25 protein-coding genes, 4 tRNA genes and 9 pseudogenes (1 of these 38 cut by a window edge) are annotated in these 56,901 nt (G+C 72.9%); 15 read left to right on the forward strand and 23 right to left on the reverse strand.

Features of this window, described 5'->3' with window-relative positions; translation table 11 throughout:
* The 3 genes and pseudogenes from ACIQBJ_RS33340 to ACIQBJ_RS33350 all read right to left on the reverse strand — a co-directional run.
* Positions 1-1,268, reverse strand: a pseudogene (locus ACIQBJ_RS33340) (type I polyketide synthase) (its annotated part extends 7,162 nt beyond the left edge of the window); the annotation flags it as partial.
* A 94-nt stretch (positions 1,269-1,362) separates the two neighbouring features.
* Positions 1,363-6,465, reverse strand: a complete 5,103-nt coding sequence (locus ACIQBJ_RS33345) for a type I polyketide synthase (RefSeq protein WP_400718284.1) — start codon at positions 6,463-6,465, stop codon at positions 1,363-1,365.
* 4 nt (positions 6,466-6,469) lie between these two features.
* Positions 6,470-15,178: a type I polyketide synthase gene (locus ACIQBJ_RS33350; RefSeq protein ID WP_400718286.1), complete on the reverse strand. Its 8,709-nt coding sequence runs from the start codon at positions 15,176-15,178 to the stop codon at positions 6,470-6,472.
* Positions 15,179-15,559: 381 nt separating this feature from the next.
* On the opposite strand from ACIQBJ_RS33350, the gene ccrA reads away from it, so the two are divergent.
* The 4 genes from ccrA to ACIQBJ_RS33370 all read left to right on the forward strand — a co-directional run bounded on the left by ccrA (position 15,560) and on the right by ACIQBJ_RS33370 (position 21,445).
* The gene (gene ccrA, locus ACIQBJ_RS33355) at positions 15,560-16,909 is read left to right on the forward strand and encodes a crotonyl-CoA carboxylase/reductase (protein ID WP_400718289.1); all 1,350 of its coding nucleotides are present in this window, start codon (positions 15,560-15,562) and stop codon (positions 16,907-16,909) included.
* A gap of 216 nt (positions 16,910-17,125) precedes the next feature.
* Complete coding sequence (locus ACIQBJ_RS33360; RefSeq protein WP_400718291.1) at positions 17,126-18,364, forward strand: cytochrome P450; 1,239 nt, start codon at positions 17,126-17,128, stop codon at positions 18,362-18,364.
* A gap of 49 nt (positions 18,365-18,413) precedes the next feature.
* A complete protein-coding gene (locus ACIQBJ_RS33365; RefSeq protein ID WP_400718293.1) occupies positions 18,414-20,408 on the forward strand; it encodes a fatty acyl-AMP ligase in 1,995 nt (664 codons plus the stop codon).
* Between the two features lie 2 nt (positions 20,409-20,410).
* Positions 20,411-21,445 carry a beta-ketoacyl-ACP synthase III gene (locus ACIQBJ_RS33370; protein WP_400718338.1) on the forward strand — a complete coding sequence of 345 codons (1,035 nt, stop codon included), beginning with the start codon at positions 20,411-20,413 and terminating at the stop codon, positions 21,443-21,445.
* Between the two features lie 169 nt (positions 21,446-21,614).
* Here the strand turns inward: ACIQBJ_RS33370 and ACIQBJ_RS33375 are convergent, their stop codons facing one another.
* Positions 21,615-23,042 (reverse strand): hypothetical protein, encoded by a 1,428-nt coding sequence (locus tag ACIQBJ_RS33375; RefSeq protein ID WP_400718296.1) that lies wholly within the window; start codon positions 23,040-23,042, stop codon positions 21,615-21,617.
* 113 nt (positions 23,043-23,155) lie between these two features.
* Complete coding sequence (locus ACIQBJ_RS33380) at positions 23,156-23,686, reverse strand: hypothetical protein (protein ID WP_400718298.1); 531 nt, start codon at positions 23,684-23,686, stop codon at positions 23,156-23,158.
* Between the two features lie 196 nt (positions 23,687-23,882).
* On the opposite strand from ACIQBJ_RS33380, the gene ACIQBJ_RS33385 reads away from it, so the two are divergent.
* Positions 23,883-24,026 (forward strand): hypothetical protein, encoded by a 144-nt coding sequence (locus tag ACIQBJ_RS33385; RefSeq protein WP_400718301.1) that lies wholly within the window; start codon positions 23,883-23,885, stop codon positions 24,024-24,026.
* Positions 24,027-24,068: 42 nt separating this feature from the next.
* Here the strand turns inward: ACIQBJ_RS33385 and ACIQBJ_RS33390 are convergent, their stop codons facing one another.
* Together ACIQBJ_RS33390 and ACIQBJ_RS33395 are read right to left on the reverse strand one after the other, a co-directional pair.
* A complete protein-coding gene (locus ACIQBJ_RS33390; RefSeq protein WP_400718303.1) occupies positions 24,069-24,350 on the reverse strand; it encodes a hypothetical protein in 282 nt (93 codons plus the stop codon).
* 471 nt (positions 24,351-24,821) lie between these two features.
* Positions 24,822-25,418 (reverse strand): TetR/AcrR family transcriptional regulator, encoded by a 597-nt coding sequence (locus ACIQBJ_RS33395; RefSeq protein WP_400718306.1) that lies wholly within the window; start codon positions 25,416-25,418, stop codon positions 24,822-24,824.
* A gap of 188 nt (positions 25,419-25,606) precedes the next feature.
* Between ACIQBJ_RS33395 and ACIQBJ_RS33400 the strand changes: the two genes are divergently transcribed.
* Together ACIQBJ_RS33400 and ACIQBJ_RS33405 are read left to right on the forward strand one after the other, a co-directional pair.
* Entirely contained in the window at positions 25,607-26,749 is a 1,143-nt protein-coding gene (locus ACIQBJ_RS33400; protein ID WP_400718308.1) for an acyl-CoA dehydrogenase family protein, read from the forward strand.
* A gap of 68 nt (positions 26,750-26,817) precedes the next feature.
* A complete protein-coding gene (locus ACIQBJ_RS33405) occupies positions 26,818-27,579 on the forward strand; it encodes an SDR family NAD(P)-dependent oxidoreductase (RefSeq protein ID WP_400718310.1) in 762 nt (253 codons plus the stop codon).
* Positions 27,580-27,628: 49 nt separating this feature from the next.
* Here ACIQBJ_RS33405 and ACIQBJ_RS33410 read toward each other — a convergent pair whose 3' ends face one another.
* The 8 genes from ACIQBJ_RS33410 to ACIQBJ_RS33445 form a co-directional block, all read right to left on the reverse strand.
* Positions 27,629-28,837, reverse strand: a complete 1,209-nt coding sequence (locus tag ACIQBJ_RS33410; RefSeq protein ID WP_400718312.1) for a ribonuclease inhibitor — start codon at positions 28,835-28,837, stop codon at positions 27,629-27,631.
* A 52-nt stretch (positions 28,838-28,889) separates the two neighbouring features.
* Positions 28,890-28,962, reverse strand: a tRNA-Cys gene (locus tag ACIQBJ_RS33415).
* Between the two features lie 47 nt (positions 28,963-29,009).
* Positions 29,010-29,082: transfer RNA gene (locus ACIQBJ_RS33420), tRNA-Trp, on the reverse strand.
* Positions 29,083-29,108: 26 nt separating this feature from the next.
* Positions 29,109-30,569 (reverse strand): SDR family NAD(P)-dependent oxidoreductase, encoded by a 1,461-nt coding sequence (locus tag ACIQBJ_RS33425; protein WP_400718315.1) that lies wholly within the window; start codon positions 30,567-30,569, stop codon positions 29,109-29,111.
* A 58-nt stretch (positions 30,570-30,627) separates the two neighbouring features.
* Positions 30,628-30,701 (reverse strand) — tRNA-Ser (locus ACIQBJ_RS33430).
* An 11-nt stretch (positions 30,702-30,712) separates the two neighbouring features.
* Positions 30,713-30,786, reverse strand: a tRNA-Ala gene (locus ACIQBJ_RS33435).
* A 67-nt stretch (positions 30,787-30,853) separates the two neighbouring features.
* Positions 30,854-31,606, reverse strand: a complete 753-nt coding sequence (locus ACIQBJ_RS33440; RefSeq protein ID WP_400718341.1) for an alpha-ketoglutarate-dependent dioxygenase AlkB — start codon at positions 31,604-31,606, stop codon at positions 30,854-30,856.
* Positions 31,607-31,667: 61 nt separating this feature from the next.
* Positions 31,668-32,906, reverse strand: a complete 1,239-nt coding sequence (locus tag ACIQBJ_RS33445; protein WP_400718317.1) for a hypothetical protein — start codon at positions 32,904-32,906, stop codon at positions 31,668-31,670.
* A 354-nt stretch (positions 32,907-33,260) separates the two neighbouring features.
* Here ACIQBJ_RS33445 and ACIQBJ_RS33450 point away from each other — a divergent pair, with 354 nt between their 5' ends.
* Positions 33,261-40,586: a LamG-like jellyroll fold domain-containing protein gene (locus ACIQBJ_RS33450; protein WP_400718319.1), complete on the forward strand. Its 7,326-nt coding sequence runs from the start codon at positions 33,261-33,263 to the stop codon at positions 40,584-40,586.
* Between the two features lie 112 nt (positions 40,587-40,698).
* Positions 40,699-41,706 (forward strand): annotated as a pseudogene (locus ACIQBJ_RS33455) (AMP-binding protein); the annotation flags it as partial.
* Between the two features lie 214 nt (positions 41,707-41,920).
* On the opposite strand, the pseudogene ACIQBJ_RS33460 reads toward ACIQBJ_RS33455, so the two are convergent.
* From ACIQBJ_RS33460 to ACIQBJ_RS33480, 5 genes and pseudogenes are all read right to left on the reverse strand, one after another.
* Positions 41,921-42,055, reverse strand: a pseudogene (locus ACIQBJ_RS33460) (hypothetical protein); the annotation flags it as partial.
* Positions 42,052-42,225, reverse strand: a pseudogene (locus ACIQBJ_RS33465) (DUF6879 family protein); the annotation flags it as partial. The pseudogenes ACIQBJ_RS33465 and ACIQBJ_RS33460, both read right to left, overlap by 4 nt.
* The gene (locus ACIQBJ_RS33470) at positions 42,179-42,460 is read right to left on the reverse strand and encodes a hypothetical protein (RefSeq protein WP_400718322.1); all 282 of its coding nucleotides are present in this window, start codon (positions 42,458-42,460) and stop codon (positions 42,179-42,181) included. The gene ACIQBJ_RS33470 and the pseudogene ACIQBJ_RS33465, both read right to left, overlap by 47 nt.
* Positions 42,461-42,588: 128 nt before the next feature.
* Positions 42,589-42,957: a hypothetical protein gene (locus tag ACIQBJ_RS33475; protein ID WP_400718343.1), complete on the reverse strand. Its 369-nt coding sequence runs from the start codon at positions 42,955-42,957 to the stop codon at positions 42,589-42,591.
* A 5-nt stretch (positions 42,958-42,962) separates the two neighbouring features.
* Complete coding sequence (locus ACIQBJ_RS33480) at positions 42,963-43,226, reverse strand: hypothetical protein (protein WP_400718325.1); 264 nt, start codon at positions 43,224-43,226, stop codon at positions 42,963-42,965.
* Between the two features lie 214 nt (positions 43,227-43,440).
* Between ACIQBJ_RS33480 and ACIQBJ_RS33485 the strand changes: the two are divergent.
* Both ACIQBJ_RS33485 and ACIQBJ_RS33490 read left to right on the forward strand, forming a co-directional pair.
* Positions 43,441-43,515 (forward strand): annotated as a pseudogene (locus ACIQBJ_RS33485) (zeta toxin family protein); the annotation flags it as partial.
* Positions 43,516-43,541: 26 nt separating this feature from the next.
* Positions 43,542-44,093, forward strand: a pseudogene (locus tag ACIQBJ_RS33490) (zeta toxin family protein); the annotation flags it as partial.
* Here ACIQBJ_RS33490 and ACIQBJ_RS33495 read toward each other — a convergent pair.
* A complete protein-coding gene (locus ACIQBJ_RS33495; RefSeq protein ID WP_400718328.1) occupies positions 44,056-44,880 on the reverse strand; it encodes a SitI3 family protein in 825 nt (274 codons plus the stop codon). The pseudogene ACIQBJ_RS33490 and the gene ACIQBJ_RS33495 sit on opposite strands and share 38 nt — an antisense overlap.
* Positions 44,881-45,041: 161 nt before the next feature.
* Between ACIQBJ_RS33495 and ACIQBJ_RS33500 the strand changes: the two are divergent.
* The 4 genes and pseudogenes from ACIQBJ_RS33500 to ACIQBJ_RS33515 form a co-directional block, all read left to right on the forward strand.
* Positions 45,042-45,770 (forward strand): annotated as a pseudogene (locus ACIQBJ_RS33500) (IS5 family transposase); the annotation flags it as partial.
* A 146-nt stretch (positions 45,771-45,916) separates the two neighbouring features.
* Positions 45,917-46,414 carry a hypothetical protein gene (locus tag ACIQBJ_RS33505; RefSeq protein WP_400718330.1) on the forward strand — a complete coding sequence of 166 codons (498 nt, stop codon included), beginning with the start codon at positions 45,917-45,919 and terminating at the stop codon, positions 46,412-46,414.
* A gap of 239 nt (positions 46,415-46,653) precedes the next feature.
* Positions 46,654-46,812 (forward strand): annotated as a pseudogene (locus ACIQBJ_RS33510) (IS5/IS1182 family transposase); the annotation flags it as partial.
* A gap of 55 nt (positions 46,813-46,867) precedes the next feature.
* Positions 46,868-47,820, forward strand: a pseudogene (locus tag ACIQBJ_RS33515) (transposase family protein).
* A 355-nt stretch (positions 47,821-48,175) separates the two neighbouring features.
* On the opposite strand, the gene ACIQBJ_RS33520 reads toward ACIQBJ_RS33515, so the two are convergent.
* Complete coding sequence (locus tag ACIQBJ_RS33520) at positions 48,176-48,622, reverse strand: hypothetical protein (protein ID WP_400718332.1); 447 nt, start codon at positions 48,620-48,622, stop codon at positions 48,176-48,178.
* A 6-nt stretch (positions 48,623-48,628) separates the two neighbouring features.
* On the reverse strand, positions 48,629-56,185 hold the full coding sequence (locus tag ACIQBJ_RS33525; RefSeq protein ID WP_400718334.1) for an RHS repeat-associated core domain-containing protein: 7,557 nt from the start codon (positions 56,183-56,185) through the stop codon (positions 48,629-48,631).
* Between the last annotated feature and the right edge of the window lie 716 nt (positions 56,186-56,901).

The raw sequence follows: 56,901 nt of genomic DNA on the forward strand, positions 1-56,901 counted from the left end.
CGGACGGCCCCGCTCCCCCAGTCGACGTGCGGGGTGGGCGCGTCCACGTGCAGGGTGCGCGGCAGCACGCCGTGGCGCAGCGCCTGGACGGTCTTGATGATGCCGGCGGCCCCGGCGGCGGCCTGGGTGTGGCCGAGGTTGGACTTGACCGAGCCGAGCCAGAGCGGCCGGTCGGCGGGCCGGTCCGCCCCGTAGGAGGCGAGCAGCGCCTGGGCCTCGATCGGGTCGCCGAGCCGGGTGCCGGTGCCGTGTGCCTCGACGGCGTCGACGTCCTGCGGGTCGAGTCCGGCGTCGGCGAGGGCCTGCCGGACGACGCGCTGCTGGGCGGGGCCGGACGGAGCGGTGAGGCCGTTGGAGGCGCCGTCCTGGTTGACGGCGCTGCCGCGGACCACGGCGAGCACCCGGTGGCCGTGGCGGCGGGCGTCGGAGAGCCGTTCGACGACCAGCAGGGCGGCGCCCTCGGACCAGCCGGTGCCGTCGGCGGCGGCGGCGAACGCCTTGCACCGGCCGTCCGGGGAGAGGCCGTGCTGGCGGGAGAACTCGACGAACAGCTGAGGGGTCGTCATGACGGTGACGCCGCCGGCGAGCGCGAGGTCGGCCTCGCCGGAGCGCAGTGCCCGGACGGCCAGGTGCAGGGCGACGGAGGACGCCGAGCAGGCGGTGTCGACGGTGACGGCGGGGCCCTCCAGGCCGAGGGTGTAGGAGATCCGGCCGGAGGCGACGGAGGCGGCGTTGCCGACGGCGAGGTAGCCCTCCAGTTCCTCGGGGGCGGTCCCGGCCGGGGGCACGTAGTCGTTGCCGTTGGTGCCGATGTACACGCCGGTGCGGCTGCCGTGCAGGTCGCCGGGACGGATGCCGGCCCGTTCCAGCGCCTCCCAGGCGGTCTCCAGCAGCAGGCGGTGCTGCGGGTCGGAGGCCAGCGCCTCGCGCGGGGAGATGCCGAAGAAGTCGGCGTCGAAGCCGCCCGGGTCGGCGAGGAAGGCGCCGCGCCGGGTGGACGAGGTGCGCGGCCGGTCCGGGTCGGTGTCGAACAGGGCGCCCAGGTCCCAGCCCCGGTCGGTGGGGAACTCCCCGACCGCGTCCCGGCCTTCGGCGACCAGCTGCCACAGGTCCTCGGGCGAGTCGACGCCGCCGGGGAAGTGGCAGGCCATGCCGACGATCGCCACCGGTTCGGCGGCCCGCGCCCTGGTGTCGGTCAACTCCCGGCGGGTCTGCTGCAGTTCGGCGGTGACCCGTTCCAGCAGGTACCGCATCCGGCCGTCGTTCAAGGTTCCGCCCTTCGTGCGGGGAGTGCTCAGCTTTCGGAGGGGGTGCGGCGAGGTGCCGCAGGGGCGCCGTGGGGCACCGTGGGGCGCTGCGGGGTCAGGAGATGCCCAACTCCCGGTCGATGAAGGCGATCAGCTCGTCGTCGGCGGCGTCGGACAGCCCCGGCCCCGGGCCGTCGCCGACCGGGGCCGGTGCGCCGGCGAGGGCGGCCAGGCGGGCCAACAGCCTCGGTCGGGACGGGTCGTGGGGCGGGAGTGCGGCGAACTGCCGCTCCCAGTCGTCGAATCGGGACAGCAGTTCGGTGCCGTCCGGGGCGCCGGAGCCTTCCGTCCCGGGGGCGGGGAGGACGGGGAGGTCGAGCAGGTCAAACAGGTGCCCGGTCAGGGCCTGCGCGGTCGGGTGGTCGAACACCAGCGTGGTGGGCAGCCGCAGGCCGGTGAGCCGACCGAGGCGGTTGCGCAGTTCGACGGTGGCGATCGAGTCGAACCCCTGGTCACGCAGCCCGCGCTGCGGGTCGACGGCGTCGCCGCCGGGTCGTCCGAGCACGGCGGCGGCCTCCGCCCGGACGGTGCGCAGCAGGGTGCGGTGCCGCTCCGCCGGTTCCTGTCCGGCCAGTTCGGCCCGCAGCCCGCCGGCCCGTTCGGGCTGTTCGGGCCCGGTCGGCCCGGCCGGGCCCTGCGGCAGCAGTTCGGCCAGCAGGGGGTGCGGGCGGACGGCGGCGAGGGCCGGCCAGTCCGCGTCGGCGACCAGCAGGTGGCCGGTGCCCTCGGCGAGCGCGTCGTCCAGGGCGGCCAGCGCGGTGCCGGGTTCGACCGGCCGGTGCCCGTGCCGGGCGGCCAGTCCGGCCGCCGCCGGGTCGGCGATGCCGTCGCCCGCCCACAGGCCCCAGGAGATCGCGACGGCGGGGTGTCCGGCGGCGCGGCGGCGCTGGGCCAGCGCGTCCAGGACGGCGTTGCCGGGCGCGTAGTTGGCCTGCCCGGGCAGGGCGGCCACCGAGGCGGCGGACGAGTACAGCACGAACGCGTCCAGCGGCAGGTCCCGGGTCAGCTCGTCCAGGTGGGCGGCGGCCAGCGCCTTGGCGCCGAGCGCCCGCTCCAGTTGGTCGTCCGTCAGGCCGGTCAGTGTCGCGTCGTCCAGCACGGCGGCGGTGTGCACCACGGCGCGCAGCGGCAGCTCGGCGGGCAGGCCGCCGATCAGCCGCGCGACGGCGTCCCGGTCGGTCACGTCCACGGCCGCGAAGTCCACCTGCCGGGCTCCCAGCTCGCCGAGTTCGGCGGCGAGTTCGGCCGCGCCGGGCGCGTCCGCCCCCCGCCGGCTGACCAGCAGCAGGCGCTCGGCGCCCCGGCGGGCGAACGTCCGCGCGGTGTGCCCGGCCAGTGCCCCGCTGCCCCCGGTGATCAGCACCGTTCCGCGCGTCCCGGGCAGCGCCGGGCCGCCCGGCGTCCCCTCCCCCGCTCCGGCCGCGCCCTCCTCCGTGGCAGGGGCACTCTCCTCGGGAGCGGGGGCGGCGATCAGGCGGCGGGCGTACACCCCTTCGCGGCGGACGGCGAGTTCGGCTTCGGGGCCGTCGGCGAGCAGGGCGGCGACGGCGAGGGCGGCGGGGCGGCCGCCGGGGTCGGCGGGGAGGTCGAGGATGCCGCCCCAGCCGGGGCTCTCGGTGGCGGCGGCCGCGGCGAGGCCCCAGACGGCGGCGGCCTGCGGGGCGGTGGGCGGGTCGGCGGGGCCGGTGCCGACGGCGCCGCTGGTGGCGGCCCAGACGGGGGCGGTCAGGCCGAGCGTCTCGGCGGCCTGGAGCAGGTGCAGGGTGTCGGCGAGCGCGGCCGGGACGGCGGGGCGGCCGGGGACGGGGCCGTCGGCCAGTGACAGCAGCGACAGCACGCCCGCCGGGGCGGGCCGCCCGGCGCGGACGGCGGCGACGCCGTTCAGCACCGCGTGGGTGCCGAGCACGGCCGCGTTCGAGGTCTCCACGTCGGGGTCGTCGGGGTTGTCGGGGCCGTCGAGGGCCGTCCGCAGCAGGGCGGTCAGGCCGTCCCGGTCGGTGCCGGCCGGGACGTCCAGCCGGTGCGCGGTGCGTCCGGCCTGCCGCAGGGCGCGGTCGAGCACGTCGTGCCAGAGGCCGATCCGGGCCGCGGCCTCGTCCGGCGTCCCGTCGACGGCGGGTGTCAGCAGCAGCCAGTGGCCGTCCCCGGCGGGGGGCGCGGTCTCGGGCAGCGGCCGCCAGGCCACCCGGTGGCGGAGCGCGTCGACGGCCCGGCGGCGTTCGCGTCCGGCCCGCCAGGTGGCGAGCGCGGGCAGCAGCCCGTCGAGCGCGGTGCGGGCGGCGGTGTCGGGCAGTTGGAGCAGTTCGGCGAGCCGGGCCGGGTCCTGCTGCTCGACGGCGGTCCAGAAGCCGTGTTCGCCGGCGCGGGCGGGGCCGTCGTCCTCGGACGGGACCTCGGACCAGTGGCGGGCGTGCTGGAAGGCGTAGGTGGGGAGGCGGTCGGCGCGGCCGGGGCGGCCGCCGAGCACGGCGGTCCAGTCGACGGCGGTGCCCCGGGTGTGGACGGTGGCGAGCGCGGCCAGCAGGGTCGGCGCCTCGGGGCGGTCGCGGCGCAGGGCGGCGGCGAGCGCGGGCCCGGGGTTGTCAGCCTCGGGGTCGTCCGTCGCGGGGTCGTCGTCCAGGGCGGCCCGGGTGAGGGCGGTGAGCACGGCGTCGGGGCCGAGTTCCAGGTACGCGGTGGTGCCGTCGGCGGCCAGGCCGCGCACGGCGTCCAGGTAGCGGACCTCGCGCCGGACGTGGCCGACCCAGTGGTCGGGTGTCAGCGGGTGGACGGCGTCGTGGAGTCGGCCGTCGACGGCGGAGCGGATCGGGATCTTCGGCGGGTGGTGCGGCAGGCTCGCGGCGATCCGGCCGAACTCGGCGGTGATCGGGTCCATCAGCGGGGAGTGGAAGGCGTGGCTGGTCCGCAGCCGGGCGACCCGGTGGCCGAGGGCCCGGAACCGGTCCTCGACGGCGGCGACGGCGGCACTCTCGCCGGCGACCACGGTGGCGGTCGGCCCGTTGACTGCGGCGACCGCCACCGTCCCTTCCACCGTAGGGAGTTCGGCCCGCACCAGGGCTTCGGCGGCTTCGACGGCGAGCATCGCGCCGCCTTCGGGCAGGGCGTCCATCAGGCGGCCGCGGGCGGCGACCAGGGTGGCGGCGTCGGGGAGGGTGAGCACGCCCGCGAGGTGGGCGGCGGTGATCTCGCCGACCGAGTGCCCGGCCAGCCGGTGCGGGGTGACGCCCCAGGAGGTGACCAGGCGGTGCAGTGCGACGCCGAGCGCGAACAGGGCGGGCTGGGTGTAGCGGGTGCGGTCGAGCAGCGCGGCCCCGGCGCTGCCCTCGGCGGCGAACAGCACGTCCAGCAGCGGCTGTTCGAGGAGTCCGTCGAAGGCGGCGGCGGTCTCGTCGAGGGCGGCCGCGAACACCGGGAAGGTGTCGTACAACTCCCGCCCGGCGCCCGGGCGCTGGCTGCCCTGGCCGGTGAACAGGAAGGCGGTGCGGTCGGTTTCGGCGGCCGCGCCGACCACGGCGTTCGCCGCCGGGCCGCCCGCCGCGACGGCGGCCAGGCCGGCCCGCAGCTCGGCGCCGTCGGCGCCGAGCACCACGGCGCGGTGCTCGAACGCCGTCCGGGTCGACGCCAAGCCCCTTGCCGCTTCGGCGAGTTCCTTCTCCGGCACGGTGGCGAGCAGTTTCCCGGCCTGGGCCCGCAGGGCCTGCGCGGTGCGGCCGGAGACCACCAGCGGCAGCACCGGCAGCACCGACGGCTCGTCCTCGGACGTCTCCTCCTCGGGGGCCTGCTCCAGGATCAGGTGCGCGTTGGTGCCGCTGATCCCGAACGAGGACACCCCCGCCCGGCGCGGCCGCCCGGTCTCCGGCCAGGGCCGCCCCTCCGTCAGCAGCGAGACACCCGCCTCCCAGTCCACCAGCGGCGACGGCTCGTCCGCGTGCAGCGACCGCGGCAGCACACCCGCCCGCAACGCCGCCACCGTCTTGATCACCGCACCCACACCCGCCGCCGCCTGCATGTGCCCGACGTTCGACTTCAACGAGCCGAGCCAGAGCGGTTCGTCGTCCGCCCCGCGCCCCTTGCCGTACACGTCGACCAGCGCCCCGGCCTCGATCGGGTCGCCGAGCACCGTGCCGGTGCCGTGCGCCTCCACCGCGTCCACGTCGCGGGCCGTCAGCCCGGAGCGGCGCAACGCCTCGGTCAGTACCCGGCGTTGGGCCTGGCCGTTGGGGGCGGTGAGCTGGCTGCTGCGGCCGTCCTGGTTGACGGCGCTGCCGCGGATGACGGCCAGCACGGGGTGACCGTTGCGGCGGGCGTCGGAGAGGCGCTCCAGCACCAGGACGCCCACGCCCTCCGCCCAGCCGGTGCCGTCCGCCCCGGCCGCGAAGGAACGGCAGCGCCCGTCGGGCGAGTTGGCGCCCTGGCGGCTGAAGTCGACGAAGGTCGCGGGGGTGGACATCACGGTGACGCCGCCCGCCAGCGCGAGGGTCGCCTCGCCACTGCGCAGCGCCTGCGCGGCCAAGTGGATCGCCACCAGCGAGGACGAGCACGCCGTGTCCACCGTCACCGCCGGGCCCTCCAGGCCCAGCGTGTACGCGATCCGGCCGGAGACCACGCTGCCGGCGCTGCCGACGACCAGGTAGCCCTCCAACTCCTCGGGTGCGCGCCGGAACCGGCTGCCGTAGTCGTGGTACATGACGCCGGCCCAGACCCCGGTGCGGGTGCCGCGCAGTTCGGCGGGCCTGATGCCGGCCCGCTCCAGCGACTCCCACGCCACCTCCAGCAGCAACCGCTGCTGCGGGTCCATCGCCGCCGCCTCCCGCGGCGAGACCCCGAAGAACTCCGCGTCGAACTCGGCCGCGTCGTAGAGGAACCCGCCACCGGAGGTGTAGGTCCGGCCGGGGCGGTCGCGGTCGGGGTGGTGCAGGTCGGCGGGCCAGCCCCGGTCGGCGGGGAACGGACCGATCGCGTCACCACCGTTCACCACCAGCTCCCACAGCGCCTCCGGCGTATCCACCCCGCCCGGGAACCGGCCCGCCGCCGCCACGATCGCCACCGGTTCGGTGTCCCGGGCCTCCAGTTCGGCGGTCCTGGCCCGGCTGTCCCGGAGCTCGGTGGTGACCCGCTTGAGGTAGCCGCGCAGCTTCTCCTCGTTGGTGCTGCTCATCGCGTCAGTTCTCCTCGTTGCCGGTGATGCCGAGTTCCAGGTCGATCAGGTCGAAGATCTCCTGGTCGGTGGCCGTCTCCAGGTCGGAGGACGGGCCGAATCCGGCCAGCAGGTCGCGCAGTTCGGCGAGCAGCGGCGCCCGTTCGGTGTCGTCGAGGACGGGCAGCGCGGCGGCCAGGGCGTCGATCCCGGCGCGCAGCCGTCCGGGGTCGGGGGCGGGCCGTTCGGGGGTGAACAGCCCGGCCAGGTGGGCGGTGAGCCGGCCGATCGTCGGGTGGTCGAGCAGCAGGGTGGCGGGCAGTCGCAGGCCGCTCTCGGCGGCCAGCCGGTTGCGCAGTTCGACGGCGGTGAGCGAGTCCACGCCGAGGTCCAGGAAGCCGCGGTGCTCGCCGAGTTCGCCGGGCGCGTGGCCCAGCACGGCGGCGACCATGCCGCGCAGGTGGTCGGCGATCAGCGCGGGCCGGGCCTCGGCGGGCTGCCCGGCGAGCCGGGCAGCGAGCGCGGGGGCGGCCGCCCCCGCCGGGCCTGCCACCTTCCGGCGCTCCGTCAGTTCGGCGAGCAGTGACGGGAGTTCACCACTGTCGGCGAGCCGGGCCAGGGCGGCGGCACTGGTGGGCGCGGGGACGAGGACGGGCTCGCCGCGCCCGGTCGCGGCGTCGTACAGCGCCAGGCCGTGGTCGGGGGTGATCGGGGCCAGGCCGAGCCGTTCGAACCGGGCCCGGCCGGTGCCGTCGAGGCGGTCGCCCATGCCGCCGGGGCCGCTCCACAGGCCCCAGGCGAGTGCGACGGCGGGCAGGCCGAGGGCGTCCCGGTGGCGGGCCAGGCCGTCCAGGAAACCGTTCGCCGCCGCGTAGTTGGCCTGCCCGGCGGTGCCGAGGACGCCCGCGACCGAGGAGAACAGCACGAACGCGGCGAGGTCGGCGTCCCGGGTCAGCTCGTGCAGGTGCCAGGCCGCGTCGGCCTTGGCGCGCAGGACGGCGGCCAGCCGTTCGGGGGTGAGGGTGGCGGCCAGGCCGTCGTCCAGCACCCCGGCGGCGTGCACGACGGCGGTCAGCGGCCGGTCGGCGGGCAGGTCGGCGAGCAGCCGGGCCAGCGCGTCCCGGTCGGCGACGTCGCAGCCGGCCACGGTCGCCTCCGCGCCCAACCCCGCGAGTTCCTCCAGCAGTTCGGGCGCGCCGGGGGCGTTGACGCCGCGTCGGCCGACCAGCAGCAGCCGTCGGGCCCGGCCGGTGCGCACCAGGTGCCGGGCCAGCAGGGCGCCCAGTGCGCCGGTGCCGCCGGTGATCAGCACCGTGCCGTCCGGGTCGGGGGCAGCCGCGCCGGGGCGGGCCGCCGCGGGGGCGGCCGTCCCCGCCCGGACCAGCCGGGGGGCGAGCAACCGTCCTTCGCGCAGGGCCAGTTCGGGTTCGGTGCCGGTCGCGCCCAGCGCGGCGGGCAGGGCCCGCAGCGAGGCCGGGCTGCCGTCCAGGTCCAGCTGGGCCAGCCGGTCGGGGTGTTCGGCCCGGGCGGAGCGGAGCAGGCCCCGGACGGCGGCCGCCGCGGGAGCGGTGGGGCCGGTGCCGTCGGGTCCGGGGGCGGTGGGTCCGGTGCCGTCGGCCGTGCCGTCGGTGAGCACCACGACCCGGGCCCCGGCCAGGGCGGGGTCGGCCACCGGCCCCTGCACCACCCGGAGGGCCGCCGCCGTCGCGGCGTGGGCCGCGTCCAGTGGCGTGCCGGTCACGGCGGGCAGCCGGATCAGCACCACGTCCGGTGCCGGTCCCCCGGCCGTGTGGCGCACGGTCGCGCCCGCGCCGCGCAGCGCCTCCGCCAGTTCCGCCGTCCGGGCGTCCCCGGGGTCGCCCGGCAGCAGCACCGAGCGCGGGGGCGTGCCGGTCGCGGTGGCGGGCCGCCACTCGGTCCGCAGCAGGTCGCGGGCGGCCGCGGCGTCCCGCGTCCCGAGCCGGGCCGCCTCGACCTCGCGGAGCGTCAGCTCCTCGACGGTGGCGACCCGGCGGCCGTCCTCGGCGAGCAGGTCGAGGCGCGCCCGGTCCGGGCCGGTCGGGGTGATCCGGACCCGGGCCGTCCCCGCGTCGGCGGCCGGGCCCGGGGTGACGCCGCTCCAGGCGAACGGGAGGGCGATCCGGCCGGTGCCGCGGTCGCCCCGGCCGTGCACCAGCGGGTGCAGCGCGGCGTCCAGCAGGGCGGGGTGCAGGACGAACCCGTCCCCGGCGGCGTCCGGCGGCAGCCGCAGGTCGGCGCTCCGTCGGACGCCGTCGGACGCGGTGCCGGTCACGGCGCGGAACGCGGGGCCGTACACGTAGCCCTCGTCGGCGAGTTCGGCGTAGAGCTGCCCGGCGTCCTCGGGCAGGGCGGGGCGTTCCCCGGTCTGCTCCCCGGCCTGTTCGTCGGCCTGCTCCCCGGCCTGTTCGTCGGCCTGCTCGCCGGTGGACGGGGTGAGGGTGCCGGCCGCGTGGCGGGTCCACGGGGTGTCGGGCCCGGACCCGGCGGGGCGGGAGTGGACGGCGACCGGGCGGGCGCCCCGTTCGTCGGCGGGGCCCGCCGTGGCCTGGAGTTCGACGGCCAGGTCGGGCGGCAGCAGCAGCGGGGCTTCGAGGGTCAGGTCGGCGAGGACGGGGGTGGCCACCGACCGCCCGGCGCGCAGGGCGAGTTCGACCAGGCCGGTGCCGGGCAGCAGGACCGTCCCGGCGACGGCGTGGTCGGCCAGCCACGGGTGGCTGCGGGTCGAGAGGCGGCCGGTGAGGACGGCGCCCGCGCCGTCCGCGAGGACCACCTCGGCGGACAGGAACGGGTGCCCGGTGCCGGCCGCTCCGGCGGGCGGGGCGTCCAGCCAGTGGCGGCGGCCCTGGAAGGCGTAGGTGGGCAGGTCGACCGGCCCGGCGGGGCGTCCGCCGAGCAGCCGCGCCCAGTCGACGTCCGCGCCGTCCACGTACAGGGCCGCCAACGCTCCGAGCAGGGTCGGCAGTTCGGGGCGGCCGCGCCGCAGGACGGCCACGGCGGTGCCGCTGCTCGGCACCCCGGGGCCGGTGGGGCCGGTGTCGGCGAGGGCGGTGGCGGCGAGGGCGGCGAGGACGGTGTCGGGGCCGAGTTCCAGGAAGCGCCGCACGCCCGCGGCCCGGAGCGTCTCCAGGCCCTGGTGGAAGCGGACCGCCTCACGGGCGTGCCGCACCCAGTACTCGGGGTCGGTGAGTTCGCCGGGCTCGGCGAGTCGTCCGGTGACGTTCGAGACCACGGGCAACGCCGGTTCGCGGTAGTCGAGTTGTTCGGCGACCTGGCGGAACTCGGCCAGCATCGGCGTCATCCGGGGCGAGTGGAAGGCGTGGCTCACCTTCAGCCGGGTGGTGCGGTGCCCGCGGGCCCGCCAGCGTTCCACGGCGGCGTCCACGGCCGCCCGGTCGCCCGAAACCACCGTCGCCCGGGGGCCGTTGACGGCCGCGACGGCGATCTGCCCGCCCAGGTTGGCGAGTTCGGCCTCGACCTCCGCGTGGGCCGCCTCGATCGAGGCCATCGCGCCGCCTTCGGGCAGGGCGTCCATCAGGCGGCCGCGGGCGGCGACCAGGGTGGCGGCGTCGGGGAGGGTGAGCACGCCCGCGAGGTGGGCGGCGGTGATCTCGCCGACCGAGTGCCCGGCCAGGAACTCCGGTGCGGGCAACACGGTTTCGACCAGCCGGTAGAGCGCGGTCTCCAGCGCGAACAGGGCCGGCTGGGCGTACCGGGTGCGCTGCAGCAGGTCGCCGTCCACGGTGCCGGGCGCGGCGAACAGCACCTTCAGCAGCGGCTGTTCGAGGAGTCCGTCGAAGGCGGCGGCGGTCTCGTCGAGGGCCGCCGCGAACACCGGGAAGGTGTCGTACAACTCCCGCCCGGCGCCCGGGCGCTGGCTGCCCTGGCCGGTGAACAGCACCGCCGTGCCGCCGTCGGCCCGCTCCCCCGTCAGCACGCCCTCGGCGGGCTGCCCGGCGGCGACGGCCGCCAGTCCGGCCCGCCACTGCGCCTCGTCCGCGCCGAGCACCACCGCGCGGTGCTCGAACACCGTCCGGGTCGCGGCCAGCGCCCGTGCGGCGGGGGCGAGTCCACGTCCGTCGAGCAGTTTCCCGGCCTGGGCGCGCAGGGCCTGCGCGGTGCGGCCGGAGACCACCAGCGGCAGCACCGGCAGCACCGACGGCTCGTCCTCGGACGTCTCCTCCTCGGGGGCCTGCTCCAGGATCAGGTGCGCGTTGGTACCGCTGATCCCGAACGAGGACACCCCGGCCCGGCGCGGACGCCCGGTCTCCGGCCACGCCCGCTGCTCCGTCAGCAGCGACACCCCCGCGTCCCAGTCGACCAGCGGCGACGGCTCGTCCGCGTGCAGCGACCTCGGCAGCACCCCCGCCCGCAACGCCGCCACCGTCTTGATCACCGCACCCACACCCGCCGCCGCCTGCATGTGCCCGACGTTCGACTTCAACGAGCCCACCCACAGCGGTTCGTCGCCCGCCGCCCGGGCCCGGCCGTAGACCTCGGCCAGCGCCCCGGCCTCGATCGGGTCGCCGAGCACCGTGCCGGTGCCGTGCGCCTCCACCGCGTCCACGTCGCGGGCCGTCAGCCCGGAGCGGCGCAGGGCGTCCGCGATGACGCGCTGCTGCGCCCCGCCGTTGGGCGCGGTGAGGCCGTTGGAGGCGCCGTCGTTGTTGATCGCGCTGCCGCGGATGACGGCCAGCACGGGGTGCCCGTTGCGGCGGGCGTCGGAGAGGCGCTCCAGCACCAGGACGCCCACGCCCTCCGCCCAGCCGGTGCCGTCCGCCCCGGCCGCGAAGGAGCGGCAGCGCCCGTCGGCGGCCAGGCCGCGCTGGCGGCCGAACTCGGTCAGCATGCCCGGGGTGGACATCACGGTGACGCCGCCCGCCAGCGCGAGGGTCGCCTCGCCACTGCGCAGCGCCTGCGCGGCCAGGTGGATCGCCACCAGCGAGGACGAGCACGCCGTGTCCACCGTCACCGCCGGGCCCTCCAGGCCCAGCGTGTACGCGATCCGGCCGGAGGCGATGCTGACGGTACTTCCGGTCAGCAGGTGGCCTTCGTGGCCGGCTGCGGGCTCGTGCAGGCGCGGGCCGTAGTCGAGTTGGGTGAGTCCGGCGTACACGCCGGTGCGGGTGCCGCGCAGTTCGGCGGGCCTGATACCGGCCCGCTCCAACGACTCCCACGCCACCTCCAGCAGCAACCGCTGCTGCGGGTCCATCGCCGCCGCCTCCCGCGGCGACACACCGAAGAACTCCGCGTCGAACTCGGCCGCGTCGTAGAGGAACCCACCACCGGTGGCGTAGGTGTGCCCGGGCCGTCCCGGCTCGGGGTGGTGCAGGTCGGTCGGCCAACCCCGGTCGACGGGGAACGGACCGATCGCGTCACCACCGTTCACCACCAGCTCCCACAGCGCCTCCGGCGAGTCCACCCCGCCCGGGAACCGGCCCGCCGCCGCCACGATCGCCACCGGCTCCTCGGACCGGTCCCCCGGCTCCTCCGGGGTCGGCTCCGACTCCCGTGCGCCGCCGAGGTGTTCGGCGACCGCGCGCGGCGAGGGGTGGTCGTAGGCGAGGGTGCCGGGGAGCGCCCGGCCGATCCGCTCGCCGAGCCGTTCGCCGAACTCGACCGCGCCGAGCGAGTCCAGGCCCAGTTCGCGGAACGAGCGGTCGGGGTCGACCCGCGCGCCGTCGCGGTGGCCGAGCACGGCCGCCAGCACCTCCAGCACCTCGGGCAGCCCGAACTCCGGTGCCGGGTGGGCGGGTTCGACTGCCAGGGGTGGCGGTGTCGACCGCTGCGGAGCGGCGGACCGCACGCTGCCGTCGGGAACGACGGAAGCGGCGGGGGCGTCGGGGGCGGCGAACCAGTGCCGCTCGCGCTGGAAGGCGTAGCCGGGCAGGTCGGTGTGCGCCGCCTTCGGCCGGGCCAGGTCGGCGCCGTGGACGTGGAGTTCGCCGATCGCCCGGCGGAAGCCGAGTACCTCGGACCCGCCACTACCACCGCCACCGCGCAGCAGCGGGACGGCGACGGAGCGCTCCCCGGCCCCGGCGGCCGGGTGGTTCTGCCGGGCGAGCGCGGCGAGGACCTGGCCGGGGCCGAGTTCGGCGTAGGCGGTGGCGCCGAGTTCGGCCAGGGTGCGCAGGGCCTGCCGGAACCGGACGGGGCGGCGCAGGTGCTGGGCCCAGTAGTCGGCGGAGCCGAGCTCTTCGGCGGTGGCGGGGGCGCCGGTGAGGTCGGAGACCACGGTGAGCCGGGGCGGGCCGAAGCGCAGGCCGGCGGCGATCCGCCGGTACTCGTCGAGGGCGCTGTCCATGTGCGCGGAGTGGAAGGCGTGGCTGACCCGCAACGTCCTGGTGCGGCGACCGAGTTCGGCGAACCGGGCGGCGAGTTCGGCGACCGGTCCGGCGTCGCCGGAGAGCACCACCGCGTCGGGACCGTTGTCGGCGGCGAGCGCGACCCGGTCGCCGTGGGCGGCGAGCAGCGGCAGCACCTCGGCGGCGGCGGCCTGGACGGCGATCATCGCGCCGTCGGCGCGGGCGGCCTGCATCAGGCGGGCCCGGGCGGTGACCAGGGTGGCGGCGTCGGTGAGCGGAAGGGCTCCGGCGGCGTGCACGGCGGCGATCGCGCCGACGGAGTGCCCGAGGACGAACTCGCCCGCCAGGCCGTGGTACTGGGCCAGCCGGTGCAGGGCGGTGGACCAGGCGAACAGGGCGGGCTGGGTGTACTCGGTGCGGTCGAGCAGCGCGGCGTCGGCGCTGTCGGGGTCGGCGAACAGCAGGTCGCGCAGCGGCCGGTCGAGGTGCGGGTCGAGCGCGGCCAGCGTCTCGTCCAGGGCGGCGGCGAACACGGGCTGTGCGGCGTACAGTTCGCGTCCGGCGCCGGCCTGCTGGCTGCCCTGGCCGGAGAACAGCAGGGCCGTGCGGGCCCGGCCGTCGGCCGGGGCGGTGCCGAGGACGGTCCCGGGCCCGGGGCGGCCGTCCGCCAACGCGCGCAGCTCGGTGCGGAGTTCGTCCCGTTCGCGGACCGACAGGGCGGCCCGGTGGCGGAACCGGGTGCGGTGCGCGGCGAGTGCCGGGGCGATCCGGTCGGGCGTCGACTCCGGGTGCCGGTCGAGGTGTTCGGCGAGCCGGGCGGCCTGGGCGCGGAGCGCCGCGGGGGTGCGGCCGGAGAGCAGCACCGGCAGGTCCGGGCCGGCGGCGGTCGCCTCGGCCCCTTCGGGTGCTTCGGCCCCTTCAGGTGCTTCAGGTGCTTCGGGTGCTTCGGCCAGCAGGACATGGGAGTTGGCGCCGCCCATGCCGAAGGAGCTGACGGCGGCCAGCAGCGGCCGCCGCGGATCGGGCCAGGGCCGCAGGGTGTCGGGGACGCGCAGGCCGAGGCGGTCGAGCGGGATCGCGGGGTTGGGGCGGGTGTGGTGCGGGGTCGCGGGGACCTGGCGGTGGGCGAGGGCGAGGACGGTCTTCAGGAAGCCGACGATCCCGGCGGCGCCCTCCAGGTGGCCGACGTTGGCCTTGGCCGAGCCGACCAGCAGCGGGGCGTCGGCGGGGCGTCCGGTGCCGTAGACGGCGCCGACGGCGGCGGCCTCGACCGGGTCGCCGACGGGCGTGCCGGTGCCGTGCAGTTCGACGTACTGGACGTCCGCGGCCCGGCGGCCCGAACTGTGCAGCACGCGTTCCAGCAGGGCGCGTTGGGCTTCGGCGTCGGGGACGGTGAGGCCGGTGGCGGCGCCGCCGTGGTTGGTGTCGCTGGCGAGGATCACGGCGAGCACCCGGTCGCCGTCGGCCCGGGCCCGGGACAGCGGCTTGAGCACCACCAGTCCGGCGCCCTCGCCGCGGGCGTAGCCGTTGGCGTCGGCGTCCAGCGGGCGGATCAGGCCGTCGGGCGAGAGGCCGCCGAACTGCCGGGCCTCCTCGGTGCTGCGGTCGGTGAGGATCAGGTTGACGCCGCCGGCCAGGGCGAGTTCGCAGTCGCCGTCGCGGACGGCGCGGTGGGCGAGGTGCAGGGCGGTGAGGGCCGAGGACTGGGCGGTGTCGAGGGTGAGGCTGGGGCCGTGCAGGCCGAGGGTGTAGGAGATCCGGTTGGCGAGCAGGCCGTGGTTGAGGCCGGTGAGGGTGTGCCGGCCGGGCGGCGGGGCGTCCTGGCCGTGCCTGAGCAGCCGGTAGTCGTGGGCCATCGCCCCGATGTACACGCCGGTGCGGGTGCCGTGCAGGTCGGCGGGGACGATCCCGGCGTGTTCCAGGGCCTCCCAGCCGAGTTCGAGCAGCAGTCGCTGCTGGGGGTCGGTCTCGGCGGCCTCGCGCGGGGACAGGCCGAAGAACTCGGCGTCGAAGCCGTCGACCCGGTCGAGCAGGGCGGCGGGCGGGAGCCCGGGGTCGAAGCCACGCTCCGGTTCGAGGCCGTGATCCGGGACGTGATCCGGGCCGTGGCCCGCGGCGGGACGGCCGACGGCGCTGCGGCCCGCAGCGGGACGGCCGACGGCGCTGCGGCCCGCAGCGGGACGGCCGACGGCGCTGCGGCCCTCGGCGAGCAGGGCCCAGAACGCCTCGGGGTCGGGGGCGCCGGGCAGCCGGCAGGCCAGTCCGACCACCGCGACCGCGTCGGCGGGCACCCCGGGGGCCGCCACGTCCGCGGGCGCTCCCGGTGCCGCGGGCGGCTGGGCCGGGCGGCGCGGGTCGGGCTCCGGGGCCCGGTCGGACGCGTCGGCGGCGGGCGGTCGCTGGCTGGTCATGGTGGCGTCGACACCCTTTCTGCGGCAGGCCCGCGGGCGGTGCGGGGCGATTTCCGTACGATCCCCGTCCGTTCGCCCGGATCGTTCACCCGGTGCGCGGGGCAATTCCCCCGGCGGTTCTTCCGGGGCGCTGCGTGTCCTGTGAAGTATCGGCAGTCCGGGCAATTCCGGTCCACCCCTATTTCGAACCCCCGACACCGCCCCGGGATGGGCCCCCGCCCTCGCTTCGAACCCCTGAACGAACACGCTGACCTGGCTGTATGTGGAACTTCCCGGAGTGCGGAGCGTTAGGGGTTCTCAGCCCCGAGGGGTCTCACGTAGCGTCGAAAACGGCCTTTCCGACCTGCCTGATTGCCGCCGAGCGCGGCGAGGGGAATGCAGATGGACGAGTTGACCGAAGCAGTGTTGCGCGACGCTCCGCCCGAGGAGTTGGCGCGCCTTCCATTGCCGAAGGATTACACCGCAGCACATTTGCTTCGGCAAGATGTCGAAATGTTTCGCGGCGTTGCGGACAAGGACGTCCGGCGCTCGCTGCACGTCGGCCGGGTGCCGCTGCCGGAGCTCGCGCCGGACGAGGTCCTGGTCGCGGTGATGGCCAGTTCGGTGAACTACAACACCGTCTGGTCGGCGACCTTCGAGCCGGTGTCGACCTTCGACGCGCTGCGCCGCTTCGCCCGCTCCGGCGGCTGGCAGGCCCGGCACGACCAGCCCCACCAGGTGATCGGCTCGGACGCGGCGGGCGTGATCGTGCGCACCGGCGCCGGCGTGCGGCGCTGGCAGGTCGGCGACCACGTCGCGGTGAGCACCGCCGTGGTCGACGACCAGGACGCGGTGACGCACACCGACGGCATGCTCGGCGCCGACCAGAAGGCGTGGGGGTATGAGACCAACTTCGGCGGCCTGGCCCACTACACGGTGGTGCGGGCCAGCCAACTCGTCGCCAAGCCGCCGCACTTGACCTGGGAGGAGACCGCGAGCATCCCGCTCTGCGGCGGCACCGCGTACCGGATGCTGGTGGGCGAGCACGGCGCCCGGATCAAGCAGGGCGACATCGTGCTGATCTGGGGCGCCGCCGGCGGGCTCGGCGCGTTCGCCGTGCAGCTGGTGAAGAACGGCGGCGGCATCCCGGTCGGGGTGGTCAACTCCGAGCGGAAGGCCGACCTGGTCCGCCGGCTGGGCTGCGACTTCGTGATCAACCGGGAGGAGATCGGCATCGGCAAGGCCCCCGAATCCGCCCAGGAGACCGTGGAGTTGGCCAAGCGGCTGGGCCGGGCGGTGCGGGCGCAGGTCGGCGAGGACCCGCACGTGGTGTTCGACCACGTCGGCAAGGCCACCTTCGGCATCTCGGTGATCGCGGCCCGCCGCGGCGGCGCCGTCGTCACCTGCGGCTCCAGCACCGGCTACCAGCACACCTTCGACAACCGCTACTTCTGGATGAACCTGAAGCGGATCATCGGCAGTCACGGCATGAACCTCGGCGAGGCCGCCGAGATGATGCGCCTGTACCGGCTGGGCCTGCTCGCCCCCGTGCTGTCCCGCAGCTACCCGCTGGCCGAGGTCGGCGAGGCCGCCCGGCTCGTCCAGACCAACAGCCACACCGGCAAGATCGGCGTGCTCTGCCTCGCCGACCGCCCCGGCCTCGGCGTCACCGACCCCGCCACCCGGGCCCGCCTGGGCGAGAAGTGGCTGCGCCCGCTCGCCGAGGACCGCGAACCCGCCCTCGCGGTCTGACCCGACCGAACCGACCACCCGACCGAACCGACCGGGCCGACCCACCCGGCCCGACTCCCTTGCCCGGAGGACGAGTTCACGGCACCACCGCACCCGCTCCCGCACCGCGCACCCTCGTCGACCGACCGAGCCGCACCTCGTGACGCGTTCCGCCGCCGCCCCCGCGGCCGCGGACCGTCGCACCGTCAGCAGACGTACGTCCGAGGAGAGTTCACCATGTCCCCGCACCCCGAGGCACCGTTCGACCCCGACCCGTTCGACATCGACGTGTTCGACCCCGACCGGTACGTGCCCACCCCGCCGCACCACGACTTCGCCGTGCTCCGCAGCCAGGAGCCGGTGCACTGGCAGCCCGACCCGCAACTGCCCACCGGGCACTGGGCGGTGACCCGGCACGCCGACGTGTCCTGGATCGCCCGGAAGCCCGAGCTGTTCTCCTCCGGGCTGGCCGGCGCCCAGCCCATGGAGTACGACGAGGTCGCCGTCGGCATGCAGCGACTCATGATGATCAATCAGGACGCGCCGCAGCACAGCCGGGTGCGCAGCCTGGTCAACCGGGGCTTCACCCCCCGGATGGTCGAGCGGCTGCGCGACCGGATCGCCGCCGAGTGCGAGCGGATCGTCGGCGAGGCGCTGCGCCGCGACGAGGTCGACTTCGTCGAGGCGGTCGCCGCCGAGCTGCCGATCTCGGTGATCGCCGAGCTGATGGGCGTGCCCCGGGACCAGCGGCAGAAGCTGTTCGCCTGGTCCAAGGGCATCGCGGCGGAGGCCGACCCACAGGGCGGCGGCGCGGTCGCCGCCCGGGCCGCCGCCCGGGAGATGGGGCGGTTCGCGTCCGTGCTCGGCGAACAGCGGCGCGGCTGCCCGGCGGGCGACATCGTCTCCCGGATGGTCGCCCCCGACTCGCACGGCAACCAGCTGTCCGACCAGGAGTTCCAGGCCTTCTTCGTGCTGCTCGCGGTGGCCGGGAACGAGACCACCCGGTACGCCATCGCGGGCGGCGTGCAGGCCCTGATGGCGCACCCGGACGAGTGGGCGCGGCTGAAGGCCGACCCGTCGCTGGTGACCACCGCCGCGGAGGAGGTGGTCCGCTGGGAGACCCCGACCAAGGTGTTCCGGCGCACCGCCGTCACCGACGTCGAACTCGGCGGGCAGCTGATCCGGGCGGGCGACAAGGTGGTCGCCCACCTGACCTCCGCCAACCGCGACGAGGCCGTCTTCGACGACCCGTTCCGTTTCGACGTGGGCCGCGACCCGAACCCGCACCTGGGGTTCGGCGGTGGCGGACCGCACTTCTGCATCGGCCGCCACCTCGCCCTGCTGGAGGTGGAGTTGATGCTCCACACCCTGGTGGAGCAGGTGGCCGAGTTCGTCCCGGCCGGCCCGTCCGGACGGCTGCGCTCCTACCAGTTCCACGGCCTGACCCGCCTTCCGGTGCACCTGGTGGCGGCCTGACCCCAGGCCGCCCGCCCGGCCCGGCCCGCAGCGAATGAGGATGCCTGAGATGACCGATCGCGTTCCCGGCGCCGTGCCGCGCCCACGCCCACGCCCGCTTCCGGGCCCGCCCGCCGTCGCCGGTCCGCTCCCGGCACCGCCGGGCCGCCCGGCCGCGCCGCGGGTGCTCCCGAGCCTGCCGGACGTGCTGGCCCGGCGGGCCGCCGAGCAGCCCGACCGGCCGGCGTACGCCTTCCTGCGCAACGGCGAGGACGTCGCCGAGACGCTGACCTACCGTCAGCTGGACGTCCGGGCGCGGGAGGTCGCCGCCCGGCTGTCCGCACTGGGCCTGGCCGGGCGCAGCGTGCTGCTGCTGCACCCGTCCGGACTCGGTTTCGTGGCGGACCTGCTGGGCTGCATGTACGCGGGGGTGGCGGCGGCGCCGGTCCAGGTGCCGTCGAGGGCCCGGGGCCTGGCCCGGCTGCGGGCCATCGCGGACGACGCCGGGACGGCCCTGGTGCTGACCACGGCGGAGGTGAAGCGGGACCTGGAGGATCGTTTCGGCACGTCCCCCGAGCTGACCGGGCTGACCCTGCACGACCCCGCCTCGCTGGCGGCGGCCGCCGAGCGGCACGACCCGGCGGCGCTCGCCGGGTGGCGGCCGCGGCCGATCGGGGCGGCGGAACCGGCGCTGCTGCAGTACACCTCGGGTTCGACCGGCACGCCGAAGGGCGTCCGGGTGAGCCACGCCAACTTCGGCGCCAACGTGGACGAGACGGACCGGCTGTGGCCGTGCCGGGGCGACGCCGTGGTGGTGAACTGGCTGCCGCTCTTCCACGACATGGGGATGCTGTTCGGCGTGGTGCTGCCGCTGTGGGCCGGCATCCCGTCGTACCTGATGGCGCCGGAGGCGTTCATCCGCCGCCCGGCACGCTGGCTGGAGGCGATCTCCCGGTTCCGCGGCACCCATGCGGCGGCGCCGAGCTTCGCGTACGAGCTGTGCGCGCGGGCGGTCGCGGAGACGGCGGCGGAAAGCGGTTTCCCGCCGGGTCTCGACCTGTCCTCCTGGCGGGTGGCGGCGAACGGCGCGGAGCCGGTGCGCTGGCAGACCGTCAGGTTCTTCACCGACACCCTCGCCCCGGCCGGCTTCCGGCCGGAGGCGATGTGCCCGGGCTACGGCCTGGCCGAGAACACCCTGAAGGCCACCGGCAGCCCCGAGGACCGGCCGCCGACGGTGCTGTGGCTGTCCGCCGAGGAGCTGCGGGCGGGCCGCGCCGTCGAGGTCCCCGGCACCGCATCCGACTCCCCGTCCCCATCCCCGTCCCCATCCGGCACCGGCACCGGCACCGGCACCGACACCGACACCGACACCGACACCGACCGGAGTGTCCGGCCCGACGGCTCCGGGGCGGTCCCGGCGGTCGGCTGCGGCGCGGCGGTCGGCGACAGCGTGGTGCGGATCGTCGACCCCGGGGCGCGCACCACCCTCCCGGACGGGCGGGTCGGCGAGATCTGGGTGAGCGGGCCGTGCGTCGCGGACGGCTACCACGGCCGTCCCGACGAGTCCGAGTCGACCTTCCGGGCCCGGCGCGCCGACCGCGCCGAGGAGCGCACCTGGCTGCGCACCGGCGACCTCGGCTTCCGGCACGGCGGCGAACTGTTCGTCACCGGCCGGATCAAGGACGTGGTGATCCGGCAGGGCCGCAACTTCTACCCGCAGGACATCGAACTGTCCGCCGAGAGCGCCGACCCCGGCCTGCACCCGAACTGCGCGGCGGCGTTCTCCGCCGACGACGGCGCCCGCGAGCGCCTGGTGCTGGTGGTGGAGGCCGACGGCCGGACGCTGCGCGGCGGCGGCGACCGGCTGCGCGAGCGGATCAGACTGGCCGTGCACGAGAACCAGCGCCTGGAGGCCGACGAGATCCTGCTGGTCCGGCGCGGCTCGCTGCCGAAGACGTCCAGCGGCAAGGTGCAGCGCCGCGAGACCCTCCGGCGTTACCTGGACGGCGAGTTCGGCACCGCCGGGGCCGCCGCGCCGCGCGAGCGGGTGGAGGCGGGGCGGTGACGGTGACCGAGGGGCCGACGGCCGCCGGGGCCGCGTTCGGGGGGCTGCGGGCGGGCGCGCCGCTGGCCGGGGCGCGCATCCTCGGGGTGGGCGCGTACCGGCCGGCCCGACTGGTCGGCAACGCCGAGGTGGCGCCCGCGATCGACTCCAGCGACGACTGGATCAGACGCCGTTCGGGCATCGCCACCCGCCGCTTCGCGGACCCGGACGAGACCCTGGTGTCGATGGCGGCGGCGGCCTCGCTGAAGGCGCTGGCGCACGCCGGGGTGGCGCCGGAGAGCGTCGACACCGTGCTGCTGGCGACCATGTCGCACCTGGAGCAGTCGCCGCCCGCGGCGCCCCGGGTGGCGCACCTGATCGGCGCGACCGGGGCCGGCGCGGTGGACCTGGGCGCGGCCTGCGCGGGCTTCTGCCACGCGCTGGCGATGGCGGACGGGCTGGTGCGGTCCGGGCACAGCCGCCACGTGGTGGTGGTCGGGGCGGAGCGGATGAGCGACCTGATCGACCCGGCCGACCGGGGCACCGCCTTCCTGTTCGGCGACGGCGCGGGCGCGGTGGTGGTGGGTCCGGCCGCAGTGCCGGGCATCGGTCCGGTGGTGTGGGGCGCGGACGGCTCCCGGCCGGGGGCGATCGCGCACGCGCACGGGTGGCGGGAGCTGCGTTCGGCGGACCCGCCGCCGTGGCCGACGCTGCGGATGGAGGGTCAGGCGGTGTTCCGCTGGGCGGTGGAGACGGTGCCCCGGGTCGGCCGGGAGGCGCTGGCCGCGGCCGGGGTCTCGGTGGAGGAGTTGTCGGCGTTCGTCCCGCACCAGGCGAACCTGCGGATCGTGGACGCCGCCGCCACCGCGCTCGGTCTCCCGCCGTCGGTCGCGGTGGCCCGGGACGTGGTCGACGCCGGCAACACCTCGGCCGCCTCCGTCCCGCTCGCCCTCGACCGCCTGCTCGGCGAGGGCCGCACCGGCCCGGGCGGCCTGGCCCTGCTGGTGGGTTTCGGCGCCGGCCTGAGCTTCGCCGCCCAGGTGGTCACCCTGCCCTGAGCCCGACCGCCGCCGGTACCCGCCCCGGCCCCGTCTCCGTCTCCGGCCTCCGTCTCCGCCGCCCGGCGCGGGACGGTCGTCGGCGCTCCGGCGCTTCCCGCACCCGGGGTTCCGACGACCGTCCCGCACAGGGTCTTTGTCGATATGTCAGCCGTACCCGGTTCCGGGCTCAGCCCCGAGTGCCGGTGGGCTGGCGCCAGACCCGCAGGTAGTCGGCGGCGGTGGCGATGGGGGTGCCGTCGGCCGGGGCCGGGTGCCAGGAGCCCGCGCAGATCGACAGGTTGAGGATCAGGTAGGCGCTCCAGTTCGGGCCGGTGCCGGTGTGGTCGGAGAACACCAGCTTCCGGTTGATGTACCAGTCGTTGTTGTACGCGCCGTAGTGGACGCCGATGCTGACCCACGCGCCGGGGTGGATGGCGTCCGGGTCGGTGTAGTACAGGCCCGCGCTGTTGATCCGGTTGGAGAGCTCCAGCAGGTTCGGGTTGTCGGGGTGGTACTCGAAGGAGTCGATCTCGTTGCCGCCGTCCTTCCAGGTCCACAGCGCGGGCCAGGCGCCGTAGCCGCTGGGCAGTTGGAGCCGCACCTCGGCGTAGTCGCCGGGCCGGACCTGGAAGCCCTGCTGGGTGTACTCGGTGGTGAGCAGGCCGGTGTCCCAGGACTGCTCGCCGTTCTCCAGCCGGTTCGCGCCGGGGGTGGCGGTGAAGACGTTCTTCCCGTCGAGGGTGCTGAGCGCCCCGGGCTGCAGCCAGTCCAGCTTGTCGTCGTCCGGGTTGTGGTTGGCGTACCGGTACGCGCTGGTGCTGTCGTCGTGCCAGGTGGTGCCGAGCGCGGGCGGGTTCGTGAAGCTCTCCTCGAACACCAACTGGCCGCCGGGCACCGGCGGTTCGGGCGGGGTGACCGCGGGGGTGACGGTCAGGGTCCGGCTCGGCAGGTTGTGGTACGTCGAACCGGTCCGGTACCAGCCGAACTCGGTGTACGTGCCGGCCGGGAGCCTGCGGGCACCGGTGGTCAGCACGTAGCCCTGCGGGCACAGCCGGACGTCGGTGGCGGTGCCGGGGAAGTCCAGGTTCTGCTGGTCCGCGTCCCGGACGCCGACGCCGAGCTCGTCGACGGTCGTGCAGGCGCTGGCGCTCACGGCCAGCGTCGCCGTCACGTCGGTGTCGGCGATCGCCCTGGTCGGCAGCAGCACCACCTGCTTGACGGTGGGAGGAGCCACGGTCAGCGTCCGGGTCGGCAGGTTGTAGTAGGTCGAGCCGATCCGGTAGAAGCCGAACTCGGTGTACGTGCCCGCCGGGAAGGACCGGGTGGCGGTGGTCAGGGTGCGGCCGCCGGGGCAGATCGTGGTCCGGCCGGCCGAGCCGGGGAAGTCCAGGTTCTGCTGGTTCGCGTCCCGGACGCCGACGCCGAGCTCGTCGACGGTCACGCAGGAGGTCGACGTGCCGACCGTCAGGGTGGCCGCGACCGGGGTGTCCGGCAGGGCGGCGGTCGGGGTGAGGTCGCGCTGCTGGACCTGCGCGGCGGCGGCAGCCGGGACGGCGGGCAGCAGCGGGACGAGCAGCGCGAGGGCGAGCAGCGCCACGCGGCGGGGCAGGGACACGGAGCTCCGATCGGGACGGGCGGAGGACGAAGAGAAGAGGGAGGGGGACGGGCCGAGGCCGGAGCCGGGCGCCGGAATCCTCCACGGGAGAAAGGGGCGGTCGGCGGTCGGCGCTACTGGACGTCGATGGTGAACGCCCGAGTGGGCACCGTCCGGTCGGGCCGGTCCGGGTCCTGCAGCGAGACCGTTCCGGCCAGTTGCTCGCCGGGGCGCACGGTGTCCGCGACCCGCAGCGGCACCAGGACCGTCGCCGTCCGGCGCAGCCCGAGGCCCTTGCGGAACCGGCAGGTCAGCTGCCGCCCGCGGTCGTCGGCCTGGCAGTCGTCGGGGAACACCCGGCCCTCGATCGTGACGCCCTTGGGCAGGCGCACCGTGGTGGTGAACCGCTCGGTGACGGGGCCCGGTCCGAGGTTGGCGACCAGGGCGCGCACCACGGTGAGGCCGCGCACCCGCGTCCGGTCCGCGGACACGCTCACCACCTGGAGGCCGTCCTCACCGCCGGGCACCCGCTGCTCCTCGGCCCGCACCGCCGGCCGCCCGCCGAGCGGCGTGACCCCGGACGCCACCGCGGCCGTCCCGGTCGCGCCCGCGCACAGCACCACCGCGATGCCGATCCGCCACCATCCGCGCCGACCTCTCCCCACCGTCCCGCCACCTCCCGCCGTCTTCGTCAACTCCCGGCAGGATGGGTCGCATACACCTGCGACGGCGGTCAGGCGCACCGTTCCCCGGACGCGAGCACCCGAGTGGCGGGCAGTTTTCCGATTGTCCCAAAATGACGATCCGTCGATCCGATCCCCTCCCCCGGGACCGCCCGCCCGAGGCGGCACACTGGACGACATGGAGCCCACCGAACCCGAGGGCGGCGAACCCGCCTGCTTCCTGCACCTGGTCTGCGAGGAGTGCGGCAAGGTCCGCGAGCACGGCCGCTGCCCCCTCTGCGACACCCCTGGCCCCACCCCGCCGAACAACGACCGGACCTGAGCCTGTTCTTCGGCCTAGGCACCGTTCATCGGCAGTCCCGGCTCAGAACTCCATTACTCCGTAGGTCCCGTTCCGGAAGGTGAGGATGGTCGGCTCGGTGTCGAGTTCCTCGCGGAAGTATCCGCCGTAGCCGGGCTCCTGGACGTGAGGCGCGATCAAGTCCAGGATCATGGCGAGTTCACCCATCACGTCGTCGAGCCAGTAGTTGCGACTGAGCAGTTCCCAGTCGAACAGCTCGGTGCCGACCGTGAGCCCTCTGGACCGGCGCCGCAGGGATGCGACGTCCCCTCCTGGAAGAGGACTGTCGAGGTCCGGGAAAAGCATTGGAGACGTGTGCTCATCCGCGTTGAGCCCCGGGGGGACGCTCCGCAGTCAGACCGAGGTGCCATCGCAGGGCTTCCAGGACCGTGTCCGGCGTGTCGTCCCGGAGGAAACAAACGAAGACGACTTCGTAGTGGAGGCTCACGGCGCTGCATTTTGCCCGGCCGGACCGACAAACCCGGGACCACGCTGTGGTGGCCCGGCTTGATCAGGTCCGATCGGTCCTGTCACGTGCTCGGCACGGAAGCAGCGGTTCGGGGCGGCCGAGGCCCTGCCGTCGCCGCTGCGCGTACTCGCACGGACCGATCCCGGCTCCGCTTCCCGCAAGCAGCCGGTCCGGAAACACCCAACCGCTTTTCCTCCGCTTGCCCGCAAAGACCAGCGCAGCGGCAACTCCGCCAGAGGTGGCCGTAGGAATCGGCGAGGCCCGTGGCGGCGGCGACCCGCGCCTTGCCCGTGCCGCCCGCAGGGTTCTCAGCGGAGCAGGCCGTGCAGCAGCAGTTCGGCGAGGTGGCCGTAGGCGGCGGCGTCGGCGAGGCCCGTGGCGGCGGCGACCTTGCGTTGTTGGATGCGGACCATGACGGAGCTGATCACGTCTGCGGCGAAGGCGACGTGGGTCTCCCGGAAAGCGCCTTCCGCCACGCCGTCGTCGATCAGGCGCTGGATCTGGCGGGCGGCCGCGCGGGTGTTGCGGCCGTAGACCTCCGCGGCGGGTTCGAAGGCGGCGAGGTCGTCGAAGAACCGGGCCGAGCCGGGGGCGAGTTCGGCGGAGACGGCGCGCAGGTAGGCGGCCAGTCGGGCGGCGGGGTCGGTCTCGGCGGCGAGCGCCGCCTCCACCCGGGCGGTGGCGCTGCGGAAGAAGTGCACCACGGCGGCCCGCACCAGTTGTTCCTTGGAGCCGGCCAGGCCGTAGAGGGTGCGCTTGGAGCAGTGCAGCCGCGCGGCCAGGTCGTCCAGGGTGAACTGGGCGAAACCCTCGGCCACGAAGAGGTCGACCAGTTCCTCGAAGAGGGCGCTGCGGCGCGCGGCACCCCGTCCGGTCGGCTGGGGGGCGGCGGCGCTGTCGATCACCCGGTCAGTATGACAGTCGGCCCCACCCGCACCGCCTCACCGTCCCCACCGACCGCAGCGGCCGCAGCGGCTCCGCCCGTTCGCCCGGGTCCGCGGTGCCGCCGTTCCGGGGATGCCCAAGGCCGGGGCCTCTGCGCTACGCTGACCGGTACTGACGTACCGCTTTGCGTACCGCTTGGAGCCGGAACATGGCCGTGGATCGCTTGCTTCCCACCGAAGAAGCCGCCGACCTGATCGCGTTGACCCGCGAACTCGCCGACAAGGAACTCGCCCCGAAGGTGGATTCCCACGAGAAGCAGGAGCGCTACCCGGAGGGCCTGTTCACGCTGCTCGGCCAGGCCGGGCTGCTCGGGCTGCCGTACCCGGAGGAGTTCGGCGGCGGCGCGCAGCCGTACGAGGTGTACCTGCAGGTGCTGGAGGAGCTGGCGGCGCGCTGGGCGGCGGTCGCGGTGGCCACCAGCGTGCACACCCTGGCCTGCCACCCGTTGAACGCCTTCGGCACGCCCGAGCAGAAGGAGCGCTGGCTGCCCCGGATGCTCGCGGGCGAGCTGGTCGGCGGCTACAGCCTGTCCGAGCCGAACGCGGGCTCCGACGCGGCGGCGCTGACCTGCAAGGCCGAGCCGGTCGACGAGGGCTACCGGATCACCGGCACCAAGGCGTGGATCACGCACGGCGGCAAGGCCGACTTCTACGCGCTGTTCGCCCGTACCGCACCCGGCCCGCACGGCGTGTCGTGCTTCCTGGCGCCGGGGCAGGTCGAGGGGCTGACCTTCGGCGCGCCCGAGGAGAAGATGGGCCTGAGCGCGGTGCCGACCACCGCCGCGTACTGGGACGGCGCGCTACTGGAGCGCGAGCGGCTGATCGGCGCGGAGGGCCAGGGCCTGCCGATCGCGTTCTCCGCGCTGGACTCCGGGCGGCTCGGCATCGCGGCCTGCGCGACCGGGCTGGCCCAGGCGGCGCTGGACACCGCCGTCGCGTACGCCAACGAGCGCACCACCTTCGGCCGCCGGATCGTCGACCACCAGGGCCTCGGCTTCGTGCTCGCCGACATGGCGGCGGCCGTCGACTCGGCCCGCGCCACCTACCTGGACGCGGCGCGCCGCCGCGACCTGGGCCGCCCGTTCAGCCGGCAGGCCAGCGTGGCCAAGCTGATCGCCACGGACGCGGCGATGAAGGTCACCACCGACGCGGTGCAGGTGCTCGGCGGGTACGGCTACACCCGGGACTTCCCGGTGGAGCGGTACATGCGCGAGGCGAAGATCATGCAGATCTTCGAGGGCACCAACCAGATCCAGCGCCTGGTGATCAGCCGCCAGTTCGCCGCCCGCTGACCCGCTCCCCCTCGTTTCCCGACAGTTCGTCACCACCCGATACCACCCGATCGGAAAGGGCTTTCCGCATGCAGCTCTCCGGCACCGCCGCCCTGGTCACCGGCGCGGCCTCCGGCCTCGGCGCGGCCACCGCCGCCCACCTCGCCTCGCTCGGCGCCCAGGTCTACGGCCTGGACCTGCCGAAGGCCGTGGAGTCCGCTCCCGCCCAGCCCGAGGGCGTCACCCTGCTCGGTGCGGACGTCACCGAGGAGCAGCCGGTGCGCGAGGCGCTGGCCCGGATCGCGGCGGACGGCCGTCCGCTGCGGCTGGCGGTGAACTGCGCGGGCATCGCCCCGTCCGCGCGGATCGTCGGCCGGCGCGGCCCGCACGACCTGGAGCTGTTCCGCACCGTGCTGAACGTGAACCTGGTCGGCAGCTTCAACGTGATGCGCCTGGCCGCCGAGGCGATGACCGGCCAGGAGCCGGACGGGAACGGGCAGCGCGGCCTGGTCGTCAACACCGCCTCGATCGCCGCGTTCGAGGGCCAGGTCGGCCAGATCGCGTACGCGGCCTCGAAGGCGGGCGTGGCGGGGATGACCATCACCGCGGCCCGCGACCTGGCGCAGTTCGGCATCCGGGTGGTGACCATCGCCCCGGGCATCGTCGACACCCCGATGATGGCGGGCTTCTCCGACGAGGTCCGGGACGGCCTGGCCGCCACCGTCACCTTCCCGCAGCGGCTGGCCCGACCCGAGGAGTACGCCCGCCTGGTCGGGATGGTCGCCGACCACGACTACCTCAACGGCGAGACGATCCGGATGGACGGCGCCCTGCGGATGTCCGCCCGCTGACCGAGCGAAACGCCCACCGCACCGCACCCCGAGGCGAATTGACGACCCGTCAGTTCTGCGGGGGCGTGGTGCGGTGGACGCTGCGGACTGCGGCGACGTCGGGGGCCGGGACCGGGGCCGGGACGTCCGCGCTCAGCGCTCCGAGGCGGCGGACGATGCTGCCGGCCACGCCCTTGCCCAGCAGGTAGCGGGTGGGGGTGGCGGCGCCGGCGGCGTGGTCGAGCAGCCGGTGCGCCTCCCGGCTGCGCACGCCGGTGTTGCCGAGGACCAGGTGGCCGAGGCGGTGCGGGGCGGCGGCGAGCGCGGCGCCGATCCGGTCGGCGGCGGCCAGGTCGATCCGGTTGTCGGCGGCGGACAGCGCCCCGGCGGCCCGGACCCGGCCGAGGTCGAGCAGTTCCACGCCCGCCGTGGCGGCGGCGGCCACCAGCTCGGCCGCCGCGTCCGGCCCGATGCCGGAGCTGGCCAGCGACAGGCGGCGCAGCCGCCCGTGCGGGGCGGTGCGCAGCGCGGCGGCGAGGGTGCGCGCGCCGGTGTCGCCGAGGCCGGCGGCGGAGGCGTACAGCTCGTCGGTGCGGCCGGCGGCGATCAGGCGGGCGAGCGGTCCGGCGCCTTCGGGGCCGAGCGGGTTGCCGCCCAGGTAGAGGCGTTCGAAGTGGCGGTCGCCGGTCAGCAGGGCGTCGACCAGGACGGCGAGTCCGGTGGCGTCGAGGCCGGTCTGCACCAGGTCGAGGGTGCGCAACCGCTCGACGGCGGCGACGAGTTCGGCGGCGGCCTGCCCGGCGTGCAGGCCGAGCGGGTTGCGCTTGAGCCAGAGCGCCCGGACGGTCTGCGGGGAGGCCCGCAGCCGGTCGGCGATCCGGCAGGCCCCGGCGGCGGTGATGCCGTTGCAGCCGAGGTAGAGGGTGCGGACGGGGACGTCGGCGGTACGGGCGGCGAACGCGTCGGCCCCGTCGTCGCCGAGGCCGTCGGTGCCGAGCAGCAGGTGCCGGACGGGGAGGCCGTCGCCCTCCGTACCGTCCGCACCGTCCGTGCCGCCGTGGCGCTGGGCCGCGTCGGCGAGCGCGTCGGCGACCAACCGGGCTCCCTCGGGGCCGAGTTGCTGCTTGCACAGGTCGAGCCGGCCGTCCGGGAGCGCGGTGCCGGACGGGAAGTCGAGGCGCTGCCCGGTGGCGGTGCCGGTGCGCAGCCAGGCGAGCAGCGGGGCGAGTCGGTCGACCGGGCGGGGGACGACGGACGGGACGCCCGCGAATTCGCTCACCACTGGCGCTCCTTGTGCTCTCCGCCCCGGGGACGGGGACGGGGACGGGGTGTGGGGCCGGCCGGATTCGAACCGGCGTCCTCCGGCTCTGCAGGCCGACGCATCTGCCGCTGTGCTACGACCCCACGACGCGCCTCGGCCGCACCGGCCCGACGCTCCCCCTCGGGTGCGACGGGGCCGGCCGGAGTCGAACCGGCGTCCTCCGGTTCTGGAGACCGGCGCATCGGCCGCTGTGCTACGGCCCCGTCGCGGACGATCGTAGGGGCGGCGGTCACCACTGCGCCACCTGATAGTCCTTCAGGAAGACGCCGGAGAGCGGCTCCCCGGCCTCGCCGCGGACGATCGGGTCGTAGACCCGGGCGGCGCCGTCGACGATGTCCAGCGGGGTGCGGAAACCGCGGTCGGCGAGGCGGGACTTCTTCGGCGCCGGGTTCTCGTCGGTGATCCACCCGGTGTCGACGGCGCACATGTGGACGCCCCGCTCGGCGAGTTCGGCGGCGCTGGTGCGGGTGAGCATGTTCAGCGCGGCCTTGGCCATGTTGGTGTGCGGGTGGCCGGCGGTCTTGTTGCGGACCTCGAACCGGCCTTCCACGGCGGTGACGTTGACGATGTAGCGGGCCGGGCGCGGGGAGGCTTCCAGCAGCGGCAGCAGGCGGTCGCAGAGCAGCGCGGGCGCGAGGGCGTTGACCAGTTGGGTCTCCAGCACCTCGGCCGGGTCGAGGCCGCCGAGCGTCGCCGACCAGGAGTTGCGCGGCGCGGCGTCGGGCAGCAGCCCGGCCTCGTCCACCGCCGCCACCGCCACCGCCACCGCCCCGGACCTCGGCGAAGGTGTCGACAGCGGGCCCGACCCGGTTGCGCCGAGGGCGAGTTCGGTGACCGGCCAGGCGGCGGTCAGGGCGGGCATCGGGCGGAACCCGGGGGCGTGTCCGACCTGCGCGGGGACGGGGCCGTGCTCCCCGGCGGCGAGCAGCGCGTAGGACTCGGGCGGACGGCGCAGGGTCTGCGCGGCGTTGTTCACCAGGATGTCCAACGGGCTTCCCTCGGCGCGCAGTTGCTCGCACAGGCCGAGGACCTGGCGGGGGTCGCGCAGGTCGATGCCGACGATCCGCAGCCGGTCGAGCCACCGCTCGCTGCCCTCGGCGGCGGTGAAGCGGCGCAGGGTGTCGTGCGGGAAGCGGCTGGTGACGACCAGTTCGGCGCCGTCGCGGAGCATCATCAGGGCGAGCTGGAAGCCGATCTTGACCCGGCCGCCGGTGAGCAGGACGCGGCGCCCGGTGAGGTCGGTGCTGAGGGCGCGGCGGGCGGTGTTGTCGGCGGCGCAGTCGGGGCACAGCCGGTGGTAGAAGGCGTCGACCCGGTGGTAGTGCCGCTTGCAGACGTAGCAGCGCTGGGGGCGGTGCAGGACCCCGACGGGGGCGGAGACCTCGGCCAGCGGAGCGTCCTCCCGGCGGTCGGCGCCCCCGGTGGCGGTGGCGGCGATCAGCGCGGCGTCGGCCCGGGCCACGTCGGTGCGCCGGTCCCGGCGACGGCGGTGCCGGCCGTCGCGGACGAAGGACTCGGCGGTGCGCTCGGCCCGCAGCCGGACGGGATGGTCGACGGGCAGGGCCCGGAGCCGGCTGACCGTCCGCTCGAAGGCGACCAGTTCGGCCTCGTCGAGGCCATCGAAAGCACCGAAGGCACCGAGGGTGTCGCCGGGAGTCTCCTCGGGGGCGCTCGACAGGGGCGTGCTCATCGGGCGGTCCTCCAAGCAGGACAGGGCGCGGAAGGGGCAGGGGTGGGGGACGACGCGACGGGCCCGGCCGGATTCGAACCGGCGTGCTCCGCATGAGCAGTGCGGCGCGTCTTCCTCTGCGCTACGAGGCCCGTCGTCGGACCTCCCGGGGGCCGGATTCGAACCGGCGTGATCCATCTTGCGAAGATGGCGCGCCTGCCTCTGCGCTACGCCCGGGAGGTGTCACGGATGCTATCCCGCTGCCGGGGGCGGTCGGCAAACGCTTTCCGCCCCCACCGCAGTGGTCAGACCGGCGGCAGCAGGTCGCTCGCACTGACGCTGTGCGCCAGCGCGGGGTAGCGGAAGTCCGTCTCGTTGTTCTCGCGGCGGCGCAGCCGGTAGAACTCGCGCTGCTGTTCCTCGTCCGCGAGGGTGAGGCGGGTGCCCTGCGGGAGGCGGGCCTGCCCGTCGCGGTACCGGAGCAGGGTCTTCGAGGTGCGGAAGGTGACGCCCAGCCACTGGTTGTCGGGGGCGGGGGCGGGCGTGTCCAGGACGATCCGGTGCTTGAGGCGGCGGTTGGCGGCGACGGAGAGGACGACGACGCTGTGGTGGTCGAGCGGGATCTCGAACTTGGCGCCGCCGTCGGGGTCCTTGGGTTCGACGAGCAGGGTGCGCGGCGGGCCGGCCTCGGGGTCGCGGTAGCAGGAGAGGACCGCGATGTGGGATTCCTCGGCGAGGTCGAGCGCCTGGTCGGAGTGGGCGCCCATGGTGGTGTACGCGCTGGTGTAGCACTCCAGCAGCGCGTTGTTGAACTCGGCCGGGAGTGCGGCCAGTTCGCGGATCTGCCGGGCGAGGCGCAGGTGCACCGGGCGGAAGGTCCGGGCGGGCGCGCCGTACCGGGTGGTGGTGCGCACCAGGGGCACGCCGCCGGTGGCGTCCGGCCGGGTCAGGACGGTGCCGCGCCGGCCCTTGCCGAGTTCCTCCAGTTCGGCGGAGCCGAGCAGTTCGGCGAACAGGCCGGGTTGGGCCGCCTCCGCCGGGAGCGCGTACCGGACGATCTCCGCCCGGCCCGTCGGGTCGAAGGGTTCGGGTTCACCGGGTTCACCGGGTTCACCGGGTTCAGAGGCTCGGAGCACGGTAGTCCCCGCTGTTCATGCTGAACCGGAACCCGTCGCCGTAGTCGACGAAGGACGCGCTCCGGTTCTCCTCGGCGTAGCGCTCGCGCAGTTCGGCCAGACCGGCTTCGGTGGGCGGCTCCAACTCCACGAGTTCTCCGGCCCGTTCGATCAGGGTGCGGCCGTCCCGGTGCACGGCGGGGGTGGCGGAGCAGCGCACCACGTAGCCGAGCCGGGTGGGGAGCAGTTCGGCGTCCAGGGCGGCGGGGCGGATCTCGTGCGCGTACCGGCGGTTGGTGGAGAGCGGCATGAAGAACACCGAGCCGGGGTGCAGGGTGACGGTGAACTGCTCGGGCAGCCCGTCCGGTTGGTCCGTTCCCGTCGTCTCCTTGCGGCGGAAGTGGAGTCGGGTGAGCGCGCTGACGCCCCGCGCGCCGTAGTCGTAGGGGTCGTCCCCGGCGAGGGGGTGGAGGCGGTCGAGTCCGTCGTAGAAGGTGCAGAAGGCCATGATGCCGTTGGCGGGCATGTCCTTGGTCTTGTCGGCGTGGGCCGAGATCCTGGCCTTGGTCTGCTTGCGGCCTTCCGCGGCCGGGGTGTTGTGGTACGTCTGGGCGAGGACGTGGTTGAGCGGGGCGTGGTCGCGGAACAGCGCGTCGGCCTCCCGGTTGAGGGCGTCGACGATCCGGGTGTCGGTGGGGCCGAAGTTCTCGGTCGGCCCGGAGAGGTTGGTGGAGCAGCGCAGCAGCCGGAAGCGCAGGTCGTCGCCGTCCTGCTGGACGGGTGTCAGGTAGATCCCGCTGCGGTGGGCGGTGCCGGGCTTGGTGGACTCGGTGAGGGACTGGAAGGCGTGTTCGGCCCTGATCCGGTCGAAGTGGCCGCCGTCGGGCGCGAAGAACCGGGGGTAGTACGCGCCGAGGCCGTGCACCCGGCGCGGCACCCGGCCGGGGCCGACCGTCTCGCGAGGGGTGTCGTCGCCCGCTCCGTCCGCGTCCTCCCGGACGGTGAACACCCGTGCGGCCGTGGCCAGTCGGCGTTCGTCGGCGGGGGCCGGGGCGCCGCAGAGGTAGACCGTCCGCCCGGCGGGGTCGACGGCGCCGGAGGCGAGGTCCTCCGGGGTGGCGACGGTGCCGGGGAAGTCCCGGGCGAGGGCCCCGCCCGGTCCGTCCGGGGAGCCGACCAGGAGCACCCCGGCCTCCTCCAGGCGGGCTTCGACGCGGACTCCGGCCGGACCGGTGGTGGACATCGACATCGCTCCCTGTTCCCTGCCGCGTGCTTCCGGGCCTTCCGGACCTTCCCGGCCTTCCGGGCCCGCTCGGCGGAACGCCCGGCACGGAGCGTACCCGCCGCGGCGGTACCACGGCGGTATCGCGGTACCGCCGCGACCGGTCGAGCATCCGGCGGAAAGGCCCATGGGCGGAGTCCGGCCATTCGATAGTGCGTTCAAGCCGTGTACGACGTGAGTAGTTCCGGAACCTCCCCTTCACCTTGAACGCACATGCCAGACTCGCTGACGCTCCGTCAGGAGAGACCCGCACACTCGCCGCCGACCCCGGACCGCACGGTCCGGGGTCGGCGTTCCATGCCCGGAAGGGGAACAGTGGCAGCTCAGGAGTCCTTGCTCAAGATCTACGGTGACCGGTCGTACCGGCACGTGACGATGGCCCGGCACCAGGGCACGACCATCGCGTTCGCGATGGACTCGTCCCGCCGGATCGTCTACTCCGTGCTGGACCTGGCCGGCCAGCAGTCCAAGGGGGACGCGGACGCCGCGTACTGGAGCGACAACCCGGCCGAGCTGGTCCTCCCCCGGGAGCTGGCCGAGGTGGGGTTCGCCGTGGTCGGGGCGACGGCGATGCCCACGGTCAAGCGGGGCGGGGCCGAGGCGGCGGCCGACGAGCGGCCGTTGGACAGCGAGATCGACCCGTACCTGTCCACGACCGCGCGGTTGACTGCGGACGCCCCGTTCCACGTGGTGTCGGACGGCACGTACGTGGTGGTGCTGCGGCAGTCGATCGGCGACCCGCACCCCGACGCGGTGCACAAGCTGACCGGCGGTGGCTGCTCCGCGAACGCCGCCCGCACCGACTACGTGCTGAGCGGCACGAAGAAGGTGCCGCTGGTCCGCGACACCCTGCTGTGCGACCGCTTCCTGCTGGTGGACGGCAAGCTCAAGCCGGTGCTGGAGGTGCGCTACAAGCGCAGCCGGCACGCCACCCGTCCCGCCTCGGCCAAGGACACCCTGGGCACCGAGGACATGGAGGGCCGGCCGTTCTACGAGCCGACCCAGGAGCTGTCGTTCGTCCGGAACCTGACCCGCGGCCGGTTCGCCGCGGTGCTGGTGCCCACCGCGGTCGGCGGTGCGCGGCGCTGGCAGCTGTTCGCCCACAACGACGCCACCGGGAGGATCGACGGCTTCAGCGTCGAGCAGGGCGTCCAGGGGCTGTTCAACACCCAGGGCACGCGGTTCTGGACCAGCCCGGACCCGCTGTACCGGGACGCGGTGTTCGAGCGCAGCCCGGGCACCTGCCCGTTCACCAACCAGGACCTGGTGCCGGTGACCAGCACCGAGGGCCACGCGGAGACCGCGCTGGGCCTCACCGGCGCCAACGACGCGCACGTCGACCTGGGCGACCCGGCGGCGCTGCGCTTCGGCGGCAGGGCGTACTCGATCGAGGCGTGGATCAAGCCCACCGCGTACGACCGCCCGGTGATCTCCCGGGGCGGGGAGTACCGGCTCGGCCTGGACGCCAACGGGGCGGTGCGCCTGGCCCACGAGGGGGCCGCGACGGCGGTCGTCTCGGTCGACACCGTTCCCAAGGACGTGTACACGCACGTCGCGGCCACCTTCGACGGGACGACCGCGAAGCTGTACGTCAACGGCAGGCTGTCCGGCAGCGGGGCGATACCGTTCACCCCGGCCACCGGCGTGAGCACCCTGATCGGCAAGCAGGTCTCCGGCACCGCCGCCGACCTCTTCGAGGGCGACGTCGACGAGGTGCGGGTGTGGGACCGGGTCCGGTCCGCCGCCGAGCTCACGGACGACCTGAACCACCGCCTGATCGGCAACGAGCCGGGCCTGACCGCCTACTACCGGTTCGACGAGGGCTCCGGGACCACCGCCTACGACCAGACCGACCGGGCCCTGCACGGCACGCTCAAGGGCGACGCGAAGTGGACCGGCTCGGACGCACCGGTCGGCGACCACCCGGGGGTGCGCCGCGACAGCTTCGTCCTCAAGGGGCGCACGGTCGAGTCCGGCATGTCCGCCGTGATCTACCACCAGCAGGAGAACGTCTCGGCCGGCTACCGGTCCGACCCCAAGCCCGCCAAGCGGCAGGCCCGGGTGCTGCTGGCGTTCGCCGCCAAGTACGGCCAGGAGCCGGCCCTGGTGAGCCTGGACTTCGCCGTCGGCCGCGACGGCCGGCTCACCCAGGTGCCCGACGTACTGGACCCGGCGGTGCTCCGGCGGCCGGTGAAGGGCCAGGACTCCGAACAGGTCAGCGCCCTGCAGCAGTTGATCCGGCAGCTGGAGCCGGAGGTGGCCGCCCTGCCGGCGGAGATCACCCGGCTCGCGGCCACCGCCGGCCAGGTCGCCTACTGGCAGGGCGAGCACGACCGGCTGCTGCCGGGGTTCGACAGGCTGGAGCGGCAGTACCTCGCCGAGAAGGACGTGCCGACCGCCTGGAACTACGCCCTGGAGGTCAAGACCCCGCGCGAGTCCGACGGCCAGTCGCTGCGGTACTTCAACGCCCCCATCCACACGTCGGTCATCGTCGTCCTCGCCTCCATCCGTTCGACCTGGCGGCTGGAGGCCACCGGCGAGAGCCAGAACGGCAAGCCGTTCTACTGGCTGGTCGGCAACAACGTGAACAACCTCGACCTGCACAGCTACAAGAACGGGTCGGCGCAGAACACCGTGCTGGACACGATCGTCCGCGAACCGGGCAACCACTTCGCCCAGTTCCAGCTGACCGCCGAGGGCGAGTACACCCGCCTCGTCAACCGGGGCAGCAAGCTCGCACTGGGCATGCCCGCCTCGTTCCCGGCCGCCGTCCCGGTCCAGTCGAGCGAGTGCCTCACCGGCGACTCGGGCCTGATCCGGATGGTGCCCGTCTCGCTGCGCTCGGGGGTGGACACGGCCTACCTGCAGGCCAAGCAGGAGATGGACAACGCGCGCCAGCGCCTCCAGGAGGCGAAGACGGCCGCGCAGCGGGTCGCCGAGCTCCAGCTCGTTCTGACCGGCAAGCAGGCGCAGTTGAAGGACGCCCAGGAGAAGCTGGCCCGCCTGTCGACCGCCCTGCAGGGCGACGACGACCTGACCGTGGCGATGCCGCTGATCTCGGTGGACACCACCGGGCTCAGCCTCTCCGGCGGCCTGCTCGAATTCGCCCGCGGCACCGACCGGCCCGCGCTGCTCGACAGCGGCACCGGCAACGTCGTGCTGTACTTCCGCGGCGCCAACGAGCAGTTCTTCGCCGTCTACTACGACACCGCCGTCACCCGCGGCACCCAGCGGCTGACCGGCAACGGCGGCACGCTCGGCTTCCTCGCCCGCGACCCGGGCGTCCTGCTGGACAGCGCCGTCATCAAGGTCTCCGACGGCGACGCCCCCGGCCGCTGCGACCTGACGGTCACCGTCGGCGGCGACACCGAGACCTGGCGCTCGCTGCCGCGCAAGGCCGAGCAGCTGGCCGCCGCCCTGGCCGGGCAGTCCGGGCAGCCGGTCACGGTCGGCACCGTCGCCCGGGTGACCGGCAGCACCGTGGAGTTCACCGCGGCCACCACCGTCGCGGTCGCGGCCAAGGCCCACCTGCAGATCGGCGCCAACGGGTACGCCGCGTCCGCCGACGCCCCGGTCGGCGCCAAGACGCTCACCCTCACCGGGGCGGGAACGGCGGTCAGGCCGGGCGACACGGTCACCGCGGTCGGCTACGACTGGGCGCGCGCCGAGTCCACCCGGGTGGGGGTCCTGCTCTCCGCCGGCTCCCGGCTGGTCACCCTGAGCACCGGCGGCGCCACCTCCGTGCCCAACGGCACCGCCGTCCTGGTGACCGGCGGCCGCGGCTGCCGGTGGCGGGCCGAGATGCCCGGCCGGGCCTTCCTGTTCGACGGCAAGGACCAGTACCTGACGCTGCCCGCCGCCCAGCAGAAGAACGCCGTCCCCGCCGGCGACCTGACCCTGGAGGCCTGGGTCAACCCCGAGGCCGGACAGGGCCGGATCGTCCACGGCCGGACAGACGGGTCGGGATACTCGCTGGGACTCGCCGAAGTCGGGCTGCCGGTGCGGCAGTTCGTCGGCCAGAGCAGGGAGGTGCTGACCAATTCGCTCGACCTGTCCAACCGCGACTTCACCATCGAACTGTGGGCCAAGCGCAGCCAGGCCCGCGGCCGCGTCGAGCCGCTGCTGTTCCACGGCGCGCCGGAGGGCCGGGTCGACCAGACCCTGCACCTGTGGATCCACCCCGACCAGACCTTCTGCTTCTCGCTGTACGGCGACGACCTGAAGACCACCCAGGCCTACCCGGACCTGGAGTGGCACCACTGGGCCGCGGTGTACAAGAGCGCAAGCCGCGAGCAGCTCCTCTACCGGGACGGCGTCGAGGTCGCCCGCCGGACCTCCACCGGCACCTACACGGGCAACGGCCCGCTGGTGCTGGGGCAGTTCCCCTTCTCCGGCGACAGCCTCGACGGCCAGATCGACGAGGTCCGCGTCTTCGGCCGCGTCCGCACCCCGCAGGAGATCTCCGCCCAGCGCCACCAGCGGATCTCCGACCGGGAGCCCGGCCTGCTGGGCCACTGGACCTTCGAGGGGTCGGGCAGCCCGGCCTCGCCGATCAAGGGCTACCAGGTGGTCGCCCGGGTCGGCGACCGGGTCCTGCGGTCGGCCAGCCGCTTCCCGTGCAGCGAGTGGGCGCACCTCGCCGCAACCTTCACCCAGGCCTGGGCGCTGCGCCTGGACGGCGGCGAGGGACTGTCGGTGGCCTCGCAGGACTCGCTGAACGTCCTGGAGGACCTCACCATCGAGGCGTTCGTCCAGATCGACAAGGTGGGCGCGCCGATGGCGCTGGTCACCAAGGGCACGGCCGTCAACGGCGGCCGGGAGGGCGTCCCCTACCAGTTGGGCATCCTGGCCGACGGCCGGGTGGAGTTCGCCTTCGCCGAGGCCGACGGGAACCCCGTCCGGTACGTCTCCGACCGGGCCGTCAAGGCCGGGGCCTTCCAGCGGATCGGCGTGGTGCGGCAGCGCCGCAAGACCGAGGTGTCCGCCGCCACCGGCACCCAGCCGGCCAACGCCGGCCAGCCCGAGCAGGACATCCGCTTCTACCTCGACGGCTCCCTGGCCGGCAGTTACGTCTACGGCGGCCCGGGCGCGCAGTCCAACAGCAGCGCCCTGGAGATCGGCCGGGGTCTGAACGGCGTCCTGTGCGAGGTGCGGCTGTGGAGCTCCGCCCGGACGTTCAACCAGCTCGGCCAGCCGGTCGCCGTCCGCGAGAAGGGGCTGCTGGCGCGCTGGGCCTTCGAGGAGAACGCCGGCAACACCACCCTGGACACCTCGGGCTCCTTCCCCGCCAAGCTGCGCGGCGCCCGCTGGACCCGCGACGTCGACCCCCTCGCCAGCCCGCTGCGGCTGTACCGCAACGGCGAGCCGCTGCTCGCCACCACCGCCCCGCTCCCGGCGGACCTCCTCCCCTTCGGCGACCCGCAACTCACCCTCGGCGCGCGGCTGGAGGGCGGCAAGCCCACCGACCTGCTGACCGGCACGCTGGAGGAGGTGCGGATCTGGCGCACCGTCCGCACCCGGGAGCAGATCCTGGACAACCTGTTCACCCGCCTGCGCGGCGACAAGCAGGACCTGCTCGGCTACTGGACGTTCGACCGGGACTCCACCGCCGCCGCCACCACCTCGGTGCGCGACGAGGGCCTGCGCGGCAACAACCTGGCGTTCTCCACGAAGCGGCCGAAGATCCTGCTCTCCACCGCGCCGGTGTCCACCGACACCGCGCAGGTGCGCTCGGCGCTCGCCGACGTCCGCACCCCGTTCCACGACACCGTCGCCGGCGCCCCCGCCGCCTCCGAGTACGCCGACCTCCAGTTCGACGCCAAGGGCGAGACGCTGGGCGTGCTCAAGCGCTGCTACGGCTTCGTCCGCGACGGCCGCTGGCACCTGGTCACCGGCTACAAGGTGGGCGACCTGACCACCGAGTGGGTCGGCCAGGCCCAGTTCGACCCGCAGCTGATGGGCTACATCGAGGGCGCCCCGCCGGTGCCCTCGGAGAACCTCACCGACAAGCCCGACGGCTTCCCCGCCGCCTCCTCGGTGGAGTTCACCGAGGCCGACCAGGTGGTGCACAGCCTGTCCGCCAGCAGGACCCGCAGCACCAACACCGCCTTCAACGTCTCGTTCGGCTTCGAGACCGTCGCCGACGTCATGACGGTCACCGCGCCGCTCGGTGTCGGCACCGCGAGCCCGCTGGCCGAGGGCCAGCTGCTGATGGCCGCACAGGCCGGCCTGGAGTTCTCCAACACCTGGAGCGAGGACACCACCGTCAGCCAGGGCAGGAACACCGCCCGGAAGACCAGGCTGGAGCTGACGGGGTACACCGAGGACCCCGCCAAGGTGCTGAACTCCGCCATCGGCCCCCGGTACGTGCCCGCCAACACCGGCATGGCGCTGGTGCAGTCGCAGACCGCCGACGTCTTCGCGCTGCGCCTGGCGCACACCGGCGCGCTGGTCGCCTACCGGATGCTGCCCAACCCGGACATCCCGGCGGACTGGAACATCGTCCACTTCCCGATCAACCCCCGCTACACCAAGCAGGGCACCCTGGACGGCGCGGTCGGCTTCGACGACTACGGCAAGGTCACCGACCCCGACTACCCCACCGCCACCCACTACGGCGAGTACAGCTACTTCAAGCCGCGCGACGCGTACGCGCTGAAGCGCCGGATCACCCGCGACCAGCAGCGGCTGCAGGCCTACTACGAGTCGATCTCGACCGAGGTCGGCCACGACTCGGGCAACCCCGCGGCCGAGGCCCAGGCCAAGGCGGTGCTGCGCTCGATGGGCATGTCCGCCGAGCTGCAGAGCCCCGGCAGCCCCGGCGGCAGCGCCACCGCCACCGGCTTCTCCCACCGGGACCTGGTCAACACCTACGTCTGGACGGCCCAGGGCGGCTTCTTCGCCGAGACCACCGAGGCCACCGACGCCGTCAGCGAGACCACCTCCGGCTCGTACAACTTCACCTACTCCTACGGCGGCAGCTTCGACCTGACCTTCGGCGCCCTCGGCCTCGGCTGGGCCTTCCACCTCGACGCCTCGCGGGGCGGCGGGTTCAGCACCACCCGGGCCAAGAGCAAGGAGGCCTCCCGCAGCTTCGGCCTCGACGTCCAGTGCGCGCCCTCGAACGACCTGCAACGGCGCGACAGCAACGGCAAGCCGCTCTACGACACGGCGGGCAAGCCGGTCCTCGTGCCGGGCAAGGTGGACGCCTACCGCTTCCTCAGCTTCTACCTCGGCGAGAGCAGCGCCAACTTCGACGACTTCTACCACAAGGTCGTCGACCCGACCTGGCTGCAGGGCAGCAACGCCCCCGACGCGGCCGCGCTGCGCCAGACCCGCCAGAGCTCCGCCAAGCCCCCGTGCTGGCGGGTCCTGCACCGGGTCACCTACATCAGCCGGGTCCTCGCCCCCGTCCCGCCGCCCGGCGCACCGCCGCTGGAGCGGGCGATGCGCACCGAGAACATCGCCAGCAACTACGAACTGATCAAGCGCCTCGAACCGTACGTCCGCCCCGCCGCCACCAGCTCGGCCAACCTCGCCGCCGCCACCCGCGACGCCCTCACCGCCCAGCTGCCCGAACTCCTGCCCCACGCGGCCGAGATCGCCGAATACCTCGGCCACTACTTCGGCATGGACAACTGACCCCCGCCCGGCCCCCCGCCCCGTCGGGGGGCCGGGCCCGCCCCCGTCCCAGGGCCTCCCGCGCCCTGTGTCGCTCTTGACCGGTGATCAGCGGGCTGGCAGCGTGCGGGACATGCCCGCTCGACGGGACTCCACCGCGTGCCGCGGCTTCCGGGCGGCGCGCGACCACCTACTGCGCACGCGCGGCGACCTCGACGCGGCCCACGACTTCCCGCGTCCCGAGGGTGAGCACTTCAACTGGGCGCTGGACTGGTTCGACGTCGAGGCCGCCCAGCACACCGGTGAGTTCACGCCGGACGGTGGGACCCGGGCCGAGGACCCGCTGCTGCTCTACTTCACCTCCGGCACCACCAGCCGCCCCAAACTCGTCCAGCACACCCACCGCTCCTACCCCGTCGGCCACCTCTCCACCATGTACTGGATCGGCCTGCGCCCCGGCGACGTCCACCTCAACGTCTCCTCCCCGGGCTGGGCCAAGCACGCGTGGAGCAACTTCTTCGCCCCCTGGAACGCCGGCGCCGAGATCCTCGTCGTCAACCAGCCCCGCTTCTCCGCCCGCCCCCTGCTCGACGCACTCGTCCGCCACCGGGTCACCTCCTTCTGCGCACCCCCCACCGTCTGGCGGATGCTGCTGCTGGAGGACCTGGAGCAGTGGCGGCCCCCGCTGCGCGAACTCGTCGGCGCCGGCGAACCCCTCAACCCCGAAGTCGTCGAACGCATCGAACGCGCCTGGGGCGTCGCCCTGCGCGACGGCTACGGACAGACCGAGACCACCGCCCAGATCGGCAACACCCCCGGCCAACCCGTCAAACCCGGCTCCATGGGCCGCCCCCTGCCCGGCTACCGCGTCACCCTCGTCGACCCCGTCACCGGCCAGGAGATCACCGCCACCGGCGTCGACGGCGAACTCTGCCTCCCCCTCGACACCAACCCCCTCGGCCTGATGACCGGCTACCAGGACGACCCCGAACGCCACGCCCAATCCATGGCCGGCAACCGCTACCACACCGGCGACGTCGCCCAACGCGACACCGACGGCCACTACACCTTCGTCGGCCGCGCCGACGACGTGTTGAAACACATACCCCCAGGGTCCCTACTGTTCCATATGGAGACAGCCACCTGACCTGCACAAACAACAGGAGCCCGGCCCCCGGGGCCGGGCTCCTGCGTTCCACGCCACCCTTGACCAGCGATCGGCGAGCCAGCAGCACGCGAGCCGTTCCCGCAGCCGACAACGAAGCGGCGGCCAGGTACAGGCAGGAAGCACTGCACAGGTCGTTGCCCGGCAGCAGGAGGTCGGAGACCTGCGGGCGGTGCAGCCAGCGCACCTGTTCGCCGAGCGCGACGTTGTGCCGCTCGGTGATCGCATGCTCCCACCGGATGTAGGCGCTGACCGGCTCCAGACGACCCGGGCCCGACGAACCTGCACCCCGCGGCCGACCGTCTCCCGCACCAGCGCCGCCCAGGCCGCGTACTCCCCGGGCAGGTCATACTCCTCGGACCGCTCGACCGGCAGGCTGGCGCTCCAGTCGGCGAACATCGCATCCTCCCCGTAGGAGTCGCGCATCTCCAGGTGGCAGGCGGAGCGCTCAGCGCTCCTCAGCAGGGCGCCGAAGTCCGGCACGCTCGGCGTCATCCCACACCTTTCGCAGGAAGGGGATCATGCGGATCGGGATCCGGACGACGCCCTCGTGGTCCGGCACGCCCGCACCGTGGCCGGGCGCCCACTCGGTCTCGCTGATCTCACGGAGCAGTTCCTCGTCGGGCAGCCAGCCCTGGACGACGATCTCCGCCTTCTCATCCTCCAACCACACCGTCGGCGAGCCCCCGTTGGGCGAGTTCGGGTCGATGCCCGTGAAGCGTAGTGCCATGACCGCTCCTTGTGCCAAGCCGGTTGCGAGTCCTTGCGCTCCCACCGCCGTTCCGCACGCCTGACGAACCGTCAAGGGCGTGCGGGCCGCAGCAGGCTCCGGACGGGGGCACGATGCCGGGTCGGCAGCTACGGGGTGAGGTCGATGATCCGGACCGGCTCGCTCTTCCAGCGGGCGGGGTCGACGGTGGCGACGACGGCGCCGGCGGGGCGTTCGGGGGTGGGGGCGGCGGCGTAGCGGGTGTGGGCGAGGGCCCAGGTGGTGTCGTCGGCGACGGCGAGGGCGGCGGGGAGGTCGAGGTCGAGGACGGTGAGCGCGGGGAGGGCGGCGAGGTGTTCGACGGTGCCGGGGCGTTCTCGGTCGGCTTCGACGAGGGCGCAGGTGGTGGCGTAGAGGTGCCAGCCTGCTTCGGCGTGGGCGCGGTGGATGAGGCGGGAGGCGAGGAGGTTGCCGCGGCCGGCGGCGACCATGGCGGTGTCGTCGAGGACGACGTGCATGTCGCTCACGCGGCGTCCGTCTGCGCCTGGGCGAGGCGGCGGTCGAGTTCGGCGTCGAGGTCCGCGGTCCGGTCGGCGTCGGGGTCGTAGCCGTTCCAGGCCTGGAGCTTCTCGCGGGCCTGCTCGGCGCGCTCGGCGCGCTCGGCGGCAGTCAGCTGGGTCTCGGCGAGGCGGGCCAGGTAGGCGCGCAGCGACATGTGCTCGCTGGCGGCGAGCGCGGCGAGGCGGTCGCGGGTCTCGGCGGGGATCCGCACGTTGGCGTCGGCCATGGTGCACCTCCGTAATCTCAGGGCGGGTACGGGTACGTACCCGTACCCGCTACAGTAGCAGCGCCCGGACGGCCCGCTCCGGACCGCTTCTCCGCTGGTGCGGACAGACCCCTCGACGGGGGTGCCGGTGGCTGCGCAGGACGGGGTGCTGAGCGGGGAGGAGCCGGGTCGGGCGTTGGCCGGGGCCGTCCTTCCGTCCGCAACTGCGGGCGCGGTGCCGCAGCTGCGGCCCGTCGCGGTGCTGGTCGCAGGTCCCCCGGGCAGCGGCAAGACCACCGTGGGGGACATGCTGCAGGCGGTGCGGACCGGCGCGGCAAAGCGGTGCGGATCGGCAGCGACCTCTACAAGGACGCCCACCCCGCCTACCGGGCGCTGCTGGAGAGGGACGTGGGCACCGCCGGGGCCGGGGTCCGGGCGGACGTGCGCCACTGCCAGGCCGTGGTCGAGGAGCACGCCCGCGCCCGCCGGCTGGATGTGCTGGTGGAGACCGCGCTCGCCGACGTCGGCGAGGCCCGGGCGCAGGCGGCCGTGTACCGGGCGGTCGGGTTCCGGGTGGAGGTCGTCGCGGTCGCGGTACCGCTGGCGGTCAGCCAACTCAACGTGCTCCACCGCTACCTCGCCCCGGCCGGTAACGGTCCAAGGCGGTGGGTGTCCTGGGCCAACCACGACGAGTGCGCCCAGCAGCTCGCCCGCGCCCTGGACATGCTGGAGGTCGAACGCCTGGTCGACCGGATCACGGTGGTGCAGCGCGATATCGACCTCATTACGCACGGTCTTCGTGGACGACAAGTATGCCGTCAGTCCACGAAGACCGTGCGATCGCATCTTCCTAGAGGTGGTGGCTCTCGCGCCGGTAGGGCTCCTTGATCAGGGACAGTCTGCGTTCGGGCCAGAGCGAGGGGCTCTCGTGGAGGATCAGATCACCGCCCCGGCGGATGAGCCAGGCCGTCTCGAAGTTGAAGGCCAGGACCATATCGGCGGATATGTCGTCGAGAAGGGCCGCCGCGAGTACGACAATATCTTCCTCCTGGGGAGAAGCAGGCCTCTCCCTGTCGGGCTGAATCCACACCTCGACAGAGGGGGCCACCCCCGTATTCTTCTTCGATGATATTGAATGGCTCGGGGTCATGGGCCAGGACCCAGATCTTTGCGCCGCACAGCATGTGAGCCGTGCCTCCGCCGAGGAGTTGCCCCGGGTCGAGCCGGTCCGGGACGAGCCATTTCTCCCGAAGCAGGCGGGAAATCCTGGATGCGGCTTGGCCCACGGATTCGTCCGCGTCCAGATATATTCTATGCTGAACAGACATTTTCCAGCTCCTTCCGGATTACCCCGCCAGGGGGTCGGGAATATTTGGATGAAGTTCCCCCGGCCATCCTGCACCACGACCTGCTGGAGATTAGTGATCTTCCACTTCTTGAACTGGCCGATCAGCTCCGGGATATTCCCCTTCGAATCAGTGGCGTTCACGATCACACGGAAGGCTTGCCTCTTGTCGGCCTTCCCCTTGACTTCCGTCCAGATGGATCGAAAATCGGCCGTCCAGGGAGCGTAGCAGTCGGTGATGTACCCCTCGATCCGGTAGTCGGGGCCCCTTCCAGGGTCGAGGCCGACGTCCTGCGGGTTTTTCACCGGGTCGGCCTTCTCCTTCTGCACAACTTTGCATCCCTACTTGGCCCAGTAGTCGACCGTTTCGTTCTCCCGGGTGTGCGACCGGATGGTCTCCGCATCGTCGCTGGCAAAGATCTCTTGCGATTTTCCGGTCGGCTTGAGGCTCGAGTCGGGCGCCCTGGAGGGCTTGAGGGGAGTGGCAGTCCGGCCGGCCGCCCGAGCACGAACTGCGCAACCTGCTGGGTGCGATCCTCTACGTGGACCGCACCGGCATCCCCCGGCGCCACCTCCCGCACGACCACCCACCCTGGAAGACGGTCTACGCCTACTTCGCCCGTTGGCAGAAAGAAGGGGTGCTCGAGCAGCTCAACGGCCTTCTCCGACGGCTGGTCCGTGCTGCCGAAGGACGCGCTCCGGAGCCGACAGCCTGCATCATCGATTCACAAAGCGTGAAGACCTCCACGAACGTTCCCGCCGCCACGCAGGGCGCCGACGTCGGGAAGCGGATCGTCGGCAGGAAGCGCAACATCGTCACCGACACGATCGGTCTACTGCTGATGGTGCTGGTCACCGCCGCCAGCGTGCAGGACAACGCCGCCGGCCGGCAGCTGCTGACCGCGATCGCAGCCGAGCACCCGGCCGTCGACAAGGCCTGGGTCGACATGGGCTACAAGAACGCCGTCGTCGAACATGCCGCCACTCTCGGCATCGACGTCGAGGTCGTTCGACGCGACCCCGCAACCAGGGGATTCGTCGTCCAGCCTCGGCGCTGGGTCGTCGAGCGGACCTTCGGCCGGCTCATGAACCACCGCCGCCTAGCCCGCGACTACGAGGCGCTCCCGGCCCGCTCCGAAGCCATGGTGCACGTCGCAATGATCGGCCTCATGACCCGCCGCCCCACCGGCGAGACCACCCCGACCTGGCGCGGAACCTGACCTCCAGAAGCGGGGGGAAGGGCTCGGTGAGACCGTTCCCCGGCTTGATTCCGCAATTTGGCTACCGCTAGATTTGAACGTGTTCAAGTCTAGGGGGTTGTGATGAGTGACGAGACCGTGCCGCGCTGGCCGCGACGAGTGTCTGCGTGGCCGCAGCGCCGTGGTGGACCGCGGACCTCCTGGTGGCCGGGGACGGCCTGGGCATCTCCCTGGTTCTCAGCTGGGTACTGGCGCCGATAAGCGCCATACCCCTCGCGGCGCCCGGCCGCGCGGGCTTTCGGCTGGCCTGCTTCCTCGTGGCACCGGCCGTCGGCGGCTGGTTCCTGCTGACCCTGTACCTGGACAGGCTGGTGCCGGTGGCGCCGCTGCTGCCCGTCTTGCTCCTACTGCTCGCTGCCGGACACCTCGTGGGTCGCCCAACGCCGGCCCCCGGCCGACTGGCCGGCGGCTGCGCGGCGGCCCTGGTGGCCGGGCTCGCCGTCCTACTCCTGCTCCCGCCCTTCACGACCGTGCCCGACCAGTACGTGGCGGTACTGCGTCCTGGGGCCCGGCCCTCGGACGCAACCTCCAACCCGTACTGGACCAGCTCACCACCGTCCGGCCTGGCGTCGCAGTCGGCTACTTCCGCACGGGCGACCGACTGATCGTGAACTTCGACCCGCAACAGCCGGAGACCGCGCTGCGACGGGTGCAGGACGCCATCGCCACGGTGCCCGGCGTGGCCGAGGTACACCTCTGTCGGCCACTGCTCGGCGAGTGCTGAGCGGATGGTTGCCCCCGGCTCAGGGCCGCGTCAGGGCATGGCGAGCAGAAGGCCGCCGACGGGGTGACTGTCCGCGCTCGTTGGTTGTGATCAGCGGTCAGGCCCGACGTCTGCCGGGTCGTCGAGCGCAGTCTCGGCCAGCTGATGAACCACCGGCGACTGGCTCGCGACCATGAGGCCCTTCCCGCTCGCTCCGAAGCCATGGTCCACGTCGCGATGATCAACCTCATGACCCGCCGATTCACCGGCGAAGCCACCCTGACCCGGCGTGGAACCTAACGACCTCGTGCATGGTTGGCCGCGGCCTGTGAGCGAGTGGCTCGTTGGACCAGACGTGGTGGGGACAGCGGCACGTGGGTTGATCATCTCAGAGCGTCGGATCACCGGCCTGTCGCAGGTGGTGATCGCTGATCTGGTGGCCGAGTTGGGGCCGGTGTGGCAGGCCCGGCGTGACGCCGAGCTGTGCGACCGGTCGCGGCGGCGGGCCGTCGGCGCCGGAGCGAAGTACAAGCTCGTCTTCGTCGACCGGCTCCTGGCCACACTCGTCCACCTGCGCCACCCACGACGTTCTGGCCTGCTGGTTCGGTGTCGACCGCTCCACGATCACCCGCGCGATCGGCGAGATCCGGCCGCTGCTGGCCGAGCGCGGCTGCCGCATCGTACCGGGCCTGCGGCTTCGCACCCTCGCGGACGTGATCGCCCATCTCGGCGCCACCGGGCGGACCGGGATCATCGACGCCACCGAGATCCGGGTCCGCCGACCGGCCGCCCACCGCGGTGGCCGCAACCGCTTCGTCTCTGGCAAGAGCCGCACGAACGCGATGAAGGCGCTGGTGGTCACCGACGACCGCGGCCGGCTGCTGTTCTGCGGCGAGGTCCGGGCGGGTTCCGTCGCCGACATCACCCAGGCCCGTGATGCCGGCCTGGTCGACCTGCTCGCCGACACGATCCATTTGGAGATCCTCGCGGACGCCGGCTACCAGGGACTGGCCGCCCAGACCTACGGCCAGGTCGTCACCCCGCCCCGAAAACGCCGCGGCAAGCACCTCGAGCACCTCCAATGGCTCATGGCCCACCACGAACAGGCCCGCTTCGAACACTCCTCACGCCGCATCCCGGTCGAACACGGCATTGCCCACCTCAAGAACTGGCGCACCCTCGCCCGACACCACGGCCACCGCCACCACCTGCCCGACAACAGTCCGAGCCATAGCCGGACTCCTCTCGGACCAACAGGCAGTACACACAAGGAAGTTGCTCGCCCTCCCGGCAGGACGAGCTGCCTGATCAACAGACGCATCACCCGCCAAAGACGACCCACTGCCAACCATGCACGAGGTCGTAAGCCTCAAGCCCCGGGACGAAACGCCCAGTGAAGCCATGGTCCACGTCACGACGATCAGCCTCATGACCCGCCGACTCGCCGAAGAGAACACCCCGTCTGGCGCGGAACATGAGCCCCCGGGCCAAGGAATGAAACGCCCAGCCAGCAACACTCTCCGTGCCCCGACAGACGAGACGGCCGCCCCGACGACGGCGAACCGCTCCTTTGTCCGACGCCCGCCCGCTGACGCTGCCGTCGACCATTATCATCAAAGCGGCGGGAAGCCCCGCCAGGAATTCCTGGCGGGGCTTCCCGCCTTCAGGAAAGCAGCTCCTTGCGCGCCACAGAATACGAGGGTGAATTTTCCGGGATCATCTCCGCCATTCTATCAAAGAATTCAACTCCAGCAGCCTTAAGGGCTGAAAGGAAATCCCCTTCGGTAATCCCGACCTTCTTTGTCGAGCCCCCGAATTCAGAAGAAACAATAACCAGGGATCCCTGCCTCCTGAAAGAGAGGTCAATCGGCTGATCCGGGAAGCTGATCGACGCACTCCCCGACGCCTTCAGGAGAGGTACCATGTCGGCAATATAAGCCCACAATTGATCGACATAGTCCCATTCATCAAGCCCAACAATCTCGACTCCGTCGATGCAGATCCGAATAGCCCCTTCGACATAGTCGGGGTCGAACAGGCGAGCTCGATGGTCCCCCACCTGCGCGAATGACCCATCTTTGTTTCTCAGAAAAGTCTCAATCTCAATCATGTCACACTATTTCGCTTGGGGCTTGATGGGATAGAATTGGCCAACGCGACCCTTATTCATTCCTAGGACATAATCGACTCCGTTGACGGTTCCACGGATTTGATACATACCCTGACCGCCTCGCCGAATGAGCGTTTCCCTATTCTGTTGCATAACATCGCCGATCGCACTCTGGACATCATCTATACTCATGCTAGAGTCAAAGAATGACTGCTGCGCCTTGACAGACCCATCCCAATATGCCGGGTGATGGCGGGTAAGGATATGCTCCATTCCCTTCTTGTCGAGCAGGAAGGTTTGGTTTCCGAACTGGAACCGCTGACTGCTCCAGGCGCGGAGGACTGTAAGGCATCCGCCGCTATTGTGGACCAAGACTGGCGTCGTACCGGCCAGCACATAGTACGTATGAAGATCGTTGACGGTCAGGTTATACATGTCGGCTTCGCCGGGCTTCGGCCGACCGGAGACTACATGGACGGCCGCGCCCTTGTCGGTGACGAGCACGTCTCCCGGCACGAGCTTGGAGGCGAGTTCCCATGCCTGAGTGGTCTGGTCCCAGAAGGGGTGGTTGTCGGTGGTGTGGATAGTTTCGATCCCAGCCCCGGTGTCGACCTGGAGGTCATAGAGGTTGGTGTCGTGGTTAATCCAGACCTTGGTGACCTCACGACCAGCCACTACACGCCCGGTCTCGGCGTCGGCCGCCATCACGCTATCACCGATAGCGATCGCGGAAATTGGCTTTTTATTTCCATTTTCAAGCAGAACCGGCGTCTCGGGGGAAAAGCTGCATCCTCCAACGGCCTTCAGCTCCGCGGAAGAAGATTCCCCACTGAGCGCCGCTCGCGCCGCAGCAGATCTGACCATACCAGCCACACTCGCAGCCATCACAGCAATGCCAGCGAAAGAGTAGCCGTTTCTATACCGGTCCGATTGCGTGTTTACGCCGAACTTAGCAACTCCCTTCTCATATCCGCCCTTGACATCGAAATCGCATCTTGTAACCGCACAGCCGAATCGCGACTTCAGGATCAAGTCAAAGTTGTCAACAGCCCACTTTCCTATGCCTGCGACGGTGTCCCATCCACTTCCGGTCCACTGGCGTCCATGGCCCGGCCGGTTGGGGGGTTCGTCTGGCGCGGTATCCCACATGCCAGCATCCCAGGCGTTTTCCATAAGCTCCTGGGCATCATACTGGCAGTAGGATTGAGTGCAGTTATTTGATGTGTCATTGATAATGGCATTGCACCTACCTCCAGCGCCACGGTGAAGGCTTCCGCCCGGAGCCCCGTGGACACACATCAGGCCGCTGGGGTCGCTGTTGTTGACGGGGTCGTTGTTGCTGTAGGCGTAGCCGTTCCACTGCTGGGGGTCGCCCACCTCGAGGAGTGGGTCGGGGTTGATGAAGCGTCCGGTGCGGGGGTCGTACTGGCGGGCGCCGAGGTTGGTGAGGCCGGTGGCGTCGTCCTTGGTGCCGCCGACGAATCCGTGGGTGCCGACCCAACCGGTGGGTTGGGTGCCGCGGGGATTGCCGAACGGGTCGGTGGGGCGGCGGGTCTCGGCGAGGGTGGTGCCGTCGAGGGCGAGGTTGCCGGTGCCGTGGTGGTCGCCGATCTGCCAGGTGGCCGTGTTGCCCTGGCGGACCAGGCTCAGGCCGCCGGGCATCGTGTAGTAGCGGGTGCCCACGCTGGTCTTGGCGACCGTGTCGCAGACGAGTTCGTCGCCGCCCAGGGTGATGGTGGCCCTGCCGGGGTTGCGGCGGACGAGCTGGTTGCCGTCGGCGTCGTAGACGTAGGTGGTGGCGTTGTCCGGGACGGTCCACTTCTGGCCGACCGGAACGGTGCCGGTGCCGCAGGTGGCGACCACGGTGTCGGTGCCGCTGGTGGTGACGTCACCGGGGACGGTCAGGCACAGGTTGGTGCCGGCGCCGTTGAGGACGGTGCCGTTGGACTGCGGGGTCCAGGTCTGCGCCGTGCTTCCGTTGCAGGTCTGGAGCTGGACGGCCGAGCCGGAAGTGGTGCCGGCGGCGGTGAGGCACTTGTTGAGGACCTTGAGCAGGTTGCCGGTGGTGGCGATCTTCTGGCCGCCGCCGCTGGTGCAGCTGACGATCTCCGCCGGGGTACCCGCGGCGGAGCTGCCGCCCTGCAGGGCCAGGCACTTGCCGCCGATGCCCTGGATCTGCACCGGTGGGGTGTCGCGCTCGAGCTTGCCCTCGGTGTTCCAGTCGAAGGTCGTGGTGCCGGTCTTGTTGGTGTACTGGCCGGTGGTGTTGCCTGCGGCGTCGTACTTGCTGCTGCCGGAGATGTCGGTGGCGCCGTTGACGGCGGTGCCGGTACCGGTCAGAGCGTGCGGGCCGCCCGCGCCGCTGCCGTTGTTGACGGCTCCCGTCGCCGTGAAGGTCTGGGTGGTGACGGTGTCCTTGGTGGTGTCACCGGACGGGTCGTGGACGGTGAGGCTCTTGCGGTTGCCGGTCAGGTCGTAGGTGTAGTCCTGCCAGTAGGGGATGCTGCCGCCGACGGTGTTGGTCGCCGGGGCCACCGCCCCGCTGGTGGGCGAGGTGTTGGCGCAGGCACCCTGCCCGCCGACCGCCGGGTTCGGGGCCAGGTTGAGCGCGCCCTTGTCCGTCCACGCGGTGGTGAGACGGTTCAGGTAGTCGTAGGAGAAGCACTGCAGGTCGGTCGCCGACACCGTGTTGTCCGGGATCGTCCGGATGCCGGTGACCCGGCCCGAGGCGTCGTAGGCGTAGGTGGTCTGCTGGACCGCGCCGGTGGCGGCGGTCTGCTTGTCGACGAACTGGGAGAGCTGACGGCCCGTCGACTCGTCGTAGGCGTTCGTGACGACGATCTGCGTACCGTACGGGTTGACCGTGGTGCGGACCGGACGGCCGTAGGCGTCGTAGTCGTTGGACAGGTCGTACGACGCGCTCGTGGTGCCGTAGTTGGCCAGCAGGCCGTAGGCCTCGTAGCTGTAGGCGACCGGCTCGGAGGCCAGCCCGCCGAGCGCCGGCCGGTTGTCCTGCAGCAGCAGGCCGGTGACCTGGTCGTAGATCGCCTGGTAGGTGTAGCTGAGCGGCGTGGCGGAGCCGACCTCCGAACCCGGGACCGTGGTGGTGACCTTGGTCGGACGGTAGGCCGTGTCGTAGGCGCCGACCGTCTGCGTGTACGCAGCACCCGACGCCCCGCCCACGTACCGGGTCGAGGAAGTCGGCTGACCCTTCAGCAGCGTGTCGTACGTCCGCGCCGTCAACTGCTTCGCCGGATCCGCCAACAGGCCGTCGAAGGTCGCAGTCGGACGACCCAGCAGGTCGTACGTGGTGAAGATGCTGCGCCCGCGGGCGTCCGTGGTGGAGGTGACTCGTCCCACGCTGTCGTAGGCGGTGGTGCTGGTACCGGTGTCCGGGTCGGTGACGGAGGTCTGCCGGCCCCGCACGTCGTAGGTGTAGGACCAGGTGTTCCCGGCCGCGTCCTTGCGGGTCGAGGGCCGGCCCGTTTGGTCGAAGGCGTAGGTGGTGACGTCCGCGTCGGCCGGGTTGCCGGTCGCCGTCGGCGTGCGGTACTGCCACAGCTGGGTGGTACGCCCGAGGGCGTCGACCACCGTACTGGTGGGCGTGGCCCCCGCCAGCGGGGTCACATCGGTGCGCTCCGCACCCGGGTAGGCCGTGGTGACCGTGTTCTGCACGACGCCGTAGGCGATGCTCTCGACCGTGGTGGCGCGGCCCCGGCCGTCGTAGACGGTGTGGGTCTGGGCCGGGATCCTCTGAGTGTCGCTCTCCTGGTAGAGCACGGTGCCCGGCCGGGCCGCGTCGTTGTACCAGCTGGCGTTGGCCCGGATGACCCGACCCTGCGAGTCGTAGGCGGTGTCGGTCAGCAGCCGCCCGGAGTACACCGACAGCGCCGGCGGGGACTGGGTCTGAATCGTCCGGCCGGTGCCGTCCATGATCGCGGTGGACGTCACCGAGGTGTACACGCCGTTGGTACCGGCGCCGACCAGGGTGGTCGTGCTGGTGCTCGGCGGAACGACCTGGCCGTTCACCACACCCGGGATCGCGTAGCTGTAGGCGACGGTCGGGGACAGCGAAGTACTGCGGCCCGGGTTCCAGACGCCGCTGGTTCGGCCGAGTGCGTCGTAGGTGACGTTCGTGGCACGGCCGTTGGCGTCGGTGGTGCTCTTAACCAGGGCACGCGCACTGTCGAGGGCGGTGACGGCGGTGCGGCCGGTGGCGGCATCCGAGGCACCGGCGGGGGCCGGGCTGGTGACGCTCGTCGAGGTCGGCAGTTCACCAGCCTGCGGCGCGGTGTAGACGGTGGTGACCGTCGAACCGCCCTGGTGGGTGCTGTCGGTGGTGTTGGGGTCGGTCACCGAGAGGGCCCGGCCGTAGGCGTCGTAGGTCCGAACGCCGGTGACCACGAACGCCGGCGTGGTCCCGGTGTAGTGGTCGACGACCTCGGTCGAGGTGACGTCGGCCTTACTACTCGCCTGGCCGAACGGCTTGCCGTCATAGTACGTACGGTTCCAGGTGAGCGTGTTCTGCTGCCCGGGCGTGGCGGTGCAGGCGCTGGTACCGCTGACGGTCAGCTCCTCCGACACGAGGGAGGTGACCTGCGGGTCCGGGCCGGTGGCGTAAGAAGTGCGCTGGCAGGCGTCGGGGATGCCGTCGGCCTGGTCGAGGACGGTGACCGGCCGGTTGTTGTGGGCCGGGTCGGTGGTCGTCGTCTCCGTCGTGCTGACCCACGATCCGTCACTTTTTAGCGACTTGGACGTGACCGTGCTGGTGGTTGCGTCGTAGCGGGCGATGAGTGCGGGCAGGCCGCTGCGGTTGTGGGTGGCGGTGGTGACCGGACCGGAACTGGTGTTGACGGTGTAGGAGGCGACGGTGCCGCCCGCCTGCGTGTACGTGTCGGTCTCCAGCGTCTGGCCGGAGAGCCAGTCGGAGTCGGTGACCTGACCGCTCATCGGACCGGCCACAGTGACGCTGCGGCTCGTCCCGTCGGCCTTGAAATCACCGTCCATGCCCTGGTGGAACGTGGCGGTGCCCTGCGCCTTCGGCCCGTCGTTGCCGTTGCCCGCCACGGTGGTGACGCTCGCGTAGCCGCGGAAGTCGTCCCAGGTGCGGTCCTTGGCATCCACCAGCGGAGAGTTGTTGCGGTGCCAGGCCGCGCTGCCGTACGTGTAGGCGGTGGTCATCGGGGCCGAGCCGGGCGTGCCCGGGTTCACCGTCACGGTCTTGACGGGGTAGCGCTGGAACCAGTCGTCTACCGGGTCCGCGCCGGGCGCCTCGTTCGGGGTGTGCCACTTGACGTTGTAGCAGGACCGGGTGTCGGTGTCCGCGGAGCCCGGCATGACGTTGTTGACCCGCGAGCAGTCGGCCGGGTAGTAGTCGACGCCGATGGTGGAGCCGGTCTCGGTGGTGATCAGCTGGATGCGCGGCCGGTTGTAGGCCGGGCGGGAGGGCACCAGGTTGGTGCCGTCGACGCGGTTGGGCAGCAGCATCTCGGTGAACGACACCGGCGGCAGCGAGAGTTGACCCCCCGTGGCCTGCTGGTCCTTGCCGGTGCGCTGCACGCTCGCCAGCCACGGGACCTGGGTGTTCTCCGTGCTGTTCTGCACGTTCACGAAGCGGTGGGTGAGCGTGTAGACGTCGACGTCCTGGTAGGCGCCGTTGTAACGGACCTGCGTGGTGATCGAGTTGAGCCACTTGCTCGACCAGAACGTCGGCCCGTAGACGGTGCACGCGCCCGTCGAGGCGCACTGCTGGTCCATCGGGACGTCCGGCCAGTCGCCCGCGTGCGCGGAGGTCCGGTTGACCGGGTCGCACGCCAGGATCGAGGTCACGCAGCGCTCGCCCGAGCCGAAGACGACCTTCGCCGCCGGGTTGTAGCCGCCGTTCGCCGCGATCTGGTCCGACAGCAGCTGCCCGTAGCCGATCGACTGGAGGACGCCGGAGCGGGTGTACTGCGTGAGCGTGCCCGTGCCGCTGTTCTGCGCCCCGCCCCGGGAGTAGGAGTTCGTCTCCGGGGTGTACGTGTAGGTGATCAGGTTGCCGTGCGCGTCCACGACGTAGTCGAGGTTCCAGCGCCAGGCCGTCTGGCACCACGACGACTTGCCCTTGGCGGAGTCGTAGCAGGGGTCCCCGGCGTTCGGGGAGTACACCGGCACCGTCCAGGCCGAGCCCGAGTCCGGGCCCTTGGTGGACGGGTTGCCGGACGCGTCGGGCAGATGGTTCAGGCCGAAGTAGTAGACCGTCCCGGCCGTGTCCGTCACCTTGATGTAGGAGCCGTTCCAGGTGCCGTTCGTGGCACCGGTCAGGAACTGCACCCTGCTGCCGTCGTCACCCTTCAACCGCCAGGTGCACGCGGACTGCTCCGTCGTCGCGGCCGCGCCGCTCTGGCAGGACGCGTCGTCGGGCACCAGCTCGCCGGAGTGACCGGCCAGCGACAGCGTCAGGTTCGCGCCCGCCCAGCACTCGTCACCCGAACCCGTGATCCCGGCCTTCGAGCAGGACTGGTAGGAGCGCTCGACGAAACCGGTGCTGTAGTCCCAGCCGTCGCCGATCCAGGACGCCTGCGCGTTCGTCGAGGAGGTCTTTCCGTCCACAGCTGCGGAGTCATAGCCGAGCTCGACCTTGGGCGCGCCGCTGCCCAGCCCCGGAGGCACCTGAACGGGGTAGTTGTAGCCGAAGGAGCCGGAGGACGAACCGGCCGCCCACGCCTGGGAGACGTTCAACGAAGTGGCCGAGAACGTGCCCGCACCGCTCGACGCGCCCGCGACCGCGGCGAGCACCAGGCCCTGCTGCGCGGAAGCCGCACCCACACCCTGGAGCTGCGTCCGCACCGCGCCGTCGCCGCCGGGCAGCACCACATCGGCCGACAACTGCCCCGACGAACGGTCCAGTTGCGACTCCACCGGAGTCTGCTTGCGGCACTCCTCGTTCTGCGGCGTCGTCAGCGCACACGCCGGCAGCGCCACCAGCCGCACCCGCGACGCCCAGTCACCGCCGTAGGCGGGGGCGAGCTTCGCCAGGTCGAGCGAGAGCCGCACCGGGCCCTCCCCCTTCGCACCCGACGCCCGCGACAGCGCCACCACCGGCCCGGGAATACCCGCCGCACCGGCCGTCCTCGGATCGACCACGTCGACCCCCACCGACTGCTCCGCCACCGACGAGCCCGCCAACGGCGCCAACGCCACCGGCAGACCGGCAGCCCGCGCCGCCTCACCCGCCTCCGGCACACCCGAACCGCGCTTCGCCGCAGGAGCCTTGGAGAGTCTGACGTCCGCGTGCCCCTTCGGCACCGCCACCGGCTTCGCCGGCTGCCATACCGGCGGCACCGGATGCGCCGGCTTCACCGCGCCCAGCAGCGCGGCGTCCTTGCCGTCCACCGACGCGGTCCTCGCCAACGGCGTGTTCGGCGGCGACCACTTCCGCGACCAGTCCGCCCCCGGCGCAGCAACAGCTGCCGAGACGGGCACCAGCAGAGAGGCAATGACGCCGGCCGCCGTCGCGGCGGCGGTCAGTATGCGATACCCCGGCGGTGATTGCGTGGTTTGACGGCTTTTCAGCCGTTGCACCCTTGACACTGTTTGCACCCCTATTGTCCGGATCAGAACTATATGATCGAACGTCATAAAATAGCTGGGCACGATACCAAGAGGAAGCCATGCGGAGTCAATAGGCACAAAGGCGAAACAGGTGTGGACCATATCACACGAGGGGGCAAATTTGACCTTGGCGACATAATGGACATTGTTTCGCGATTTTTGATTGCGCTGTCGGTGCGGTTTGAATAAATGTGCTGGGCGCCCGTGCGGCCACATCGTTCGACGCAGAGTGGAAAGCCCCAGCATGACAACCCAAGACCGGGGCGTCCGCCCGCACCGGTCCCGGCACACGCCTCCACCGGGCGAGGGCCACAAACTCCTTTCAATAAAAGGCCACTTGGAAGGAAGCGGCCGACCGATCCGGACTGTCCGTTCTTCCGTTCCGGCCGGAAGCAGTCAGCAGGTCCCAGAAGGCCAGGACATGCCGAAGGCCCGGATTCGGGCCCTGCCTCACAGCCCGCATGCTCTCGTATGCGGTCCCGGGCAAACAGTTTTGACGTTTCATCAGACATAGAACTCGTAACACGATCTTGCTGATCGTCACTGGCAGGGCGTGACCGATGTGACGATTCGTCCGTTCGTGATGGTGTGACTGGGCGTTTCGTCCCTGACTTTGGAGGTCAGGTTCCGCGCCAGGTCGGGGTGGTCTCGCCGGTGAGGCGGCGGGTCATGAGGCCGATCATTGC

The organism is Kitasatospora sp. NPDC088391 (assembly GCF_044753345.1).
Classification (GTDB): Bacteria; Actinomycetota; Actinomycetes; order Streptomycetales; family Streptomycetaceae; genus Kitasatospora.

What these genes read in the sequence shown, in the direction of transcription:
- ACIQBJ_RS33345 (WP_400718284.1), bottom strand. Translation starts at nt 6,465, where the DNA reads ATGAGCAGCACCAACGAGGAGAAGCTGCGCGGCTACCTCAAGCGGGTC.
- ACIQBJ_RS33350 (WP_400718286.1), bottom strand. Translation starts at nt 15,178, where the DNA reads ATGACCAGCCAGCGACCGCCCGCCGCCGACGCGTCCGACCGGGCCCCG.
- ccrA (WP_400718289.1), top strand. Translation starts at nt 15,560, where the DNA reads ATGGACGAGTTGACCGAAGCAGTGTTGCGCGACGCTCCGCCCGAGGAG.
- ACIQBJ_RS33360 (WP_400718291.1), top strand. Translation starts at nt 17,126, where the DNA reads ATGTCCCCGCACCCCGAGGCACCGTTCGACCCCGACCCGTTCGACATC.
- ACIQBJ_RS33365 (WP_400718293.1), top strand. Translation starts at nt 18,414, where the DNA reads ATGACCGATCGCGTTCCCGGCGCCGTGCCGCGCCCACGCCCACGCCCG.
- ACIQBJ_RS33385 (WP_400718301.1), top strand. Translation starts at nt 23,883, where the DNA reads ATGGAGCCCACCGAACCCGAGGGCGGCGAACCCGCCTGCTTCCTGCAC.
- ACIQBJ_RS33390 (WP_400718303.1), bottom strand. Translation starts at nt 24,350, where the DNA reads ATGCTTTTCCCGGACCTCGACAGTCCTCTTCCAGGAGGGGACGTCGCA.
- ACIQBJ_RS33400 (WP_400718308.1), top strand. Translation starts at nt 25,607, where the DNA reads ATGGCCGTGGATCGCTTGCTTCCCACCGAAGAAGCCGCCGACCTGATC.
- ACIQBJ_RS33405 (WP_400718310.1), top strand. Translation starts at nt 26,818, where the DNA reads ATGCAGCTCTCCGGCACCGCCGCCCTGGTCACCGGCGCGGCCTCCGGC.
- ACIQBJ_RS33425 (WP_400718315.1), bottom strand. Translation starts at nt 30,569, where the DNA reads ATGAGCACGCCCCTGTCGAGCGCCCCCGAGGAGACTCCCGGCGACACC.
- ACIQBJ_RS33445 (WP_400718317.1), bottom strand. Translation starts at nt 32,906, where the DNA reads ATGTCCACCACCGGTCCGGCCGGAGTCCGCGTCGAAGCCCGCCTGGAG.
- ACIQBJ_RS33470 (WP_400718322.1), bottom strand. Translation starts at nt 42,460, where the DNA reads ATGGCACTACGCTTCACGGGCATCGACCCGAACTCGCCCAACGGGGGC.
- ACIQBJ_RS33475 (WP_400718343.1), bottom strand. Translation starts at nt 42,957, where the DNA reads ATGCACGTCGTCCTCGACGACACCGCCATGGTCGCCGCCGGCCGCGGC.
- ACIQBJ_RS33480 (WP_400718325.1), bottom strand. Translation starts at nt 43,226, where the DNA reads ATGGCCGACGCCAACGTGCGGATCCCCGCCGAGACCCGCGACCGCCTC.
- ACIQBJ_RS33520 (WP_400718332.1), bottom strand. Translation starts at nt 48,622, where the DNA reads ATGATTGAGATTGAGACTTTTCTGAGAAACAAAGATGGGTCATTCGCG.